General features: G+C 45.5%; 48 protein-coding genes (1 of these 48 running past the window's edge). 24 read left to right on the top strand and 24 right to left on the bottom strand.

The window, feature by feature from the left end; translation table 11 throughout:
* The 7 genes from SFV55_RS05980 to SFV55_RS05950 all read left to right on the top strand — a co-directional run.
* Positions 1–362 carry the 3' portion of a DoxX family protein gene (locus SFV55_RS05980; protein WP_320028563.1) on the top strand. Its footprint begins 40 nt before the window's first position, so only the last 362 of its 402 coding nucleotides appear in the window; the start codon falls outside the window, past its left edge; the stop codon is at positions 360–362.
* Positions 363–1,400 (top strand): FAD:protein FMN transferase, encoded by a 1,038-nt coding sequence (locus SFV55_RS05975; RefSeq protein WP_320028562.1) that lies wholly within the window; start codon positions 363–365, stop codon positions 1,398–1,400.
* Between the two features lie 80 nt (positions 1,401–1,480).
* Entirely contained in the window at positions 1,481–2,326 is an 846-nt protein-coding gene (locus tag SFV55_RS05970) for a 3'-5' exonuclease (protein ID WP_320028561.1), read from the top strand.
* Positions 2,327–2,332: 6 nt separating this feature from the next.
* On the top strand, positions 2,333–3,184 hold the full coding sequence (locus tag SFV55_RS05965) for an MbnP family protein (RefSeq protein ID WP_320028560.1): 852 nt from the start codon (positions 2,333–2,335) through the stop codon (positions 3,182–3,184).
* A 175-nt stretch (positions 3,185–3,359) separates the two neighbouring features.
* On the top strand, positions 3,360–5,903 hold the full coding sequence (locus tag SFV55_RS05960) for a zinc-dependent metalloprotease (protein ID WP_320028559.1): 2,544 nt from the start codon (positions 3,360–3,362) through the stop codon (positions 5,901–5,903).
* 87 nt (positions 5,904–5,990) lie between these two features.
* The gene (pnuC, locus tag SFV55_RS05955; protein ID WP_320028558.1) at positions 5,991–6,680 is read left to right on the top strand and encodes a nicotinamide riboside transporter PnuC; all 690 of its coding nucleotides are present in this window, start codon (positions 5,991–5,993) and stop codon (positions 6,678–6,680) included.
* Positions 6,677–7,693 carry an AAA family ATPase gene (locus SFV55_RS05950; RefSeq protein ID WP_320028557.1) on the top strand — a complete coding sequence of 339 codons (1,017 nt, stop codon included), beginning with the start codon at positions 6,677–6,679 and terminating at the stop codon, positions 7,691–7,693. Before pnuC ends, SFV55_RS05950 begins: the two co-directional genes overlap by 4 nt.
* A gap of 27 nt (positions 7,694–7,720) precedes the next feature.
* On the opposite strand, the gene SFV55_RS05945 is transcribed toward SFV55_RS05950, so the two are convergent.
* The 4 genes from SFV55_RS05945 to SFV55_RS05930 all read right to left on the bottom strand — a co-directional run bounded on the left by SFV55_RS05945 (position 7,721) and on the right by SFV55_RS05930 (position 11,974).
* Positions 7,721–8,449 (bottom strand): peptidase, encoded by a 729-nt coding sequence (locus SFV55_RS05945; protein WP_320028556.1) that lies wholly within the window; start codon positions 8,447–8,449, stop codon positions 7,721–7,723.
* An 89-nt stretch (positions 8,450–8,538) separates the two neighbouring features.
* On the bottom strand, positions 8,539–9,423 hold the full coding sequence (locus tag SFV55_RS05940) for a transglutaminase family protein (RefSeq protein WP_320028555.1): 885 nt from the start codon (positions 9,421–9,423) through the stop codon (positions 8,539–8,541).
* Positions 9,424–9,438: 15 nt separating this feature from the next.
* Positions 9,439–10,374: an alpha-E domain-containing protein gene (locus SFV55_RS05935; RefSeq protein WP_320028554.1), complete on the bottom strand. Its 936-nt coding sequence runs from the start codon at positions 10,372–10,374 to the stop codon at positions 9,439–9,441.
* A 139-nt stretch (positions 10,375–10,513) separates the two neighbouring features.
* Positions 10,514–11,974, bottom strand: a complete 1,461-nt coding sequence (locus tag SFV55_RS05930; protein ID WP_320028553.1) for a circularly permuted type 2 ATP-grasp protein — start codon at positions 11,972–11,974, stop codon at positions 10,514–10,516.
* Between the two features lie 317 nt (positions 11,975–12,291).
* Here SFV55_RS05930 and SFV55_RS05925 point away from each other — a divergent pair, with 317 nt between their 5' ends.
* From SFV55_RS05925 to SFV55_RS05905, 5 genes are all read left to right on the top strand, one after another.
* On the top strand, positions 12,292–15,762 hold the full coding sequence (locus tag SFV55_RS05925; protein WP_320028552.1) for a transglutaminase family protein: 3,471 nt from the start codon (positions 12,292–12,294) through the stop codon (positions 15,760–15,762).
* 140 nt (positions 15,763–15,902) lie between these two features.
* Complete coding sequence (locus SFV55_RS05920; RefSeq protein ID WP_320028551.1) at positions 15,903–17,342, top strand: pyruvate kinase; 1,440 nt, start codon at positions 15,903–15,905, stop codon at positions 17,340–17,342.
* A 124-nt stretch (positions 17,343–17,466) separates the two neighbouring features.
* Positions 17,467–17,832 carry a BlaI/MecI/CopY family transcriptional regulator gene (locus SFV55_RS05915; RefSeq protein WP_320028550.1) on the top strand — a complete coding sequence of 122 codons (366 nt, stop codon included), beginning with the start codon at positions 17,467–17,469 and terminating at the stop codon, positions 17,830–17,832.
* A gap of 7 nt (positions 17,833–17,839) precedes the next feature.
* Entirely contained in the window at positions 17,840–19,585 is a 1,746-nt protein-coding gene (locus SFV55_RS05910) for a M56 family metallopeptidase (protein WP_320028549.1), read from the top strand.
* A 72-nt stretch (positions 19,586–19,657) separates the two neighbouring features.
* Positions 19,658–20,200 carry a hypothetical protein gene (locus SFV55_RS05905; RefSeq protein WP_320028548.1) on the top strand — a complete coding sequence of 181 codons (543 nt, stop codon included), beginning with the start codon at positions 19,658–19,660 and terminating at the stop codon, positions 20,198–20,200.
* Here the strand turns inward: SFV55_RS05905 and SFV55_RS05900 are convergent.
* Genes SFV55_RS05900 through dnaK form a run of 3 tightly spaced genes read right to left on the bottom strand, consistent with a single transcriptional unit; the run spans position 20,188 to position 23,151 of the window.
* Positions 20,188–20,808: a Uma2 family endonuclease gene (locus tag SFV55_RS05900; protein WP_320028547.1), complete on the bottom strand. Its 621-nt coding sequence runs from the start codon at positions 20,806–20,808 to the stop codon at positions 20,188–20,190. The two genes, SFV55_RS05905 and SFV55_RS05900, sit on opposite strands and share 13 nt — an antisense overlap.
* A gap of 52 nt (positions 20,809–20,860) precedes the next feature.
* Positions 20,861–21,289 (bottom strand): hotdog fold thioesterase, encoded by a 429-nt coding sequence (locus tag SFV55_RS05895; protein WP_320028546.1) that lies wholly within the window; start codon positions 21,287–21,289, stop codon positions 20,861–20,863.
* Between the two features lie 5 nt (positions 21,290–21,294).
* Complete coding sequence (gene dnaK / locus SFV55_RS05890) at positions 21,295–23,151, bottom strand: molecular chaperone DnaK (RefSeq protein ID WP_320028545.1); 1,857 nt, start codon at positions 23,149–23,151, stop codon at positions 21,295–21,297.
* Positions 23,152–23,296: 145 nt separating this feature from the next.
* Here dnaK and SFV55_RS05885 point away from each other — a divergent pair, with 145 nt between their 5' ends.
* A complete protein-coding gene (locus SFV55_RS05885) occupies positions 23,297–24,622 on the top strand; it encodes a DEAD/DEAH box helicase (RefSeq protein ID WP_320028544.1) in 1,326 nt (441 codons plus the stop codon).
* A 12-nt stretch (positions 24,623–24,634) separates the two neighbouring features.
* On the opposite strand, the gene SFV55_RS05880 is transcribed toward SFV55_RS05885, so the two are convergent.
* The 4 genes from SFV55_RS05880 to SFV55_RS05865 form a co-directional block, all read right to left on the bottom strand.
* On the bottom strand, positions 24,635–25,213 hold the full coding sequence (locus SFV55_RS05880; protein ID WP_320028543.1) for a DUF1415 domain-containing protein: 579 nt from the start codon (positions 25,211–25,213) through the stop codon (positions 24,635–24,637).
* Between the two features lie 170 nt (positions 25,214–25,383).
* The gene (locus SFV55_RS05875) at positions 25,384–25,938 is read right to left on the bottom strand and encodes a hypothetical protein (RefSeq protein ID WP_320028542.1); all 555 of its coding nucleotides are present in this window, start codon (positions 25,936–25,938) and stop codon (positions 25,384–25,386) included.
* Between the two features lie 117 nt (positions 25,939–26,055).
* Positions 26,056–26,670: a response regulator gene (locus SFV55_RS05870; protein WP_320028541.1), complete on the bottom strand. Its 615-nt coding sequence runs from the start codon at positions 26,668–26,670 to the stop codon at positions 26,056–26,058.
* Positions 26,670–28,595 (bottom strand): histidine kinase dimerization/phosphoacceptor domain -containing protein, encoded by a 1,926-nt coding sequence (locus SFV55_RS05865; protein WP_320028540.1) that lies wholly within the window; start codon positions 28,593–28,595, stop codon positions 26,670–26,672. Before SFV55_RS05865 ends, SFV55_RS05870 begins: the two co-directional genes overlap by 1 nt.
* Before the next feature lie 105 nt (positions 28,596–28,700).
* Here SFV55_RS05865 and SFV55_RS05860 point away from each other — a divergent pair, with 105 nt between their 5' ends.
* Together SFV55_RS05860 and SFV55_RS05855 are read left to right on the top strand one after the other, a co-directional pair.
* The gene (locus tag SFV55_RS05860) at positions 28,701–29,507 is read left to right on the top strand and encodes an MOSC domain-containing protein (protein WP_320028539.1); all 807 of its coding nucleotides are present in this window, start codon (positions 28,701–28,703) and stop codon (positions 29,505–29,507) included.
* A 54-nt stretch (positions 29,508–29,561) separates the two neighbouring features.
* Complete coding sequence (locus SFV55_RS05855) at positions 29,562–29,987, top strand: hypothetical protein (RefSeq protein WP_320028538.1); 426 nt, start codon at positions 29,562–29,564, stop codon at positions 29,985–29,987.
* A 3-nt stretch (positions 29,988–29,990) separates the two neighbouring features.
* Here the strand turns inward: SFV55_RS05855 and SFV55_RS05850 are convergent, their stop codons facing one another.
* Entirely contained in the window at positions 29,991–31,328 is a 1,338-nt protein-coding gene (locus tag SFV55_RS05850) for an outer membrane beta-barrel protein (protein ID WP_320028537.1), read from the bottom strand.
* Positions 31,329–31,375: 47 nt separating this feature from the next.
* Positions 31,376–31,915 carry an RNA polymerase sigma factor gene (locus SFV55_RS05845; protein WP_320028536.1) on the bottom strand — a complete coding sequence of 180 codons (540 nt, stop codon included), beginning with the start codon at positions 31,913–31,915 and terminating at the stop codon, positions 31,376–31,378.
* 134 nt (positions 31,916–32,049) lie between these two features.
* On the opposite strand from SFV55_RS05845, the gene SFV55_RS05840 reads away from it, so the two are divergent.
* Positions 32,050–35,409, top strand: coding sequence for a caspase family protein (locus SFV55_RS05840; protein ID WP_320028535.1), 3,360 nt, complete (start codon positions 32,050–32,052; stop codon positions 35,407–35,409).
* Positions 35,410–35,510: 101 nt separating this feature from the next.
* On the top strand, positions 35,511–36,143 hold the full coding sequence (locus SFV55_RS05835) for a hypothetical protein (RefSeq protein WP_320028534.1): 633 nt from the start codon (positions 35,511–35,513) through the stop codon (positions 36,141–36,143).
* A 157-nt stretch (positions 36,144–36,300) separates the two neighbouring features.
* Here SFV55_RS05835 and nhaD read toward each other — a convergent pair whose 3' ends face one another.
* Together nhaD and SFV55_RS05825 are read right to left on the bottom strand one after the other, a co-directional pair.
* Entirely contained in the window at positions 36,301–37,614 is a 1,314-nt protein-coding gene (gene nhaD, locus SFV55_RS05830) for a sodium:proton antiporter NhaD (RefSeq protein ID WP_320028533.1), read from the bottom strand.
* A 97-nt stretch (positions 37,615–37,711) separates the two neighbouring features.
* On the bottom strand, positions 37,712–38,146 hold the full coding sequence (locus tag SFV55_RS05825) for a CBS domain-containing protein (protein WP_320028532.1): 435 nt from the start codon (positions 38,144–38,146) through the stop codon (positions 37,712–37,714).
* A 230-nt stretch (positions 38,147–38,376) separates the two neighbouring features.
* Here SFV55_RS05825 and SFV55_RS05820 point away from each other — a divergent pair, with 230 nt between their 5' ends.
* On the top strand, positions 38,377–39,120 hold the full coding sequence (locus SFV55_RS05820) for a superoxide dismutase (protein WP_320028531.1): 744 nt from the start codon (positions 38,377–38,379) through the stop codon (positions 39,118–39,120).
* A 52-nt stretch (positions 39,121–39,172) separates the two neighbouring features.
* Entirely contained in the window at positions 39,173–41,278 is a 2,106-nt protein-coding gene (locus tag SFV55_RS05815) for a cation-translocating P-type ATPase (protein WP_320028530.1), read from the top strand.
* Here the strand turns inward: SFV55_RS05815 and SFV55_RS05810 are convergent.
* The 5 genes from SFV55_RS05810 to SFV55_RS05790 all read right to left on the bottom strand — a co-directional run bounded on the left by SFV55_RS05810 (position 41,275) and on the right by SFV55_RS05790 (position 45,232).
* The gene (locus SFV55_RS05810) at positions 41,275–41,733 is read right to left on the bottom strand and encodes a hypothetical protein (RefSeq protein WP_320028529.1); all 459 of its coding nucleotides are present in this window, start codon (positions 41,731–41,733) and stop codon (positions 41,275–41,277) included. The genes SFV55_RS05815 and SFV55_RS05810 overlap by 4 nt on opposite strands.
* 36 nt (positions 41,734–41,769) lie before the next feature.
* Positions 41,770–42,051, bottom strand: a complete 282-nt coding sequence (locus SFV55_RS05805; RefSeq protein WP_320028528.1) for a hypothetical protein — start codon at positions 42,049–42,051, stop codon at positions 41,770–41,772.
* Between the two features lie 242 nt (positions 42,052–42,293).
* Positions 42,294–42,800 (bottom strand): DUF2004 domain-containing protein, encoded by a 507-nt coding sequence (locus SFV55_RS05800; RefSeq protein ID WP_320028527.1) that lies wholly within the window; start codon positions 42,798–42,800, stop codon positions 42,294–42,296.
* Between the two features lie 221 nt (positions 42,801–43,021).
* Positions 43,022–44,380 (bottom strand): pyridoxal-phosphate dependent enzyme, encoded by a 1,359-nt coding sequence (locus SFV55_RS05795; RefSeq protein ID WP_320028526.1) that lies wholly within the window; start codon positions 44,378–44,380, stop codon positions 43,022–43,024.
* Positions 44,381–44,383: 3 nt separating this feature from the next.
* Positions 44,384–45,232, bottom strand: coding sequence for a LysM peptidoglycan-binding domain-containing protein (locus tag SFV55_RS05790; RefSeq protein ID WP_320028525.1), 849 nt, complete (start codon positions 45,230–45,232; stop codon positions 44,384–44,386).
* Between the two features lie 66 nt (positions 45,233–45,298).
* Between SFV55_RS05790 and kdsB the strand changes: the two genes are divergently transcribed.
* The gene (gene kdsB, locus SFV55_RS05785; RefSeq protein WP_320028524.1) at positions 45,299–46,033 is read left to right on the top strand and encodes a 3-deoxy-manno-octulosonate cytidylyltransferase; all 735 of its coding nucleotides are present in this window, start codon (positions 45,299–45,301) and stop codon (positions 46,031–46,033) included.
* A 7-nt stretch (positions 46,034–46,040) separates the two neighbouring features.
* Here kdsB and SFV55_RS05780 read toward each other — a convergent pair whose 3' ends face one another.
* Positions 46,041–46,796, bottom strand: coding sequence for a LytTR family DNA-binding domain-containing protein (locus tag SFV55_RS05780; RefSeq protein ID WP_320028523.1), 756 nt, complete (start codon positions 46,794–46,796; stop codon positions 46,041–46,043).
* The gene (locus SFV55_RS05775; protein WP_320028522.1) at positions 46,793–47,827 is read right to left on the bottom strand and encodes a sensor histidine kinase; all 1,035 of its coding nucleotides are present in this window, start codon (positions 47,825–47,827) and stop codon (positions 46,793–46,795) included. Before SFV55_RS05775 ends, SFV55_RS05780 begins: the two co-directional genes overlap by 4 nt.
* 345 nt (positions 47,828–48,172) lie before the next feature.
* On the opposite strand from SFV55_RS05775, the gene SFV55_RS05770 reads away from it, so the two are divergent.
* The gene (locus SFV55_RS05770; protein ID WP_320028521.1) at positions 48,173–50,149 is read left to right on the top strand and encodes a DUF3857 and transglutaminase domain-containing protein; all 1,977 of its coding nucleotides are present in this window, start codon (positions 48,173–48,175) and stop codon (positions 50,147–50,149) included.
* A 4-nt stretch (positions 50,150–50,153) separates the two neighbouring features.
* On the top strand, positions 50,154–52,061 hold the full coding sequence (locus tag SFV55_RS05765) for a DUF3857 domain-containing protein (protein WP_320028520.1): 1,908 nt from the start codon (positions 50,154–50,156) through the stop codon (positions 52,059–52,061).
* Positions 52,062–52,144: 83 nt separating this feature from the next.
* Here SFV55_RS05765 and SFV55_RS05760 read toward each other — a convergent pair whose 3' ends face one another.
* The gene (locus SFV55_RS05760; protein ID WP_320028519.1) at positions 52,145–53,806 is read right to left on the bottom strand and encodes a S8 family peptidase; all 1,662 of its coding nucleotides are present in this window, start codon (positions 53,804–53,806) and stop codon (positions 52,145–52,147) included.
* Positions 53,807–53,910: 104 nt separating this feature from the next.
* Between SFV55_RS05760 and SFV55_RS05755 the strand changes: the two genes are divergently transcribed.
* Positions 53,911–54,762 carry an O-methyltransferase gene (locus tag SFV55_RS05755; protein WP_320028518.1) on the top strand — a complete coding sequence of 284 codons (852 nt, stop codon included), beginning with the start codon at positions 53,911–53,913 and terminating at the stop codon, positions 54,760–54,762.
* A 12-nt stretch (positions 54,763–54,774) separates the two neighbouring features.
* A complete protein-coding gene (locus tag SFV55_RS05750; RefSeq protein WP_320028517.1) occupies positions 54,775–55,890 on the top strand; it encodes a serine hydrolase domain-containing protein in 1,116 nt (371 codons plus the stop codon).
* Positions 55,891–55,950: 60 nt separating this feature from the next.
* Here SFV55_RS05750 and SFV55_RS05745 read toward each other — a convergent pair whose 3' ends face one another.
* A complete protein-coding gene (locus SFV55_RS05745; protein ID WP_320028516.1) occupies positions 55,951–57,501 on the bottom strand; it encodes a hypothetical protein in 1,551 nt (516 codons plus the stop codon).
* Positions 57,502–57,671: the final 170 nt, after the last annotated feature.

The raw sequence follows: 57,671 nt of genomic DNA, 5'->3' as shown, positions 1-57,671 counted from the left end.
TAAGATTGGCTTTTGGTGGGCTGATGATGGGCCTATGGGGAAAAAGCAAATTTTTGCAACTACTGACTGAAAATCCGGTGCAGTTTCTCGATCCTTTTGGTATTGGGGATCAGGCAACCTTGGCTCTTTGTGTATTCGCGGAAGTGTTTTGCGCAGCTTTAATCGCTTTGGGTTTGTATACCCGCCTGGCCTGTATTCCACTTATTTTCAACATGATCATGGCCATTACCTACGGGCACGATGGCCAACCCTTTGTGGAACGCGAGCACGCCATTACTTACCTGGTGCCCTATGTGGTCATTTTTCTGATGGGCCCCGGCTGGTACTCCTTGGATGCCCAAATCCGTAAATCGTTGGACTAAATGAGACACATCCTCTTTTTTGGAAGTATGCTGCTTTTTTTCGCCTGCAATAATCCAGAGCAAAAAAAAGATCAGGACAAGGGGTATCTGATGATTGAAGGTCAGACGATGGGTACTTATTACCGCATCACTTATCAAGACAGCTTGAACCTCAACATTCAGTCCGAGGTTGAAAAAAGCCTGGCTGAGCTGAATGCGGAGTTATCCACTTACGACAGCACCTCACTGATCTCTGCTTTTAACCAATCCACGGCAATTCAATTCAATATACCCCTGAGGGCACGGCATTTTTTGGCCAACTTGAATAAAAGTGCCGAAGTGTACCGCAGCAGCAAAGGCGCATTTGATCCTACTGTAGCTCCATTGGTGAACTATTGGGGTTTTGGGTACACTGGTTCCAAACCCGTCACAGAGGTGGATAGTACAACCATCAAAGCCTTGCTCGATTTGGTTGGCATGTCCAAACTCAACTGGACCACTCGTGGGGACTCAGTGCTCATTCGCAAACAAATGCCGGGCATCAAATTGGATTTTAACGCCATAGCGCCAGGTTATGCAGTTGATGAATTGGGTCGGGTTTTAGAAGCTAAAAAGATTTATAATTATTTGATCGACATTGGTGGCGAGGTTTTGGCCAAAGGACGAAACCCACAGGGCAAAGATTGGGTACTGGGCATCACCACCCCCAAAGAAGGCGCCGAAAGTACTGACATCCAAACAACGGTGCCCCTTCACAATCAAGCCCTGGCAACCTCGGGCAATTACCGCAAATACTACTCTGTAAAAGGAGTAAAATACAGCCATACCCTCAACCCTAAGACCGGTTTTCCCGAACGCAGCAAACTGTTGAGTGCCACCGTCATCGCTCCCGATGCCATGACTGCCGATGCATATGCCACTGTTTGTATGGTGCTGGGTTTGGAAAAAGGTTTGGCACTGATCGAATCTCTGCCTAACTTGGAGGCGTATTTCATTTATGGCGATCCAAAGGGGGCCATGCTGGTAAAATATACTTCAAAATTTAAAGATGATAGATGAATGATGATAGATGAAAGCGGGTAACACAAAACCACCTTTCATCTTTCATCTCTCATCTATCCTCTTTTATCTCTCAAAAAATGGATCTGAATCTAGAACGTGATCTTTGTTTTTTCGATATCGAAGCAACTGGCCTCAATGTAGTGCGCGACCGCATTGTACAAATTGCCATCATCAAATACCCCAAAGATGGTCGCGAACCCCAGGAGCTTTCTCTGATGATCAATCCGGGTATTCCTATTTCCTTGGAAGCGATGTTGGTGCACGGCATTCAGCCCAAGGACGTAGCCAATAAGCCTACCTTCCAACAATTGGCCCAAAAAATCTGGGATTTTATTGGCAATGCCGATTTGGCTGGCTACAATTCCACCCGTTTTGACATTCCCATGTTGATGGAAGAATTTGCCCGGGTGGGGATGGAGTTCGACATCAGCAAGCGCAGGATGATTGATGTGCAACGAATTTTTTACAAAATGGAGCCCCGCACCCTCAAGGCCGCACTTAAGTTCTATTGCGACAAAGACCACGATGAAGCTCATGACGCCATGGCCGATGTACGTGCTACTATTGATGTGTTCGTCGGCCAATTGGGCAAATACGAAGGAGTAGATTACCGAGATGAGGATGGCAACATCCTGGAGGCTCCCGTGAAAAACGATGTACAATCTTTGCACGAATTTACCAACGACAATCGTTTTGTAGATGCCACCCAAAAACTACGTGCCGATGTCAATGGAGACATTGTGTTCAATTTTGGCAAATACATCAATAAACCAGTCGGTGAAACCCTTTACGAAGACCGCCAGTACTACAATTGGATCCTCAACAAGGAGTTCACCTCCCAGGTCAAACAGATGGTCAAAAAACTGGTACGTGATTACGAAAAGGGGCTGAAGGGTAAAGACGAAAACGGAAACAAGGAGTAAACTAACATGAAAAAAATGTTGAAGTTTGTGCAGTTGGGAATCCTGTTTGGATTATGTATACTTTTTTCCACTTGTGCCACCCGTGAAGAAGGATGCAACGATGCCTTAGCCAATAATTTTGACCTGGGTGCCGATAAACCCTGCGATGGATGTTGCGAATATCCAGGAGTACGCATTCGCCTTACCCACAAGTACGGCACTGCAGCCATAGTCTACAATCAACCTATTTTTACCGATGGTTCAGGCAATACTTTTGGGTTTCGGGACCTCCGTTTTTACCTTTCCAACTTTCAGGTGCTTTCAATTGGCAACAAGGTAATTGATGTCCAGGAGCCCCTGGATGTATACTTGGAAAAAACGGCTGGAGATACTGTAAAAACCAGTATACCCAACAGCTTTGGCCTCGCTCGGGGGATTGGCCAAGCCGACATGTACATCCAATCCTACCGGGATACCGCCACCATCAATCGCATACGCTTTACTGTTGGCGTAAATGGAGAAATGAACCAGGCCAACCCCTTGCGCTTACCCAGCGATCACTCCATGCGCAGCAGCGTATACGATGGCATGTACCTGGGTGCACAAAATGGTTACGTTTTTACTCGAGCCTTGTATTATGCCAAAGATACCGTTGATGTCAAAATCAGTGGAAGCGCCAACCTGCGGACTGTTGAAGTATCCTTCAGCCCAATTAAGCTCCAACGTGGATACAACCTCAATGTTCTGATGGATGTGGACTATGCCTATTGGTTCCAAACCGTAAATGTCAACAGTGATACTCCGGCCCAAATCAGTCAAAAAATCCTACAAAATCTGGCCCAATCCTTCACGGTTACTGCCGTTTCTACTGGTTTATAACACTTTTCTGCCTGGTTTTCCCTTTTTTATGCTGATTTTCCTTGGTTTAGTCAGCATTTTATAGCCTTTTTTCTGTTTTTTTTCACAAGTCTCTTTATCTTTCTTGCCTGCAGCTTGTAAAGAACCTACTTACACCTGGCTTATGACCAGCTTATTTACTTAACCAAATGTCATCATGCAATTCATGACCCGATTGACCCTCCTCAGCTTACTGTTCATGCTCACGGTAAGCTTCTGTTTCGCACAGGACAAAAAACCGGATGCCCCGGCAACACCTGGAACTCCTGGAACTGCCGCCCCCAAAGAAACGCCCAAACCCGGGCCAAAACCTTTTAAAGAAGTCATCACCGACAAAGCCATCAGTAGCAAAGGTTTGCTGAATGTGCACAAAGTAGAAGACAAATGGTTCTTCGAAATCCCGGATAGCATTTTTAAACGGGAAATCATGACTGTCACTCGTTATTCCAAAACCGCAGCAGGCGGTGGAATTTTCGGAGGTGAAGAAGTAAACCGCCAGGTGATTGCCTGGGAACGCGGCCCCGACAACAAAGTATTTTTGCGGTCCATCACCCAAATCATCGTCAGCCCGGATAGTACCAAGCCCATTTTTAAGGCCGTAAAAAATTCCAGCGCTGATCCAATCGTAGCTTCCTTTGACATCAAATCGATCCGCAAAGACACTTCGGTTGTCATTGAGGTCACCGATTTTTTCAAAGGCGACAATCAGGTTTTTTCTTTGAGTCCGATTACCAAGCAATTGCTCAAAATTTCTGACTTCAAAGCTGACCGTTCCTATATTCAAAGCATTCGTACCTACCCGATCAATACTGAAATTCGTACGGTAAAAACCTTTGGTTCACAATCTCCAACGCTCTCCCTTACACCAACTCCCCAAATCGGGACCTTCCTGCCCGCCGGAGTTGATGCAGGGGTAGTGACCATGGAGTTCAATACCTCAATGATCATTTTGCCTAAAAAGCCAATGCGGGTCCGGCATTTTGACCCAAGGGTGGGGTATTTCTCGACCGGGTACGGCACTTTTGAAGAAGAATCCCAAAAGGCTGACGCAGAACAAATCGCCGTACGCTGGCGCCTGGAGCCCAAAAATGCTGCAGATGCCCAAAAACAAAAGCGCGGCGAACTCATTGAACCAGCTAAGCCTATCGTTTATTACATCGACCCTGCTACTCCCCTCAAATGGCGGAAATACCTCAAACAAGGGGTAGACGATTGGCAAAAAGCTTTTGAAAAAGCGGGCTGGAAAAATGCCATCCGGGGCGAATACTGGCCCGAGCAAGATACCACTATGAGTCTGGAGGATGCGCGGTTTTCGGTGATCCGTTACTTCGCTGCTGATATCCAAAATGCTTACGGCCCCAATGTCCACGACCCACGTTCTGGCGAAATTCTGGAAAGCCACATTGGTTGGTACCACAACGTGATGCGCCTTGTACGCAACTGGTACCTGATTCAAACCGCGGCCAGCGATCCGAGAGCACGCAAAAAAGATTTTGACGATGAACTGATGGGCCAGTTGGTGCGTTTTGTGTCTTCTCATGAGGTCGGGCATACCCTGGGCCTGCGCCACAACATGGGTGCCAGCTCAGCCACACCAGTTGAAAAACTCCGGGACAAAGCCTGGGTAGCTCAAAACGGCCATACCTCCTCCATCATGGATTATGCTCGTTTCAACTACGTAGCTCAACCAGAAGATGGGGTCACTGACTTTTTTCCCCGCATTGGCGACTACGATATCTGGGCCATCGAATGGGGCTACAAGTACTTCGTTGATGCAAAAAGTGATGAGGAGGAGAAAAAATTGCTCAATGACCTGACCAAAGAAAAGGTAAAAAATCCACGCCTGGCCTTCGGCACCGAAGTGAGCCCCAACGACCCACGATATCAAACTGAAGACTTGAGCGACAATTCCATGAAGGCCTCGGAATATGGGGTTAAAAACCTCAAGCGCATCCTGCCAAACCTGCCCGAGTGGAGCAAAGAAAATGGTGAGAGTTATTCCGAATTGGAAGAACTGTACAACAATGTGGTCGGCCAGTTCAACCGTTATCTGGGCCATGTCACCAAAAACGTAGGGGGCATTTACGATACGCCTAAAACTTACGATATGGCCGGAGCCGTATTTGAAGCAGTGCCCAAAGACCGTCAAAAAGAAGCCATGGCCTTTTTGAGCAGCCATTTGTTTGAAACGCCAACCTGGCTAATGGAAGGCAATATTTTGAACAAAATCCGGCCTGATGCAGGTGTGGACGCAATAAAAAAATTGCAAGAAAGCACCCTGAACAACTTGTTGTCGGGTAGTCGCATCGCTCGCTTGTTGGAGACTGGTAAAGATGGCAATTACACCCTGGATGAAATGATGACCGATTTGCGCTCCAGCATTTGGTCAGAGTTGAAAAGCCAAAAAGCCATCGACATCTACCGTCGTAACCTGCAAAAGGTCTTTGTGGAAAAAGCCATTACTTACCTGGCCCCCAAAGATCCCGCAACCATCCAATACGTACCAGCAGGAGGTGCTTATGGCTCAAACATCCTTCGCGTTGATCTAAAAACCACCGACTTGCCTTCCATCACCCGTGGGCAATTGGAGTCTTTGTTGTCGGAAATCAAGGCGGCTATTGGTGCAGCACCGGATAAACTGACGAGATATCATTTGGAGGATGTGGCGAATCGTTTGGATTCGGCACTTCATCCGAAGTAATAAAACATACGTTCTTTGCTCCCACCTCCCGAAAGTTTGAATCTTTCGGGAGGTGATTTTTAGATTTTTGGCAGCCAACTATTTCCCATGACACCAAAGACCCATACTCCTCATCGCTGGAACACCTACGAAATCCTCTGGTTCCTCTTTTTCACCGCCATTGCCATCACCCTTTGTATTCTTTGGAAAAACTCACTTTTTGACTTCAGTATCTTTTTATCTGGTGTGTTTTGTGTACTTCTCGCTGCAAAAGGCAATGTATGGACTTACAGCTTTGGCATGTACAACTCTCTGGCTTACGCCTATCTGGCTTACAATAATCATCTATTCGGCGAGGCCTACCTCAATCTTTTCTTTTTTGTCCCTACCAATATCTTGGGCTACCTGCTCTGGAAACCCAAACTGGATGGTGCCTACGTTCAAATGCGCGCCCTGAATCTGAGGTGGATCATCCTGACCTTGCTCATATGTTTGCTGAGTATTGCTGGAATGGGTTATGCATTGGCTTTAAACCCAGAACAAAACACGCCATACATTGATGCTACCACCAATGTTTTGTCCATCATCGCCACCATCCTGATGATGTACCGATATCGAGAGCAATGGCTTTTGTACATTTTGCTCAATGTATTCACTGTTTTGATGTGGGGCATCCGCACGGCCAATGGCAGCGCCGAAGGACCTTTGATGATCCTGATGTGGTCGGCTTATTTGATCAATGCTGGGTATGGGTATTGGAACTGGAGTCGTGGCGTAAAATTAGCCTCAATTGTATGAAAACAACTGGTCTCACCCTCGGCAAATACGCCCCCTTCCATCGGGGGCACCAATATGTCATCGAAACCGCCCTGGCGGAAGTTGACGAAATGGTGGTATTGATTTACGACACCAGTGTAAGTACCATTCCCCTTAGCGTACGGGCCAATTGGATCCGCACCCTTTACCCCCAGGTGACGGTCATTGAAGCCTGGGATGGCCCCGAAGGTTATTCCAACGAACGGGGCTTTGAAATTGAACAAGAGGAGTATATCCTAAAAATGCTCGATGGACGGCGCATCACCCATTTTTACAGCAGTGAATTTTATGGGGATCATGTCAGCAAAGCCTTGGGAGCAGTGGATCGACGCCTGGATGAAGCCCGCCAAACTGTGCCCATTTCCGCTACCATGATCCGGGAAGATCCTTTAAAGTATCGGGCCTTTATCGACGACCATGTTTACAAAGACCTGATTACCAAAGTAGTTTTTGTAGGCGCCATGTCCACCGGAAAATCAACCCTTACGGAAGCATTGGCCCAAAAATACCAAACTACTTTTGCGGCAGAATATGGTCGGGAATATTGGACCAATCACCAGATTGACCGTAGGATTGGTTTTGAAGCTTTTGACGAGATTGCCATCGGGCATCTGGAGCGGGAGGAAATTGCTTTGTTACAAGCCAATCGTTATTTGTTTGTGGATACGAATGCCATTACCACCTATAGGTATGCAAAAGATTACCACGGCAAAGCACCACAACTACTGACCCAACTGGCCTTGGAGAATGCCCAGCGTTACGACCTCTTTTTTCTATGCGATGTGGACATTCCTTACGACGATACCTGGGACCGGAGCGGTGACCAAAAGCGTCAGGTTTTCCAAAAACAAATCATCGCTGATTTACACGAACGGCGAATTCCGTACATTACCCTGCGAGGCACCTTGCCTGAACGAATGGATCAGGTAGCCGCAACTTTGGCCAATTTTGAAAAATACGGCAATTATTTTGGGAAACGCGGTTTAGGGCAATAAAAAATAAATGCTCATTTTGCCCCCCTGCTAGTATTCTGGTTTGTTCAGGAATGCATCCATCCAGCTTTCCGGAATTTCATCGATGCTGTTTTTTAGTTTACTGGCCCACATTTGGCCGATTTGTGCAGTATCTTTTTCCTCCAGCCGATGTTGTTCCAATTTGTAGGAATCACGTGGGTATAAGGCCACATCGATGGGGTAGCCTACATCATTGGCACTAACCCGGGTGGAATCGAAGGATAAAAACCCGGTTTTAAAGGCAAAGCGCAAGCTGGATTCGTAAGTCAAGGCTCGATTGAGAATGGGTTTGCCATAGCCGGAATTTCCGATAATCGTAAAGGGTGACCCCTCACCTACCTCAATCCAGTTGCCTTCGGGATAAAGCAGGTATAATTTGTGTTCCTTATCGTTTTCCAACTGCCCTCCAACAATGGCGTAGAGGTTAAAAAACAGTCCTGATTCTGCCAGGGATTTTTTGTCTTCCTGGGCAACCCTTCGCAATTGATCGCCAAACATATTGACGGCCTTGTACATTTTATCAAATTTGAAGGACTCATCCTCAAATAATTCTTCGAAGTAGGTCACTGCCTTGTCTCGAATGGAGCGCAAGCCAGATGTCATCAAAAAGAGGCTGTTTTGCCCGCTTTCGTGGACTGATATTTTTTTTGCAGTTGCGGTTTCAGTACCTGAAGTGATCCGAGTATCGGCAATGGCCACCAGGCCACTGCGTACTTTAATGCCAAGACAATAGGTCATTTTTCGTTTTGTTGTACCTGTAATCCCGAGGATAAAATCCTGGATTGCAGCATTTTGCTTGTTTATGCACTCACGAATAAATTCGTAGGTTATTGCTGTTGTTGTTGTTGCTGCAAGAACCAATCGTAGTCCTTGCTGTTCCGCACCGAAACTTCATAGGAAGTTTTGTGCTCTCCCTCAGTTACCAATACCCCTTTGATGGGCTGGCAATCGAGGTAGTCTCTTCCGTGCGCAATTTTGATAAAGTGGTCGTTTTCTTGCAGGTTATTGGTGGGGTCAAAACCACGCCAACCCACTTTGGGAATATACGCCTCCACCCAGGCGTGTAATTGAGAATCGCGATTGTCGCTTAAACTGAGATAACCGGACACATACCGGGTCGGGATATTTTGTTGTCGCAAAATCCCGATCATAATGTGTGCATAATCCTGACAGACTCCACTCCCCCCCAACAAAGCTTCTTTTGCACTGGTGCCAGTGTTGGTTGTGCCTTGTTCGTATTGGAGCAGGCCATGTACTGCCGAGTTTAGGCGCAACAAATACATCCCGAGCGTTTCCTCTTTCCTGCGCAGCAAATCTAGGGAAAAATCCCCGGGTTTAAGACTACTCAAAGCAGTGCTTTGCAAAAAAGACTGATGATCCATCTGAAAATCAATGCTTTCCAGAATTGAATTTTCTTCTTCCAAGCTCAAATCGTTGATCACATCAAATGGAGGCAGATTTTTGGCCACTTGCGCCAACAAGCTCAAAGAGAAGTAATCAAAAGTATCGGCATTGGAGTGAAAATGATAGGTGACAAATCCATACTTGTTGCGCGCTGTAAATGGTTCGCGAGGCATGGAATGCAGCAATCGGTAGTGTTTGACCAATTGTGATTCATTTTCACAAGGCATAATCAAAAACTCGTAAGCCCCTTGCTTAACGGATTTTTCATATTCGGTCAGCGTTCGGTATTCAATAACGTAATCGGTCATAAGTCGGGAATAAGCTTACACATGAAAATAATCCCTTTCCAGGGCATCGTGTATTTCATAAACACTGTTCAGGGTTTCGGTAACAAAAGCGCCTACCTCTTCTTCAATTTCTGAAAACAGCAAATATTGGTATTTGGAACAAAGTTTACCTACTTTAAAACCCACACTTTGGGGTGTCTTTTCCTTCAGACCAATTTTGTGCAAAAAGTATTGAATCTGTCGCAAGTTAAAAGCCAAAGAGCGCGGAAAATCAGCGTTTAAAATCAAAAACTCCAGCGCTTTTTGTCGATCGGGTGCTGCTTTGTAATGGTGACGGTTCATGTCAAAACTTTCCAATAACTTCAATAGTACGGTGTATTGGTAGTTCTCCACAGGCATGTTTTCATTGCCATTGGTCAACACAAAAATATCGTACAACTTACAGCTAATGATCCGGGCTATCTGGGCAGTACGCTCCAGGTGTACCCCCAATCTGATCAATGCCCAAACATCATTATGGGTCAGCGTACTATCCACATATCCACGAATAACCGAACAGTTTTCGCCAGCAGCCAGGGTAAAATCGTACAAACCCTGGGTTTTGAAATACTCCACCGGGTAATTGTTGACATAGTGGTAATACTTGTTGATGACCTCCCAAAGTTCGGTGGAAATGACGTTCCGCATGCCCCGCGCATTCTCCCGGGCAAAAGTAATGGTCGAAAGGATGGACATCGGGTTGTTGCTGTCCAAGGCTACATTAAATAGGACCTCTGCTTCATCCATTTCAGTGCCCTCCTCCCAGGGAATCCCGGCCATGTTCGCAATTGAATTGAGTACAAATTGGCGATTTTGGCTCATCGGGGCATCCTGAGTGGTAAAATATTGGACGCGAAGGTAGCGGGCCAGGTGCTCGGTTCTTTCGAGGTAGCGGCCCATCCAGTATAAGGTATTGGCGATTCTTGCTAACATGGTTTTTATTTCCCCCACGGCTGAAGCCATGAGTTAGGTTTTTATGTTGCCACCATGAAAAAAACCATAGGTGGCGGATGCTTCAGTTCTCAGGTTCCCTTTAGCTGTTGAGCCAAGGGGCCTCGGCACTCAGGAATTGTTAAACGGTTACCCAAGTATCCTTCGAGCCTCCCCCTTGAGAGGAGTTAACAATCAGGCTTCCTTCCTTTAAGGCTACCCTTGAAAGTCCTCCAGGCAATACCCAGGGCTGATCTTTGCCCATCAGCGTAAAGGTGCGTAAATCGATGTGCCGAGGTTCGAATTCTCCTTTCTTTTCAATGTAAGTAGAATGTACGGAAAGGGACATCCGTGGCTGAGCGATGTAATTTCTTGGATCGGCCTGAATCTTTTGCTTCACTTCTTCGAGCTCTGCGGTGCTGAGCCGATCACAAATGGTTACCCCATAGCCACCCGACATATCAACGGGTTTGATCACCAAATCCGGAAGGTGTTCCAGCACGTATTTCAGGTCTACCTCCCGCTCACACAGGTAGGTGGGTACATTGGGAATGATTGGATCTTCACCCAGGTAATACCGAATCATGTCTGGCACATAGGAACAAACCGCTTTGTCGTCGGCCACTCCAGTGCCCGGCGCATTCACGATGGTAATGTTTCCAGCCCGATAAGCCCCCATGATGCCTGCAACCCCCAGCATGGATTCCGGGCGAAATACCAGGGGATCAAGAAAGGCGTCATCGATGCGGCGGTAAATGACATCCACCCTTTTCGGCCCATGAATGGTGCGCATGTAAACGTAGTTGTTTTCTACAAAAAGGTCGCGCCCTTCTACCAGTTCAATTCCCATGGTTTGGGCCAAAAAGGAATGCTCGTAATATGCAGAATTATAGGTTCCAGGAGTCAAGAGTGCACAGGTTGGACTTTCTTCTGTATTGGGAGCTACCGATTGTAGAGTGGCCAGTAATTCAGCCGGATACTCATTTACCGAACAAACACTGGACCAACGAAAAGCATTCGACAAGGTGCGTTTCATGGCATCGCGGTTTGAAAGCACATAACTTACTCCCGATGGACTACGTAGGTTGTCTTCCAGAACATAATAGCGGCCATCACTATGTCGGATCAAGTCAGTCCCGCTGATGTGACAATAAACGTCATTTTTGGGTTTGATGCTTTTCATCTCTTCGCAGTAATGGGGCGAAGAAAAAATGAGGGCAGAAGGAACAACTTTGTCCTTTAGGATTTTGCGCTCCCCATAAACATCTTTGATGAAGAGGTTCAGAGCCAGATTGCGTTGAATGAGCCCCTTTTCCAAAAGGCCCCAATCCTGTGCAGGAATAACACGAGGGAACAGATCAAAGGGAAAAATTTGTTCAGCTCCTTTATGGCCATCTGAATACACGGCATAGGTGATGCCCTGATTGAGAAAGGATAGCTTGGCGTACTCGTTCAAATGCTCAAAATCAGCACTGGTCAATCGGCTAAATTGTCGGTGTATGTCCTCATAATGGGGGTACACCTGTCCATCCTGGCGGAACACTTCGTCAAACAGGTTCGCATTGAGTGGATAGTGTTGAAATAAATTACTCATTGTGGTCATGAAACATACGATTTTGACAAGCGCTGTTGTAAATAAAAAATCGTTTCGATCAAAAATAGCTTATTTTTACAAAAAATCAATAAATTGCCAAAATAATTGCGGAGATCGCAAAATGAAGGCGCAAAATTTTGACAATTATCAACTTAGCGCTTTCCCTGGCTTTCCGCATTTTGTACGTTAAAATCTTTTTTTTCCAAATATCCGGGAAAAATTTGAGCAATTGACCCAGCATTATTTTTTAAACCGGCCTTTCCCTTGTGTCCGTAAGTGTTTGAATAAAATTGCTCGATTTTACCACAGCCCGAAAATTTTCTACCATGGCCATTAAAGTAGCGATCCGCCACAGCACCCATTACCAATACGACCGCCTGGTTAAACTTTGGCCCCAAACCATCCGCCTGCGCCCTGCTGTACATTCCCGCACCGAAATTGCTGCATATTCAATGAAAATCAGCCCTGAGCCACATTTCGTCAATTGGCAACAGGATCCTTTCGGCAATTTTATGGCAAGGGTGGTTTTTCCTGACCGGGTTAAGGAATTCAAAATCGACGTAGAGGTGATTGCTGAATTGCGCGCCATCAATCCTTTTGATTTCTTTTTGGAGGATTACGCAGAGAAATTTCCCTTTCAATACGACACCCAGTTGCTCAAAGAGCTGGCCCCCTATCTGGAAGTAAGCGAAAAAGGCCCGCTCTTGATGCAATTCATTGAAGAGTGTAAACAATACCTCAATGACATCACCGTCAATTTTCTGGTGAACGTCAACCAACACCTGAATAAACTGGTCAACTATACCATCCGACTGGAAACCGGAGTGCAAACCTGTGAAGAGACCCTTGGCAAAGCTCTGGGTTCTTGCCGGGATTCCGGTTGGGTCTTGGTGCAGGCATTGCGGCATTTTGGTTTAGCAACCCGCTTTGTATCCGGTTATCTGGTGCAACTCAAAGCCGATCAAAAAGCGCTGGATGGCCCCTCTGGACCTGAAGCAGATTTTACGGACTTACATGCCTGGGCCGAAGTATTCATTCCCGGTGCAGGTTGGATTGGTCTGGATGCCACCTCGGGTTTGTTGGCCGAGGCAGGTCATATCCCACTAGCCTGTACCCCTGACCCGGTTAGCGCAGCCCCCATCACTGGCGGCCTGGAACCTTGTCAAACGACCTTTCACTACAGCAACACCGTAGAACGCATCCATGAGGACCCCAGAGTGACCAAACCTTACAGTGACGCTGAATGGGCACAAGTCATCGCTCTTGGGCATGCTGTAGATCAGGAATTGCAGGCGGGAGATGTACGCCTGAGCATGGGTGGTGAGCCAACTTTTGTTTCGGTTGACGACATGGAATCCGAACAATGGAATGGCGCGGCCGATGGTGCCCTCAAACGCAAACTCGGTAACGATCTGGCGCATAAACTCAAGGATATTTTTGGCAAAGGAGGCTTTATACATTATGGTATGGGCAAATGGTACCCCGGTGAACCCATCCCGCGCTGGGCCTATACCTTGTTTTGGCGCAAAGATGGCCAAACCATGTGGCGCAATCCGCAATGGCTGGCAGATATCAATGGTGAGTACAAATTCGACCATACCCATGCCGAAGCCTTCATTGCCGAAATGGCCAAATACCTGGGCGTAAATCCGCTCAATCGCTGCCCAGCTTATGAAGACCTGGTTTATTTCCTCTGGGAAGAAGGTAACCTGCCCGAAAACGTCGACCCCTTAAAAATCAACATGCGGGACACCATCGAGCGCCGGACCTTGATGGAACTACTCGATCGCGGACCGAACAATCCCAGTGGTTTTGCCCTGCCCTTGGCCTGGAACCGCGACACCGACCATTGGTGGAGTTGTGCCTGGAAATTCAGTCGCAAACACCTGTTTTTATTGCCCGGGAATTCCCCGATGGGTTTGCGGATTCCCCTTGATCGTTTACCGGAACTCACTCCAGAACAACAGGAAGAGCCCATCGAGCGCAGTCCATTTGAAGAAGTGGGTACCCTTTTGCAATACCATGATAAGGTGGCCGCGCGCTACGACCTTCCAGCTGATGAGCGGATCCCCGAGCGCATGAGCAATCCAAAGGTCTACAAAGCGGAAGAAATAGACGAAGAGGAAGCCAAACTCAAGGACCCACTTTACCTCATCAAAAAGAAAAAGGAACTGGCGGAAAAGGACGATTACCGTCCGGAAAAGCTAATGATTACCATCAAAACGGCTTTATGCGTTGAAGCTCGGGAAGGGAAGATTTTTGTTTTTATGCCTCCTTGCGAAATCATCGAACACTACCTGGAGCTTTTGGCCGCAGTGGAAGCAACGGCGATCCGTTTACAAATTCCAATCATCATTGAGGGCTACGAGCCACCCAGGGACAACCGCATCGAAAAACTAGCCGTAACTCCTGATCCTGGTGTGGTAGAAATCAACATCCACCCTGCCAAATCCTGGAGTGAAGTACTGTATAACTACGACAATCTTTTTGAAGCCGCCCGGCAAAGTCGCTTGGGAGCAGAGAAATTCATGCTGGATGGCAAACATACTGGTACGGGTGGAGGTAACCACATAACCATTGGCGGGCTTTCTCCAGCGGATAGCCCCATTTTGCGCCGCCCGGATCTGCTGCGCAGTTTGATCTGTTTTTGGCAAAACCACCCAGGTTTGAGCTACCTTTTTTCTACTGCATTTATTGGTGCCACCAGTCAGGCACCACGGGTAGACGAAGGGCGGGCAGAAATGTTGTATGAACTCGAAATAGCTTTCAGCCAAATTCCGGAGCCAGGGGAAGACAATCTACCCTTCTGGTTGACCGACCGCATTTTCCGCAATCTGCTGGTCGACATCACGGGCAATACGCACCGGGCTGAATTTTGTATCGATAAATTGTATCGCCCCGATTCTTCCTCTGGGCGCCTGGGATTGTTGGAGCTCCGTGCTTTTGATATGCCACCCAGTAAGGAAATGTGTTTGGTACAGCTCCTGCTGATCCGGACTTTGATCGCCTGGTTCTGGAAACAGCCCTACAACCAAAGATTGGTGCGTTGGGGCACCGAACTCCACGACAAATACCTCTTGCACCACTACGTTCGCGAAGACTTGCGGGATGTGTGCAATCAAATGCAGGCCGCTGGCTTCCCATTCAAAATGGAATGGTTGGAGCCTTTCTTCGAATTCCGCTTCCCCTTCCTGGGGCGTGTCCAGGTGGGTGATGTACAAATGGTGTTGCGCAGCGGCATCGAGCCCTGGAATGTACTGGGTGAAGAAATGAGCAACTCGGGTACTGCCCGCTTTGTGGATTCCTCCGTCGAACGCCTGGAAGTAAAGGTTACCGGCATCAATGCGGAACGCTATTGGTTGTTGTGCAATGGCGTGCGACTGCCTTTGCGCAGTACGGGCATCAATGGAGAATTCGTCTCTGGCGTTCGTTACAAGGCCTGGGCACCGCCTAGCGCTTTGCACCCCACCGTACCTGTGGATGTACCCCTGGTGATCGATGTATATGACACCTGGAACAAACGCTCCATCGGTGGCTGTACCTACCACGTTGCACACCCGGGTGGCCGTGCCTACGAGACCTACCCCGTAAACAGTTTCGAAGCGGAAGGTCGCCGGATCAGCCGTTTCTGGGATTATGGACACACCCAAACTACATTGACCGTTGCCCCGCCGAGTGAGGAAACAGAGGTGGTTCGGGAGACCCGGGTGTTTGGCGAGCGGGAAGTGGCCATGCCATTAGAAGTGCCAGTGGCGGCAGAAGGTGGATGGTGTTTGGATTTGAGGAGAAAACGGTAGGGGCAGCCCTTGCGGTTGCCCAATTACTAATTTCATTAAATTCATGCCTGTTCCACATTTGTTAATCATTCCCAAGTGGGCTAAAAATCATTGTAATTCCTGCCATAACATCTCAACTTCGCAGCACGAAATCAAAACATATGCGTGCCGCCCTGAACAAACTCGCTACTGAACTAGAAACCATCGACGCAGTCATGCTGCGCACCGAAATAGAATTTGGCCACCTGCTTGATCAGGTACACCCTACCCAACGGGCCAATGCCGCCAACTTGTTGCATTACCTTGCCCTACGCAGCCTCGATATTCGCGAGCTGCAAGACGCTTTGCATGAGGTAGGTTTGTCCTCCATTACCAGTTCGGAAAGCCACGTAAGAGGTCAATTATTGGCCATCATGCAGCACCTGGGTGCAAAAAAAGGCAAGGACGAAATTTTTTTTAATTACAGTTCGGGTAAAAAATCCCTGGCTCAAAAATCCGCTGCCCTATTTGGTCCCAAACAAATTGACTCAGTGCCCTACATCATGCTCACTTTCGACAGCAAGATGGCTGACGATTATGAAAAGGTAAAAAACATGTTGCAATCCGGCATGAACGTAGCCCGCATCAATTGTGCCCACGACGATGAAGCCACCTGGTTTCGAATGATTGAAAATGTAAAAAGAGCGGAAAAAATTACGGGCTTGAGTTGTAAAATCTACATGGATTTGGCCGGGCCCAAAATTAGAACCGTACTCCGAAAGAAAAAGCAATTCAAAATAGAAGTTGGTCAAAGCATATCCCTGGTTGATGAAGCTTTACTGGGGCATGAAAAAAACGCCATCGGGTGTAGCCTACTTGGTGTTAGTGAACAATTGAATCCAGGTGAAATAGTACTTTTTGACGATGGGTTAATTGAGGCCCGGGTGGAAAAAACCGAAGCAGGCAAGGCCAGATTACAAATCCTGCGCATCTCCAGCAAAAAGCCTTTTATCAAAGCCGAAAAGGGCATCAATTTCCCCGATTCCACCCTGTCTACCCCTGCCTTAACGGAGTACGACCTGGCTTGTTTGCCTTTTATTCAAAAACATGCTGATATCGTCGGATATTCTTTTGTGCGCAACATTGAGGATATGGCCCAATTGCAAGAAGCTTTGGGTACCGGGCACCATTTGGGATTGGTCATCAAAATTGAAACACCGGAAGCGGTCCGCAACTTGCCCAATTTATTGTTTTGCGGCTTAAAAGAAAAAAACATTGGTGTGATGATCGCCCGAGGTGACCTGGCTGTAGAGATTGGGTTTGAACGAATGAGCGAAATCCAGGAAGAAATTCTCTGGATTTGTGAAGCTGCCCATGTGCCTGTCATTTGGGCAACCCAGGTGCTGGATACCCTCAACAAATCGGGCGTAGCCACTCGCTCTGAAGTCACCGATGCCGCCCATGCTGCTCTGGCTGAATGTGTGATGATCAACAAAGGTAACCACATCATCCGCACTATGGAAGCCCTGCGCAACATTTTGATCCGTAGCGGCGGCCACCACGTCAAAAAACGCTATACATTTCGCCCCCTCTCCATTGCAACCCGGTTCATGACCCCTTAGGATTTTACAAAAACCACTCCTCCCCTTCCACTAGTTCAGCTCAAATGTCTACTCAGTGACGAAATTTTAGTTAAAAAATGACAATTTAGTTGACACAACGAAAAATTAGTTATACATTTGATTCATGAAGAAGTTAAACGAAAAAGAAGAACAGATCATGCAGATCATTTGGCGGATGGGGAAAGCCTTTGTCCGCGAGATTATGGAGGAACTGGATGACCCTCAGGTTCCGGTAACCACCATTTCTTCATTGGTTCGTAAACTGGAGACAGAAGGTTGGCTCGACCATGAAGCATTTGGAAAAACCCACCGTTATTTCCCCCTGATCAGCATGGAAGAATACCGCAAGGCCAGTGTTTCTCAAATCAAGGAGCACTATTTTGCTGGTTCCACCTCTCAACTCCTCTCCTACTTTCTACGGGAAGAAAAGACAGATCTCTCGGAGATTGAACGCTTGTTGGAAGAGATTAAAAAATCGGAATCAAAATGATTTAGGCATGACCATCATCGCACCCACTTTTTTCACTTTGCTGTGTGCTGCGCTCTGCCTGCTTGCTTTTGGGCTGCTTTACGAGCGTTGGATGCACCGGGAGTCATTTTATCAGGCCAATCGTGCATATTTGCTCATCACCCCCTTGATTGCCTTGTTGATTCCTCATTTACAAATTGAAGTCAATCTGGCAGCCAATCCTCATCCGGCTGTGCTGATGCTGGAACAAACCCAGCAAATACCCGCCGAATGGTTGCGTTTGTTGATGCCGCCCCCAAAGGTATGGGTCTTGTCCTGGGGCGCTACCCTTTTACTGGTGTATGCTTCCGGGGTATTGATCAGTCTGGGACGTAGTCTGCTCAGTTACCTCAAAATTTGGCGCTGGATTCGCAGTGGCGAGGTGCACGATATGGGCAATTGGAGTTTGGTCGAACAAGAAAATGCGCCCGAAGCCGCTTCCTTTTTCAACTACATCTTCTGGCAAAAAAAAGACCCCATGCCTTCCATGGTTTTGCAACATGAATTGATCCATGTACAGCAAGGGCACAGTTGGGATGTATTGCTGATGGAATGCTGGATTGCGCTGTATTGGTTCAATCCCCTGATATACCGCCTGCGCCAACGTTTGCAGGAAACCCACGAATTTATAGCCGATGCGGGCGTCATTGAGGCCCAAGGCTCAAAATATGCATATGCGTGCCTTTTAGCTTCACAAAAACAAAAATTGGAACAAATGCCTTACAACACTTTTGCAGCACAATTGAATACGCGGCTACGGCGCATGACCCAAGCGGGATCGCCACAATGGAAAGCCGTTAAATATGCGCTTTGTTTGCCACTGGCACTGAGCCTGGTCCTGTTTTTTTCGGTGAATTATTTGCAGGCTATACCATTGCCCTTGCCTACGGGTGAAACGACCCTCGGTGAAAGCATCAAGGAATTGGAAAAAGCACCAGCACTTCAGTTGACCGCTCCAGCAGGACAGACCAAAGTTGCACCTACAAAATTCGAACTCAACAAAATTCCAACCCTGAAACTGGATACAGTCCCCGTCCAAAGTTCGATCAAAATTTCGAGCAGCTCAGGAACTGGCGTGAACATCATCACCAACACGGAGACTTATACCATTGGTAAAAATGGCATGGTTTCTACTGGTTCTGGTAAACCCCTGATCATCATTGATGGAAAAAACATGGGTAAAATGAAAGAGGGTTCCGATGGCGACCCAATGTCCAAGCTGGATCCAGGGGATATTCGTTCAATCAGTGTTCTCAAAGGTGAATCCGCTACCACTATTTACGGAGATGAAGGAAAAGATGGGGTGATTATAGTAAGTACCAAGGGCTATAAAGGCGATGTTCAGGAAATCGAACTGAACAAAGTCAATGTCACCAACAGCATTAATGTGACCAATCAAGTAGAGACCGAAAACGTAAATACCAACCAAAACGTTGAAATCCGGGTCAATAGCGTCAATCCCGTTTCCGGGAATGTTGAAAACATCAACATTGATGCAAGTCAAAACGCAAAAGGAATTGTCCGTTTCAAATCCAATGTGGATGGCCGCCCCTTAATTGTCAAGGATGGTAAAGTGATTGGCCGCTTGCACAAAAATGAATCCGATCAACCCCTGAAAGGTATTGAACCATCTACGATCAAATCTATCAACATCATCAAAGGAAAAGCAGCCATTGACAAATATGGCAAAGACGCCGAAGATGGCGTGATTGAGGTCGAAACCAAACAGCAATAGCAAAATTTGGTTCTCGATGAAATTGTGTGCCAAAACAAAAAAGCGCTTAATTTTGGCACACAATTCCACCCTATGCGCTTACTTATTTTGATAGGATTTTTGATGGTCAGTAGTTTTTGTAAAGCTCAAACCCCTGCTGATGCTGCAAAGTGTTTTTATGAATGGTATCTCAAGGCTATCAAAGGTAGGAAAGTAGAGGAGCATACAGCCTTCGTTAGAAAAGGACCAAAGGGTGAGAGCATCTTGGATTACGAGCGCTATTTGCACAACCTCGACTCACTGGGTTGTGTGGCCGATACTTTTAAACAATCAGAAATAGCACGTTTTCAAAGCTGTCAGGATTATTTCAAAGAGATTCCTTTTGCAGTGTATCATGATCAGATAGATAATGATGCGTATACTTATGACGTCCCTTGTCCCTTTTTCACGCAATACCATTGGGTTTCAGACATGGAACCTTGGGAATCCATCAAGGTTTTGGAAAGCAAGACCAAAGAAGATAGCGCCGAAATTCAATTAGAACTGGCCTCTGGAGCTTACCGTCAAAAACGCCTGGTCTTTGTAAGGCTGATTGAGGGGAAATGGAAAATCATCAGAATAAGTCAAGGTTTGTAAAAAATAGCATCAACCGTCAATTGAAAATCCGGCAACGCAGGAGCAGCAGAACAAACATCACTTCCCTTACAAACGGTCATGTGGTGTAACAATGGCCCAGTATAAACATCCACCTGCCGATGCACAGGAAAGATTTGCCAAACTACCTCAACACCCGCGTCGCCATAGTTGATCATTTTGGCTTTTACTTTATTGATGTTGTCATTGGTGGAAACAACTTCAATCACAAAGCGAGGTACTTCGTAGGCAGTAGGATCGGCTAATGCATAAATCTGCGGTTCGGTAAGCCACGCAATATCAGGGCGACGGTGATTGGTTAAAAAAAACAAATCGGGTTCTGCAATTAGTTCGCCACTCGTATTTTTTTGGTTTTTAAGCTCGTGAAAAAACTCTTGTAAATTAAATTGAATATATAATTGTGACTTATCCATTCCTCGAATCGTTTTTACAACTGCACCATCGACCCATTCGTATTTGTACTGATCCTCACGGGTAAGGTATTTCCGCTGAAAAGCGACCCATGAGATGGGCTTGCTTTCCTGAACAGTTTTGTCCGGCTGAGCCAAAACTGCTGAAGGTGCCATTCTTGCTGCGCTTTCAGTCATCATTGATTTTTTTCAAAAATAAGTATAAATCACAAATAGAGCAAGTCTGCACAGATTATTCAGGCTCCGCCACTATCGCCATCGTCAATCGACTCACACACACCAATCGCCCCTGATCGTCGTGGATCTCAATGTTCCAAACGTGGATTTTACGGCCCAAGCGGGCAGGTTTGGCAGTTGCCACTACATAGCCACTGCTCACCCCACGCAAATGGCTGGCATTGAGCTCAATTCCTACGGCGTATTGTTTGCCTGGTTCTTCAAAAGTAAACAAGGAAGCCATACTCCCAACACTTTCCGCCAGGGCTGCCGAGGCACCGCCATGCAAAAGGCCAAAAGGTTGTACCGTGCGATGGTCCACCGGCATTTTGGCTTGCAGGTAATCGTCGCCGTAACCACACAATTCAATGCCAAGGTGTTCAATCAAGGTGTTTTTCCGCGAGGCGTTTAAAACGGCCAGGTCGATGGGTGTTTTCCAAATCATGGTGCTTAAATCTGTTTGCCCTTCATGGCTTCCAACAATGCAAAATCCATCGCACGATGCGCCAGCGGAGCAGTATAGGTATTGAGTGTTTCCATCGCCTGGTTGATGCCGTCTTTATCCGTGCCAGCCACCGCATCGCGCAGGGCCTGCGTCAGGGAGCGAGTGGTTGCGATTTCTTCTTCGTTGAGGATCTCCTGATTTTGCCCCAGGAAACGTTCGGCACTGAGCACAATGTTGTTGGCTTCGTTGCGCGCTTCCAACAAGGCTCGGATGGCCAGATCATCTGCCGCATTTTGAATGGAATCGATGAGCATCATCGCCATTTCTTCTTCGCTGATGCCGTAGGTAGGTTTGACTTCGATTTCCTGCTCTACGTTGGAGCGCAGCTCTTCCGCTTTGACTTTCAGGATGCCATCAGCATTGAGGATGAACTGGATTTCTACCTTGGGCAAACCAGCGGGCATCGGGGGAATCCCCTTGAGGATAAACTCTCCCAATTTGCGATTGTGCTGTATCAAGTCGCGTTCGCCCTGATACACCGCAATTTTGAGGTTGCGCTGCCCGTCCACCGAAGTGGTGTAACGGCGCCCAACCCGGGTAGGGATTTTGGAATTGCGGGGCAAAATGACGTCCATTAACCCACCCACGGTTTCAATCCCCAAGGACAATGGTGTCACATCCAATAAAAGAATGTCCTTCTGGTTGCCCGCCAATACATCCGCCTGGATGGCGGCCCCCAGTGCCACTACTTCATCTGGATTGACTTTGTCGTATACTTCCTGGCCAAAGAGCGCTCCCACCGATTCCCGCACCAGTGGCACCCGGGTAGAACCACCTACCATGATCACCCGATCAATCTCAGTCAGTTGGATTTTAGCGTCATTCAAGGCATTTTGGCAACAAGCAATTGTACGATCGACCAGTGGTTGAATCAGTTTTTCAAATTGTTCCCGAGTGATCTGGCATTTGATGGTGTTGATTACTCCGGCATATTCGGCTTCACTGCTCAAGGCCTTTTTCGCCTTTTCTGCCTGCAAACGCAGGGCTTGGCTCAATTCTTTGTCCGCATTGATCTGCTCGGCATCCAGATTATGCTCAGCAATCCAGTAATCAACAATGGCCCGGTCAAAATCATCGCCGCCCAAAAAAGTGTCGCCATTGGTGGCCATCACTTCAAAAACGCCGTCCTGGATGCGCAAGATGGAAATGTCGAAAGTGCCCCCACCCAGGTCGTAAACAGCAATGGTATGGCTTTCACTTTGATCCAGCCCAATGCCATAGGCCAAACTGGCCGCAGTGGGTTCATTGACGATGCGTAACACGTCCAAGCCGGCGAGTTTGCCCGCGTCACGGGTAGCCTGGCGTTGGGAATCATTGAAGTAGGCAGGCACGGTAATGACGGCCTTGCTCACCACCTGATCCAATTCTTCTTCGATGCGGTTTTTGAGCGCTTTGAGGATTTCGGCAGACAATTCGATGGGCGTATAAAACTTGTCTTTCACCCGAATTTTAACCAAACTCTCGGTATCGTTGTCGATGATTTGGTAGCCAAAATATTGCTGTACCCCATGCAGGTCACCGTAGGATTTGCCCATCAGGCGTTTTACAGAGTAAATGGTATTTTCCGGGTCGCTGATCAGTTTTTCCTTGGCGGCATCTCCTATCACAATTTTGCCTTCAGGGCTAAAATGTACGACCGAAGGTACCAGGGCACTTTTCCCGTTTTTGCCTTTTACGGCTACAGCCTCGCCATTTTTTATGTATGCAACCAAACTATTGGTTGTTCCCAGGTCAATTCCGACGATCAGTTCGGCCTCGTTTTTGATGTCACCCGACTTGAGGTCGATTGCAAATTTTGCCATAAAGTTCTAATCCTGTTTTTAAGCGTCGCAAAAGTATGGAATTGAAACAGCATTGCGAAGGGGAATGTTTGGGTTTCCAAAACAATAAATGCATGGAAACGGGCAGTAACCTAAGGTTTCTTCTCGAAAACAGTATCTTTGCCCCATGCAAAACAATGAATCACTGGATGCCATGCTCCTCAAACTTGGCATCTACGCGCTCAACGAAATGCAGGAAAAATCCCTGCAACACATTCCCCAGGAACCCAACCTGATGTTATTGGCACCCACGGGGTCTGGTAAAACCCTTGCTTTTTTGTTGCCTATTTTGAGCTTGTTGCAAAAGGAACAAGTCGGAGTGCAATGCCTTATCATCTCTCCAACCCGCGAATTGGCCATCCAAATCGAGCGGGTTTGGCAAAAAATGTCTACTGGGTACAAGGTCAACACCTGTTATGGTGGGCATCCGATGCAAACCGAAATCCGCAACCTGAGTCAGCCCCCTGCCCTGCTCATTGGCACTCCAGGGCGCCTCATTGAACACCTGGCCCGCAAATCTTTCGATCCAAAAAATTTGAAGGTGCTGGTGCTGGACGAGTTCGACAAGTCTTTGTCCCTCGGCTTTCAAGAGCAAATTGAGCAAATTGTGGTGGGACTACCCAACATCGAAAAACGCATCCTGGTATCTGCCAGTCAAAAGCAACACATTCCCAAGTTCACGGGGATTGTGGCACCTAAAATTTTGGATTTCACCAACGTTGAAGATAAATCTACCGATGGGCTACAAGTAAAGGCTGTAATGACTTCGGCTGAAGGCAAACTGGATGCCCTCTTTGCTTTGCTTTGCGTTATTGGGGCGGAACAAACCTTGGTCTTTTGCAACCAACGCGATGCCACTGAACGCTGCGTAGAATTGCTGCGGTATAAGGGTTTACAAAGTTCGTTTTTCCACGGCGGGCTGGATCAATTGGATCGGGAAAAAACACTGGTCAAATTCCGCAATGGCAGCATTGCCATCCTCGTCGCTTCTGACTTGGCGGCACGAGGACTTGACATTCCAGAAGTAAGAAACGTCATTCATTTTGAATTGCCAGATAAAGGGGCCGATTTTGTCCACCGCAATGGCCGTACTGCCCGAATGCATGCCGGGGGAACTGCTTTTGTCCTTCTACCTCCCGAAGAAACACTTCCTGATTATTTACCTGGTGTACCAGAAATTTTTGACATCCCTGCTGGAATCACCTTACCCGAACCTCCCGCCTGGACTACTTTGTACGTCAGTGGAGGGAAAAAGGACAAACTCAGCAAAACCGACATCGTTGGTTTTTTGTCAAAAAAAGGTGACCTGCGAAAAGAGGACCTGGGCAAAATTGAATTGCTGGATCACATGTCTTTTGTTGCGGTGAAAAAAGACAAAGTGCAAGGGGTCTTGAAAAAAATTGCGGGCGAAAAAATGAAAGGTGCTAAGTATAAAATTGAAGTAGTTCGTTAACCACGGCTTGTTTTAGCCATTCCAACAAGCGTCCCGGAGCAGCTTCATCCGCTGGAGGCCCATTTTATGGGCGTATTCAATGTTCTGTTGGGGAATATTTTCAGGGTTGGGAAAATTGTCTAGTGCACGGTCAATGCTGGTTTCGCGCAACAAATGCAGCATGGGATACAAAGAACGGTTGGTGTAATTGGCAGCATCATCAACAAGGGTTCCTGCAAACTGGTAATCTTGATGAAAACTTGCCACCTGGTAAACGCCCTCATAATCATTGACCACAAGCATGTCTTCACAATTTTCGATCAGGAGAAGGTAGTCTTTGAAGGAGGTAAATACACCTGGAAAAATCACCAGGGTGGTTTCGATGTTTTCATCTTCATCCAAGCGCCCACATTCAGCAAACATGGCTTCCATACAAACGTCTATGTCTTCCGAATGAACAACCAGGTAACGGATACTGCCTCTTTGGACTTCGCGCTGCGCAAATGGGCAAAAATTACAAGCAATGATTACTTTTTTGATCCAAGCCTGGGTTTGACTGACAATGATTTCATCACTAGGGAGCTCATTTTTCAATGGGGATGTTTTTGACATGTAGTTGGATTGAACACAAGTTATTGGATGAATACCCGGTGAAGGTGGGCTTTTTTTATCAGGGCTAATAACTATGTCCGGAATATTATTTGATCTCCACTGAAAAAGGTCTTTATGGCGCTCAGCAATAGGCACTTAAGTCCAATTGCCCTGCGCCATAAAGCATTCGTTTATTTGGATTTATTGATTTTCAGATGCAAGGTAAAGTCTCCTTCTTGCAGCCCATTGGCCCCAACCACTCCAATGACGACCTGATAAGGATTGTTGATGGCTAAAATATCGTGGATTCGGCGAGTATGGTCCTGTGTTTGGCCCCGCTTTTTGTAATCCCACTTGTGTTCTGCTTCACAACGAATACACGAACTCAAATTGGGTACCGTGTTGTTGTTTGCAACCTTTCCTACTTCGTAAGCGTAGATGCTAAAGTTGGCTTGCTCATCTGCTGGTACCAGCCAAACCTCCATTTCAGAAAAACTGGGCAGGTCCAAGGCATAGAGTACATGTTTTCCCGTAAATTTTTGCGCCTGCGTTTGTGGAAAACAAGCTACGGCACTATTCCAGGCCCAGGATAAGTCGGGCATGATTTTACCGTCCTTCAGGTTTCCTTTCACACTGAAAGCTTCGTTGGGTTTAAGGGTCAACCAAATAGGCTCCTGCTCTTTTTGGGCCATAAGTTGTAAACTTACCAGGATGCAGGCAAAAACAAAACAAATGTTTTTTTTCATCGGAATGTGGGTTATGTGGTTGATGGGTTTACCATTTTAGGTCATGAAATACAGGAATCAAAATTATTGGGAATAATTTTCAGTTCCTTCACCCAAATGGGTGATTTTACAATCACTTCAGGTAATCAGGTTGCGGAGTTTTGCCATCGCTTCAGAACGAGATCCTACCTCAAGTTTGTCATAAAGGTTTTTCAGGTGGGTCTTGATGGTATTCACAGTAACAAATTGTTTTTCAGCCATTTGCTTATTGGTAAGCCCCTGATAAATATCTTGAAGGGCCTGGAATTCTTTCTCGGTGAGCGGTGAAAGCAACACCTGATTAATCCGTTCCAGGTTTAAATTGTGTGGTCGAGCATTTTGTGAAAAATTATACAGGGCTATTTCAATGCTTGAAAAAAGGTCTTTTTCAGAAAATGGCTTTACAATATAGCCCATTGGCCAGGTAACTTTGGCTTGATCGAGAATACTTTTGTGGGCGTACGAAGTTAAAAAGATGAAAGGTACCTGGTATTTTTGATTGATCAGGTGGGCAATTTCAATGCCATCGAGATTCCCCCCCAAGTTAATGTCCAAAAGAATCATATCTGGAATTTGTTGCTCCAGCACCTTTAACGCCTGGCTTTTGTTGTAGGCAATGGCTAATACGCTATAATCTACATTGCTCAGGTGTTCACAAATATCCTCAGCGATCAATGGTTCGTCTTCTACAATGAGGACTTGGATGTTGGCCATCAGCTCAATTTTGAGTGTGGAATAAATATTTCTACATGGGCGCCCTGCTCATTCCAGGTTTTTAGTACACCATTGAGTTTTTTGGTGAAGGAATAAATGAGGCGGAACCCCAAACTTTTTAAGCTTTTCAAGTCAATATGGGGTGGAAACCCCTTGCCATTGTCAGCTATTTTTAGCAACAGGCCGTTTTCCTGTTGTTTCAAACTCAAGTAGGCCTGGCCCGGTTTATTTGGTTCAAAAGCGTATTTCAGGGTATTGCTGATCAGTTCATTTAAAATTAAACCCAATGGAATGAGGGTATCCACATCGAGGGTCAACTCATCAATGTTTTTGGAAAAAGTAACCCCGTCCGGGTTCACGTTGTAACTACGGACCAGATTTTCAATCAATTGATCGATGTAAAGCTGGGCGTCCACTTTAACAAGGTTTTCATCCTGGTAAAGGTTTTGATGAATCAAAGCCATCGATTGTACCCGATTCTGGCCATCTTGGATGGCTTCCAAAACTTTGGGATCCTCGACCCTCCGCGATTGCAAACTCAACAAGGAGGAAATGATTTGCAGGTTGTTTTTTACCCGGTGGTGGATTTCTTTAAGCAAGGTTTCTTTGTCCTCCAGAGCTTGTTGAATTACCTTGTTTTTTTCGCCCAATAGCTGATTGGCCCTTTTGCGTTGCATGGATAAACGATAAGCAAAGCCCAAAATAAGCAAGAGCACCAGCATGGCAAAAACAAAAACCAGTCGTTCCCTTTTGTTTTTCAGGATCTGCAATTTTTGAATTTGGATTTGAGCTTCCTTCTCCTGGTTGAGGTATTTGGCCTCCATGTCTTTTTCCAAACTCATTTTGGCTTCCGCATTCAGGGTATCCAGGTAAAATTTATGCTGAATCAAAGCTTGATATGCTGCATCTTTTTCTTGTAAAGCTTTCAGCACATAAGCCTTCCATTCATAAAAAGTAACCTTACTTTTAAGAAAATTGGTTTTAAGGATTTCCGGTTCAATTTCTTGCAAAACGCCCAGTGCTTTCTGGTATTCCTTGTCGCCGTAAAGGATTTTCGCATACAACAATTTGGCCTGTGTCAGGTCGTGAACGGGGAGCTTTAAGTTGGGTAAAAGGATAGATTGTTTCAATAACGCTTTGGCTTTAACCAATTGTCCTAACTCGTTGTAAGCGACGGCAAGAGAAACATTCACACTCAACATATCAGAAGTTTGCCCTATAGCACGGTAGGCATTTTGAGCCTGGGTAAGGAACTTGATACTTTCCCGGGGTAAATTCTGGTAGGCATAACAAAGGCCAATGTTGTTCAGGGTATTCGCAATACCAATGCTGTCCAGGGTTTGTTTTTTGATGAACAATGATTTTTTGTACATCCGAATGGCGTCAGGATACCTTTTCAAATTCCGGTAAACACTGGCTAAATTATTGATTACCTTGGCATAGGTAGGATTGCTTTGATCTTTGGATAATGCTTTTTCTGCTATGCTGTAAAACTGGATTGCCTTCCCCATATCCCCGGCAAAATAATAAGCTACCCCTTTATTGGCAATAAAATCAATCCGTTCTTTTTCCCATTTTGTGGATTGAGCACACATTTTGATTCCGGCATCATAATGGTTGATCGCTTTGCTTAACTCACCGCGATAGTCAGCAATTAAACCTTTGTTTTTGGCGGCATAAATTAGACCTTTGGTGTAATTGATTTTTTGGGCCTGAGCGTAGGCCTGATTTGCCCAATTTTCAGCTAAAGCCAGAGAATCGGGAATATACAATCGAGCCAATTCATTGCAAGCATTGATGCGCAAGGTATCGTTCGAGGCATTGTTACTTGCTTGGATTAAACCATCAAAAGTTATTTGGCCAAAGCTCGCCACCATGGTACGTAGGCAACACCACAAAATTATCATCAGTTTTTGGGTACGCATTCTCACAGCGGTTTTGGAAGTCTAATGCAAGATACAATTTTGCTGCTTATTCGAATTGATGAATGGGTAAATCCATATCTTTGGTACCCTAAAACCAAACGATTTATGTTCAGCATCACCCAACTCCATATTTACCCCGTCAAATCACTGGCAGGGATTGCCGTTCAGGAAGCACTGGTTACAGAAAGGGGCTTTCAACATGATCGCCGCTGGCTCTTGATCAATGAGGAAAATCGATTCCTAACCCAGCGGGAATTTGGTGCCATGGCTTTGCTGGAAACGGAAATTTCTCCTGAACATTTAATCATTCGGCATCGAACCAAACCGGAACTGGGCTTGCTCCAGATACCTCTCCAGACCGACTCTACTGAGCGATTTACGGTACAAATCTGGGATGACTTTTGTGAAGCACTGGCTGTGGACAATGCCGCCGATGCCTGGTTGAGTGAGGCACTGGAATCAAAAATACGTTTGGTTTATCTTCCTGATGACTCACCAAGGCAAGTAGAGCCTGAGCGAGTACAAATGCCAATGAATGTAAGTTTTGCCGACGCTTACCCCTATTTGTTGCTGGGTGAAAACTCTCTTGCCGATTTGAATCAACGCCTGGCAGAACCGGTTCCGATGAATCGTTTTAGACCCAATATTGTATTTGCTGGTGCTGCGGCTTATCAGGAGGACACCTGGAGCGACCTGTTGATTGGCGGAGTGTCTTTCCGAGGCATCAAGCCTTGTGGTCGCTGCATTTTGACCACCACAGATCAAAATACTGGGATTCGCCATCAGGGTGGCGATCCGCTCAAAACGCTGGCGACTTATCGTACCCAAGGAAATAAAGTGTTGTTCGGGATGAATTTGATAGCTTTGGAAAGTGGAATCGTGCGGATTGGAGATGAATTGCTTGTACTTTAAGCCTACATCTTGTGTAATCAACATATAGATCGTAACTTTGAAAAAAGTACCATCATGATTTTTCCAGAACAATTAATGGAAATGGGCATAAACGCTCCGAAAGAGCACCAAAGAATCATCAGCAAATTAACTACTGGTTTAGGTATACTTTTTTACCATGAAGGTAGCATTGAGCTAGAACCCTTGCCCGAAACCATGATTGATGAAGGCCAAACCAGTCCAGTACCTGATGTATCTTTGTACAACAATAAAACCTATCAAACTCCTGTAATCATTGAAGTTTGCCACCCCAACGGTGTCAAAAATGATTTCAAAAAAGTACAACGTTTGATCGACGAGTTTGACTATGGTACCATAGAAGGTTTTGTGTACGATTATGTCAGCAATTCCTGGCAGAAATACACGAAAGGGCAAGGAATTCAAACTCAAAATACTTCTTTTTCGAATGTTTTGAATGTAGATTTGGCAAGTTTGATTTGAGTTTCACTTCTTCAACTTTCCCATCTGTTTGTGCACCATAAAGCCCAAACCGCTGGAATAAATCTCCACTTTTCCATTGCCCACACCTTTCAGGGGCATTTGTGCAAACCAATTGACTTGCAAACTTAAGCCTGGCCGAATGGTCTTCTCAATTCCAATCCCCATCTGGGTCATGGAAAACCAGTAATTTTTATCCTGGCTGCTCGACCAATGATAAAGCAATCCCGGATAATCTTTGGCGTAATAAAATTCATATTCCTCTTTCAGGATGGTCCAGGAAGAAGATCCGAGGGATACAAAACTTTGAAACTTGGGCTTGGCCAACCAGTTGTACCTCAAGTCTACACTCCATTGCAACATATCACAGGTGCCTTCCGTGGAGTTTGGATACGAACGGGTGGGCCAAAAACCCTTTGGAGCAACGTATTCTTTCTGATCAGCGATGTAGTTTTTTAGTAAATATTGCCCGGATGCCTGAAACACCCAACGTTTGCCAAGGCGGTAATCAAAGGCCAAACCAGCATTTAAGCCGTAAGCAGTACTGCCATTGGCATTCACCGAGGCTAAATCAGGGCCAGCGCTCAGGCCGATGCCCCAGGATCTAGCGGCAGGAATAGGCTTTGTTGCAGGATTGATTTGAATAGTCTGATCTACCTCCGGTAAATTGGTATATTGAATCGGGTTCAATCCCCTTGCTCCGGGTAAAATGTCCAGTTGAAGAGCGGCCAAATCAACTTGATGATCCCTTAGAAGAGAATCAAGGACTTTATTGCTTCCATTTTCCCTGGCTGAAACAACAGCAAGGTCCTCGGCCAATTTGGTGCTTTTCTGATTGGCTAAAACTTCTGAGCCAGTTCGATTTCCAGACGAAGATTTAGCCTGCTTTCGAGGACCCTGCTTGGGTGCAAATAAGCGTGGTGCAGTTTTGGGAATAGGCGTTTGGTTGCCCGCCTGGTTCACATTTTCTTGTTCTTTTGGGTCTTTAGCTGCGACAACATCCGCGCTGAATTCCTCCGTTTGAATATTTTCAGTTTCCTGCAGGGAGGTATTTTGCTCTGTCTTGACCCTGTTCTTTTGATTGGTTTGTTCATTTCCCGCAACCGGGCCAGTGTATTTTTCTTTTTTAACTTTTTGCTCAAAAGCACCCATTCCCTGGATGCCCCAGAGTAAACCAGCACTCAATGAAACAAACAATAAAAAGAATAGCCAAAACAGTCCCCTCCTGCGCTTCCGCGCTGCGTAGTCCAATTTTTGATCCATCCGGTTCCATGCCTCCTCATTGAAGGGGATGTCTGGATCTTCTGAAGCCCGTCTGTACAAATCATCTACAAAATCCTTCATGGCAATTAAAGTCTGTGTAGTGGGGCAAAAATTTGATTGCCCTTTGCCTATTGTTGCATTTGTTGCAAGATCAATTGCCTCAAACGCTCCCTTGCTTTGGATAAATTCGATTTAGATGTCCCAACTGAAATTCCCAGCTGCTGTGAAATTTCCTCATGGGTAAAGCCATCCAGTACATACAAATTGAATACGGTGCGGTATGCGGTGGAAAGCGATCGCACCAGTTTCATCAATTCCTGGAAGCCCAACCTGGCCAGGATTTCTTCAGTGTCGGGGATGTTGTATTCAGTGTCCATCAGTGTGCCGATTTTGAGTTTCTGTTTCTGCTTGATGTGATTGATCGCCGTATTGATCAAAATTCGTCGAAACCACGGTTTAAAAGGCAGTTGAGGATCGTAACGTTTGATGTTTAGAAAAACTTTCAAAAAAGCATCGTTGGCTACTTCAATCGCCTCATCTTCATTGTCACAATAGCGCAAACAAATCGACATGGCGTAACCGTAAAACTGCCGGTACAGTTCCTTCTGAGCTGCACGATCCTTGCGGCGGCAACCCTCCAGTACATCAGCCATTTCACGGTTTTCCATATAGGTGCTCGAATGTTTTTTACCCTAGTACAATCCCGGGCTAAAAAACGTTGCTTTTCTGCTTTAATTTTTAGAAAAAATTTTCACTAAAAATTAAAATTAGTACTTTTCGTTATCTAAAAAACCAACATACTATGAAAAAACTGTATTCCCTTTTTATTGGCATCGACACCTATCATCCCGATTCAAAAATCACCCCACTAGATGGTTGCCGGAACGATGTAAGCGCCATGAAAGATTTTTTGAGCAACACCTATGCCAAAGCTTTTGACCTAGCGCCAAGTTTAACCTTACTGAACCAGGATGCTACTTACCAAAACATATGCAAACTATTTGGCCAAGATCACCTGGCCAAAGCCGGAAAAGACGATGTAGTGCTCTTGTACTACAGTGGTCACGGCACCCAAGAGAAAGCAGCACCCGAATTTGAATGGCTCGACCCAACGGGTGTACAAGAAGCCATGGTTTGTTACGATAGTGGCCTGAAGGATAAGTTTTGCCTTTCGGATAAAGAAATCCGGGTGTTGTTGCAGCAGGTCCAGCAACAAGGTGCGCATGTAGTGACCATTTTTGATTGTTGCCATTCGGGAACAATGACCCGGGCCATCGACGATGTCAACCACGGAAAATCCCGGCAATTCTTTTTCCCGGACCGGACCGAAGCCCGCCCCTACGCCTCTTACCTGAACGGTCATTTTGTCAAAAATTTCCCTCAGGGCCCCCGGCCCAATCAGCTGCCTTTGGCAACACATTTGATGATGTCGGCTTGCGATCGGCAGGAAAAAGCATTTGAATTGAAGAATCAACGTGGTATGTTTTCTTTCAATTTGCTGAATGTGCTCGCAAATGATCCTAACGTCAGTTACGCTGATTTGTACACCCGGTGTCAGGCTTCGATGTTTAGGTCTGTTGAAAAACAACACCCCCAGTTCGAACCCATTGCCGGTTTCAATCCTTATCAGAAATTTTTGAATTTGGGATCAGCCAGTGACCTTACTCAACGTAGGGTTTATTTGTTGAGCGCCAATGAAAAAAATGCCTGGAACATCAATTGTGGTGCCATCCATGGGCTTTCGACCGAGTTGAATAAAATCGCCGAATTTGAAATTGTAGACCGGAAAACAGGCAAGGCCATAGGGCGAGCCAGTACCAGCAGCGTTGGTTTTCAAGACAGTACGGTGGTTTTAGCCAACAATTTGGCCTTGGACATGAACGGCAGTTATGACGCGCGATTGCTCAGTTTGCCCAGCACGCCCTATACCATCGCACTCAAAACCACCGAAAAAGGGAAAAAGCGATATCAAGCCTACTTGAGTGCTCAACAAAAAATGGGGAAAACCCGGCTATCCCCCTATTTTGAATTGGTGGAAGGAAAAGTGGGTGGCAAATATCGGCTGGATTTGGATCAGGATGTATTGGAAATTTTCAACCAGGAAAGCAACACCTTACTAAAGAGGATTGGTGGTGATGATGACGATAAAGTATTTGAATTGGCCATCGAAATCCTGGATGGCATGGCCAAATGGGAGCAAAACCTCATGTTGGACAATCGCAGTACCCTATTCAACCGCAATGCCTTCCAAATCACCGCCAAAAACTCCGATACGGGCCAGGTTTTGACCAAAGGGATCATCGACCCAGCTAACCCTAACACCGAGGTCATCAATGTACAATTGGGCAAGAATTTGAACGGACAATACATTCTGCCCCTGGATTTGGAACTAAAAAATGCAACTGCGGCTACCCTGTTTTGCAAAGCCCTTTATTTTTCAGGCAAATATGGCGTGGTTTCCCTAAATGGCGATTACCTCACTGCCGATGAAATCCCCGGCCAAGATCAATTTGTACAACCTCAGTTTTTGGAGTTTGAAGTGCCCAATGGCAAAAAGGAAAGTGTTGAAATTGTGAAGTTCATCATCAGTACGACCAAGATCAACGAAGACTTTTTGCTCGAAAAGGACGACCTTGAAGGGTTAGGAGAAACGACCGAATTTTGGAAAGCCAGTAACAAGGGGGTTGCTGATCTCTCCAGTACCAGGGATTTGGTCAAAAAAGGCCAGGACAAAAAAGCCCCTGAAAATGACTGGTTCAGCAAAACCATCATCTTTAAGATCAGCGTCCAGGCCGGGGAAATCAATAAAACCGAAACCAAACTGGCTGGTGGCAAAATCACCATCAAAGGCCACGATACCTTCCGCGCCAATGTTTCTTTGTCTTCAGCAGGTAGCTCCACTCGGGATCTGAACAGTGTGGCTTCTTTACCCCAGATTTTGGGTTGGAATAACCTGATGTCGCTGGAATATTCCAGCCGCGATTTAAGCAGTAGCAGTGCAGATACCCTGGAATTGAATGATTTACAAAATGATGCTGACCTGGAAAAAAATCCATTGCTCATTGAGTTGGATGAACAATTGAAGGAGGGTGAATTCATTCTTCCCCTAACCTTTGATGGCGAGGATTTTATTCCGGTTGGAGAAGCCAAAGCCAATAATTCTGGCAAAGTTGAGGTGGCAATTCGCAGCATTCCCGATGTTAAAGCAGAAAGTAAAAGTGTGTTTCGCGCGCTCAAACTTTGTTTTTTCAAAGTTGTGTTGGGTAACGATAACCTCAACAAACTCTGCTGGATTGAATACAAAGATGGAGAACCCATTTACCACGACACTGGTGTAAAAGAAAAGGTAAGCGCCGCAAAAAACATCCTACTGGTCGTTCATGGAATCATCGGCAATACCCAGGAAATGGCCATGGGAATGGAGCAAGCCCTTCGGGATAAAACCGTAGACCTGGTGCTCGCCTACGATTACGAAAACCTCAACTCTACCATTGATGCCAATGCCGGGAAATTGAAAGAAGCACTGGCAGCAGTAGGAATTAAAGCTGAGCGAAGAGGTATGCTTCGGAAAAAGTTCACGATCCTGGCGCATTCTATGGGCGGCCTGGTTTCTCGTTACTATATTGAGCAATTAGGCGGTAATACAGTAGTGACTAAGCTCATCCTCGCTGGCACACCCAATGGAGGTTCGAACCTGGCCAACTTGACCAAATACCGGGATAATGCCTTACTGCTTTTGCCCCTGGCCATCAACATTGGATTAGCCATTCCAGGTATTGCCAGCATTATGGGAATCCTGAATGGCTCTAAAAAACTGACAATCAGCCTTGAGCAAATGAACTTTAATGACAAAAGTAATTTTCTCAAAAACCTGGAGCAAAGCAAAGACCCCGGAATCCCCTACTATGTCGTCGCCGGGCACCTTGACCAATTTTTGGAAACAGACAATCAAGCCAAACGTTTGGTCAACAAGCTGTTCAAAAATGTAGCTGCCCTTTTTTACACCGAAGCAAATGATATCGCTGTAGACGTCACTAGTATACAGCGGGTGCCTAACAAACGCAAGCCTGCACCTTTGTTTTTTGACGTCAAATGCCATCATTTGAACTATTTCACAGTTGGGGATAGTTTGAACAAAATTTTGGATCTGTTGAAAAAATAATACAGTAGAGACGCACTGCCCTGCGTCTCTACCCTTCAGCATCCAGAATAATTTTCTGCCCTACACGATTCTGTCATTTACTTATGCAATTCAACCTTAAAATGATTCGTAAAACCATGATTGGCACCTTGCTTTTGCTGGTGCTCACCCTGGGCGCATGCCGCTGGGAAACGACTAAAAAAGCCTTGAAACACGGAGAGGTTTTAAAAAGCTCTATCGAGTCTTTTGAAAAAAACCGGGTCAAACTTTCTTCGCAGGTAGTAGAAACCCTGCAAGAAGCCGAAGAAAGCCTTACTCAAGCCAATCCCGACTTGCCCGAAGTGTCCAAGGATTTTGAAAAAGAATGGACGGGCATTCAGGCTCGCTACAACAAACTGAAAAGTGATTTTGAACGCGTTGGAAAAAGTTCGGACGAATACTTTGGTACCCTGGATCAATTGAGCAACAACATCCACAACGAGAAGCTCCGTAAGGATGAATTGTCAAAAAATGCTGAACTGCGCAAAAAATGGGATGTAACCTACAAAGAAGCTGGTCAAAGCATTGATAAAGTAACCAGCGTGCTGGAGTCCGGAAACGACTTTCATATGGTATTGGTGGCTTCCAGCATTCGCCAAAAGTTGAACCAAAACGTCGAAGAACTCCACAACATCGCCGAACAAGCTAAGGTGCTTTTGGCCGACCTGGAAGCCTTTACCCAGGCTGGCCGGGAATTGGTTGAAGGAGGAGAATAAAATATAACTTTTCTTAGGTGAACCCCTTAGGTGAACTTAGGTGTCTTAGGTGGTGGAAAGAAAAAAAAGCCCTGCTCCGCAGGGGTATATTATTCACCACCTAAGACACCTAAGTTCACCTAAGGGCTTCACCTAAGAATTTAGGCGCCTTCGGCGCTTATCCGTGGCTCATCAAATAATACGTACCGATACCACACAAGTATCCGATCAATGCGTAAAGGGAAATGTGGCGCATGTACCACAAAAAGTCGATTTTTAAAATCCCCATGGAAGCTACACCGGCCGCCGATCCAATGATCAAAATACTCCCGCCCGTACCCGCACAGTAGGCCAATGATTCCCAGAATGGGTGATCAGTAGCAAAAGTGTTCAGGTCATACATCCCCATTGCTGCGGCCACCAAGGGTACATTGTCCACAATCGAAGAAAGCAATCCAATAATGGTATTGATCAAGTAAATGTTCCCAATCGAATTATTGAGGTAATCTGCAGCCAAGGTCAAGTGGCCTGAAGTATCCAATGCACCTACTGCCAGCAAGATGCCCAGGAAAAATAGGATACTCGGTGTATCAATCCGCCGCAACATAGCCCCTACCGAATAGTCATGCTGTACCTCTTTTGGGTCACCTCGGTGCAAAAATTCGGTGATGTACCAAAGGATACCCAAAGACAATAAAATACCCATGTAGGGCGGAAAATGGGTAAAATATTTAAAAACCGGTACCGAAAGTAAAGCTACGCCCCCCAATACCAGCATCAGGTTTTTTTCCCAGGCTGGTAAAACGAAGGTCTTATTGATGTCTTCCTCCTGCAAATTCTTGGTTTCCATTTTGCCCTTGAGGAAAAAACTGGCCACCAACAAGGGAACCAAAAGACTCACTGCTGAAGGAATAATCAAAGCTTGCATGATTTTCACCGTTGATACCTGTCCTCCAATCCACAACATAATGGTGGTAACGTCCCCAATCGGCGACCAGGCCCCACCCGCATTGGCTGCGATGATCACGAAACCACCGAATAACCAGATGTTTTCCTGTTTTTTGACCAAACGCCGGATCAATGCACACATGATGATGGCGGTAGTCATATTGTCCAAGCCCGCCGAAAGGAAAAAAGTGACCCAGGAAATGATCCACATCAGTTTAATTCGGTCAGTAGTGGTGATTCGATCCGTAATGACCCGAAAACCATCGTGAACGTCTACCAGTTCAACAATGGTCATCGCGCACAACAGGAAAAAGAGGATACCAGCAATTTCGCCCAGGTGCTCGAACAGGGAATGTTCCAAAATTTCCGTAACCGTCCCGCTTGTCCCGGCAGCAGCTGGCATGGAAGAATAACCATAAGCCAATACCATCCAGCATAAAACACCAGTCAGCATGGCGGAGGCGGCTTTATCCAGCTTCAGGGGGTGCTCCAGCGCGATAAAAGCATAACCAATCACAAAAACAACGATCAGAAGTGTGGCCATAGTTGTAGGTATTGAGGATTAATAGGTGAATGAAACAAGCCCCAAATGCGCAACTAAGGCACTTGAGGCAAGGGTTAAGGAAGCTTAGCACTTGTAATCATTGACCAGTGATGTAGGCTTCCAGGTATTTGATTTGTTGATCTTGCGCTTGGATGATGGCGGTCACGATGTCGCCAATGCTTAGCATACCAATTACACGCTGATTGTCAACCACCGGGAGGTGGCGAATGCGCTTTTCAGAAAACAAGGTCATACAATCCTCAATATCCATACTCGGCGATACGGTAAAAACATTTGGGGTCATCACTTCAGTCACCGGAGTGCTCTTAGCCTTTCGCCCGGCAATGATGCCCTTGCGCGCATAGTCCCTCTCTGAAAATATACCAATCAGGCGGTCTCCATCCATTACCAATACAGCACCAATTCCTTTTTCAGACATTACATTGAGGGCGTCAATCACCATATGGTCGGGACTGACGCTCCAAACCGAGTTGTTTTCCTTGTTGTTGAGCAGACGACTAACAGATAGCATGGCAGAGCGAGTTTGATGAGAAAAAAATGGATTAAATTTGGTTTAATCCTCTTTTGATTCATAATAATAATGATTTTTTTTATTTGGTAAAATTTATCACTAAAAAAGAAGCAAATGGAAAATTTTAATGCTCATTCTTACAAAAATTTAATAAAACCCGGAAGCGCTTTATATTTAGGCCTAAATCGAACTCCTCGGAGTTGGAGACTGTTTTATCAAAAAATCAATCAATGAACAAGCGAAATTTCCTGCGTACCGGTTTATTTGTAGCTGCTGCTTCCCTACTTAAGCCCCGCAACCTTTGGGCTGATCCTACATTAGAAAATGAGCTGGATTTGCCAGGTGAAGAACAAACCGGCCCCTTTAGCCTCCCGCCACTCGCTTTTGCAAATGACGCGCTGGAGCCTCATTTTGACAAAATGACCATGGAGATCCACCACGATCGCCACCACAATGCCTATGTGACCAACCTCAACAAAGCTGTCGCAGGGACGGCCTTTGCGACCATGAGCATTGATCTGGTGTTGATTAATGTGACAAGCAAAGAACCCGCCATCCGCAACAATGGCGGCGGGCATTTCAACCATACCCTGTTTTGGTCCTTGTTGTCTCCTCAGGGCGGTGGTGCCCCTTCCGGCAATGTGGGCAAAGCCATTGAGGCCAAATTTGGTAGCTTCGATAAATTCAAGGAAACCTTCACCGCAGAGGCAACTGGCCGTTTTGGTTCTGGTTGGGCCTGGCTATGTGTAAACAGCAAAGGTGAGCTTTTCATTAGCTCCACGCCCAATCAGGACAACCCCCTGATGACTAAAATTGTTAAAAAACAAAGCGGAATTCCTATTTTGGGCTTGGACGTTTGGGAGCATGCCTATTACCTCAAGTACCAAAACAAACGGGCCGATTACATCAAAGCCTTTTGGAATGTATTGAATTGGGCCGAGGTTGAAAAACGTTACAACACTGCAAAATTATAATGCTGTGTAGAGACGCAAGATTTTGCGTCTCTGCCCTTCAAATGAAGCAAATATGAAAAAACTAGTCGAGCTGACCGTAGATGGAATGGACTGCGCCAACTGTGCGGCGGGTATCACTCGCTACCTGGAGCGCAAGGGGTTGGAAGACGTCTATGTCAATTTCCAAACCAAAGAGGTTCGGTTTCGGCTGGTCGACGAAGATTTCAGTATAGAAGAAGCCAAAGGGGGCATCCGCAAACTCGGTTATACCGTAGTAGAGCCCGAGCAAAAGCCCGAATTTTGGACCTTGGAACGCAAACTACTCATTGGCGCAATTTTTACCTTGCCCCTACTCAGCGGGCACTTGTTGATGTCAGTGGGCATCCATTGGTCTTTGATGCACAATGCCTGGTTGCAGTTTTTCATTTGTTTACCTGTGTTCATTTTGGGAACCTGGCACTTTGGCAAAAGCGCCTGGAGCTCGCTGCGCAATGGCATGCCGAATATGGATGTGCTCATTTTTATTGGAGGTACAGCTGCTTTTGTTTACAGCCTGGTCGGAACCATCAGCGGCGAAGCACAATACATTTTTTACGAAACATGCGCCACCATTTTTACCCTGGTTTTACTGGGCAATTGGATTGAAAAACGAGCAGTGAGCCAAACCACTACCGCCATTTCGGAATTGAGCAAATTGCAAGTCGAACACGCTCGTCGAATCATGCCTTCCGGTACCATCATCAGCATCCATTATCCGGAAATTCAGCCGGGCTACATCCTCCAGGTCAACGAAGGTGATAAAGTGCCTGCCGATGGCGAGATTTTTATGGGCCAAGCCACTATTGATGAATCCATGTTGACCGGTGAAAGTTTACCCATTAACAAACAGCTTGGCGATCAGGTTATTGGGGGCTCTTTGGTGTTGAGTGGGAATTTTCAGTTGACGGTAGGGGCGGTAGGTAAAAAATCGGTGCTGGGCCAAATGATCGAACTCGTCAAAACCGCCCAACAGGACAAACCAGACATCCAACGCCTGGCCGATAAAATCAGTGCCATTTTTGTGCCCGTCGTATTGGGCATTTCAGCCTTGACTTTTTTGCTCAGCTATTTTTTATTCGACATTGCCTTCAAAAACGCACTGATGAATGCCATTGCGGTGCTGGTCATTTCATGTCCATGCGCAATGGGATTGGCCACACCAACCGCAGTAATGGTTGGGGTAGGTCGTTTGGCCCGCAACGGTATTCTAGTTAAAGGAGGGAAAACCCTGGAGATTTTTGCCAAAATCCGCAACATCGTTTTTGACAAAACCGGGACCTTGACCACCGGACAATTCACCATCGAAAACATAGATTATGCTCCAGGGGTAGAGCCCGCCGAAGTGCAAAACCTCATTTACGATCTGGAGTCGCATTCTTCACACCCCATTGCCCAATCCCTGGTCAATGAATTGGAACGCAAAATCATTTTTAATGGGCAAAGATTTGGTCCTACTTATTTGAACAAGGTTGAAGAAGAAAAAGGCAAAGGGATGCTGGGCTACGATGATGAAGGCAACAGCTATCGCCTGGGCGCCTCCGAAAATGGGCAAGGGCACTTGGTTTTACAAAAAAACGGGGAACAGTTGGCGGCGATTAGCCTCAGTGACCAAATCAAACCCGAAGCCAAAGCTTGTATCGACTACCTCAAAAGCAACAACATTCGCCCCTACATTTTAAGTGGAGACAAAGTACATAAAACGGAAGCTGTAGCTCAAGAGCTAGGCATTGCACATTTTTTTGCAGAACAATTACCCGGGCAAAAATTGGAAAAAATTGCCCAATTGAGCCAGGAAGCACCTACAGCAATGGTCGGAGATGGCATCAACGATGCCCCAGCCCTGGCCAAGGCCACCATCGGGGTTTCTTTGAGCAATGGCTCTCAGGCGGCTATCCAATCCGCTCAAATTGTATTGCTCAATGGCAATTTGGAACGTTTGCCTCAGGCCCTCGCCATCAGTGCCCATACGGTACTGACCATCAAACAAAGTTTGTATTGGGCCTTTGCTTACAACATTGTGGCGATCCCCATGGCAGCCATGGGCTACCTCAATCCGATGTGGGGTGCATTGTTTATGGCCTTTTCGGATGTGGTAGTGATAGGAAATGCGATAAGATTGAAGTACAAGAAGGTGGATTAACGCGCTGAAAGCTCTTTTAATTTATCCAATGCTAGCGGATAGATGGTGTTGAAGTAATCCAAATATTCGTCTAGCGTGTCGATATCTACGGTAACAGAAGTTATACCATTGTTCTCCTGGTAGGAATAATTTTCGTGCCCGCCTGCCCATTTTTCAACTTGTTCACCGGTTGTTACTTCAATATCCCCGTCCAAAAAACCGTAATGCCGTATGGATACAAATTTGGCAGGCTGGTGCTCTACGATTTCAGAAACCATGCCGCCCTTTTTTCCGTTTTCGTCCACCCCTACAAAATGAATTTTGCTTCCTTTCTCCCAAGTTCCTTCGTAGGTAGAAGTAGGATTGAATGCCGATGTCCAATGTTCATAGGCCCTTTTGTCTTTTAAGCCCAACATCGTTTCATAAACTTTTTGGGCTGCTGTGTTGATCTCTTTTGTGAATTGTAAACGTTGCATGTTGTTGCTACTTTTTGAAATATAAATCCTCTATTTTTATTGCCCGTTATGAGCAATTTTCAGAGAATGATTGTTCCGGTTTTCAAGGCTTGATTTGCTTTTTAGCTCTTCAATTTGCCGCTGCAATTCAAGGTTTTTTTGAAATTCTTCAACCAGCTTCTTATCCTTCTCGGCAATGATCTCTTCCTGTTCGGCAATGATTTCATTCTTTTTGCCCATCTCTCGATCAAAAGTTCGTTCCAATTCATCCTCCACATCCATTTTGTCACGAATTTCTTCGCTGGCAATAACGTCATAGATGGGGTTGGCTATGATCATATCTTATTTTTTGTTTGATTTCTATTGCAAGATAAACTATTTCAGGAATATTTTAGTTCCTTTCGCTCTTTTTATTTTTGATCTGTGGGGTTACCGAAAGCGGTTTACGGCTTGGCAATGTGGCGGATATTTAGCACAAAAGTTCATAAAAGTTCCAAATGTCTGTTTTAGCACAAATGTTCATTAGAATTCCGTCAGCCGCCATATTGCCAAACCGATGTTGTGCGTTCGTTTTTATCTCGTTAGCTTTCCCAACTTAGATGGTCTAAATTTCCTTTCTCGTCCGTATTTACAACAATTAATTGGTCTGTCAAGTCTTTGCTAACTGTATAATCGAAAACAGCGAAATTAGATGCGTCATATTTTCCGTCTGGGTAAAGTCCAATTCTTGTCAAATGTAGCTTTTTCAAAAATTGTTGTTCTTTGTCAGTTTGGTCGCTGGTTATGTCGATTTGTTCTAAAAATTCATCTCCTAATTCTTCTATGTGGAATGTCACATATTCTTTTACTGTATCTCCATTTTCATCGTTAAAGTCACTATTAATGTTGACTTTATTTTGTCTGTCAAAAGTGTCAATATTCTCAATGAAAAACTTGATTGTGTCCATTGCACTTTTTTCAATGTTAGTCTTTGCAAAATTGATGTCAAGTGTAATTGTCTTTCCGTTAAATTCTATTTCGGAACGATACTCTTCATTTAAGGCATCTAAATTAATTTGTCCGAAAGGTGGCAATAAATAGTATGTCATATTTTCTTCTTTTTAATTGTCTTGTACGGTATGTCTAAAATGACTCCCAACACGTCTTATACGCAACTCCGCTTCCTCTCCCCGCTCATTGCCGCAGTTGCTATTGACGGCAATGAGCTTTCAAGAAACTGTATACAATGCCACTATTTTAAACAAATCATTTTTATCGTTGTGAATCCAACAACTTTCAAAGTATTTCTCTATTGCATCCCTACCCCCACTCACACCGTCTGAATCATATCATACTGTGTAATGATGTGGTAAATGCCCGCCTTATCCCGCGCTAAAACCGCCGGAATCTGTTTGCTGATGTAATTCCGCAATTGACTAAAGGGCAGGTATTCATCCACAACTGGTAGCGGTTCCGCCATGATATCAGCTACCGGGCGGTCACCATTGCGCAAGGGGTTCTCCAGCAAAAAGTTGAGCACAGCACTTTCTGACAAAGAGCCAACTATAGCTTCCTGATCGACAACAGGCAACTGCGAGATGTCGTGACTTTTCATCAAATCAAAAGCAAAACGTACCGTATCATTCTGACGAACAGTATAAAATGACTTTTCCTGTTTGCGAGTGATGATGTCTTTCACCCGCAGTTCGGTATCCAAAAAGCCCCGTTCGCGCATCCAGTCATCGTTGTAAATTTTACCCACATAGCGGCTGCCGTGGTCGTGGATGACTACTACCACTATATCATCGGCGGTAAGTTGGTCTTTGAGTTGCAAGAGTCCAGCCAGCGCCGAGCCAGCCGAGTACCCCAACATGATGCCTTCTTCGCGGGCCAGGCGGCGAGCCATGAGTGCACCATCTTTATCGGTCACTTTCTCCAGGTGATCGATGATGTCAAAATCAATATTTTTTGGGATGATGTCCTCTCCGATGCCTTCGGTGATGTAGGGATAAATTTCCTTTTCATCGAACACCCGGGTCTCATGGTATTTTTTCAAGACTGACCCGTAAGTATCTATACCCCATATTTTCACATTGGGGTTTTGCTCTTTCAAATAGCGGCCAGTGCCGGAAATGGTTCCACCTGTACCCACACCGGTGATCATATGGGTGATCCGACCATCGGTTTGTTTCCAGATTTCCGGGCCAGTGCTTTCGTAATGCGCCTGGCGGTTGGAAAGGTTATCATACTGATTGCACCAATAACTATTGGGAATTTCTTTGCTTAAACGCGATGCAACGGAGTAATAAGAGCGGGGATCATCCGATTCTACGTTGGTGGGGCATACAATGACCTCGGCTCCCAGGGCCCGCAGCAAATCCATTTTCTCCTTGGATTGTTTATCGGTCGTGGTGAAAATACATTTGTACCCCTTGACCGCAGCGGCGATGGCAAGGCCCATCCCGGTGTTTCCAGAAGTACATTCGATGATGGTGCCACCAGGTTTCAAATCCCCACGTTCTTCGGCATCAAGGACCATTTTCAAGGCCATGCGATCCTTAATGGAATGTCCGGGGTTAAAAGTTTCTACTTTCATCAACACGGTAGCAGGCAACTCTGCTACAACTTTATGCAATTGAACCATCGGCGTATTGCCAATGGTGGAAAGGATGTTTTGGTGGAAGTCCATACCTTATTTATAGTATTTGATTTTTACAAAAAAGTTGGCATCCTTCGCCCCCAAAAGTTTTGCAGTATTCGGAGAAAGGATCGCCACAACATTGGTTGAATAGGCCGTAGCGGGAATTTTACCCAGCACTTCAGCATAAACGGTTCTTTTGGTCACGGGGTTGTGCAACTCAATGACCGAGCCTTTTGCAGCTTTGTCATGTAGAGCATAATAATTCCGGGCAGCGGGTGCTTCTTTTTGCCATACCGCTATACCTTGCTGGGCCGTAGCTACTTTCTTTTTGTTCTCGGAGTAGGCATCAAATATCTTTTTGAGGTCCACTGCTTTTTTTAAGGAGGGCGACAGCGCTGGCCTGGTATGCCATTCCGCTGGAATTGCCTGGGGGCTCATCCAACCTATGTGGATCAATTGGCCGGGCTGCAAACTGCCTTGTTTTAGTTTTGCTCTGGCTTTGATGGTGTCTTCTGGCATGCGGAAATAAACTTTGCTGAGCCTGAAAAGATTGTCCCCCTTTTTTACCCGATAATAAACCGGGGTATAAATTCGGGGATTAAACTTTGGTTCCCGGTATCGGATAATGGCACGGTTGGGAATCACTACTTTGATGCTTTGATTGGGGCTTACAACGTCAAAATTCAGGCTGGGATTGAGGTGACGTAATTCATCCATCTTTAGCCCGTAAAACTTGGCCAGCGAAAAGATTGTTTGCCCTTTTACAATCTTGTGCTCAAATATTTTTTCTTCACTGGCGCTGATACTCAATATGATGGTATCTTTGGGAGTCAAGTAATGCGAACTGTCTCCAGTTGCAAAAACGTAGCCAGGCAACAAGAGCAATAAGATTTTCCACATAGTTTTCAGTATGTTTGGAGTTTAATAATTCACCATTTTTACAGGCTTTTAAACCCTTGCAAAGGTATGAAAACTCTTGGTATTATCCCGGCTCGATATGCGTCAACCCGCTTCCCGGGAAAACCCCTGGCAGATCTCAACGGCAAGTCACTCATCCAGCGCGTGTATGAAAGGGTAATGGCTGCGCCCGCCCTGGATGAAGTGGTGGTGGCCACTGATGACCAGCGGATTTTTGATCATGTCCTGGATTTTGGAGGAAAAGTACACATGACCAGTGAAACCCACCAAAGTGGCACCGACCGTTGTGCTGAAGTGGCCCTTTCTTTTCCCGATTATGAGGTAGTACTCAACGTTCAGGGGGATGAGCCCTTTTTAGATTATGAACAAATTGAAAAAGTAGCCAATCCACTGCGGCGAGGGCTGGCCGAAATTGCAACCCTCGCAATGCCCATTAAGGATGAGACCGAATTGTTCAATCCGAATGTGGTCAAGGTGGTATACAATGCACAAAAGCTGGCACTTTATTTTAGTCGCAGTACCATTCCCTACCTACGCAATTTACCTAAGGAAGAATGGCTGGCCCAAGGAATCCACTATCGGCACATCGGGCTGTATGGTTATTTGCGCTCCACTTTATTGGAAATTGCCCCACTTCCTATGGCTGAACTGGAGCAATTAGAAGCATTAGAGCAACTGCGTTGGTTGTACCATGGAAAGTCCATTTATGTTGAATTGACCAATCAGGCTATCGTGGGAGTAGATACACCTGAAGATTTGGAGAAAGCAAAAAATTTACTTTAAAAAGTCATTAATCCATCTTGATGTGGTTCTTTTCGATAAAGTCCTTGAACGATTTGCGGTAGGAATCACTAATCGGCAACAGCGCATTGCCAACTTTGACTTTTTCTTTATGGATGGAATCCAGCCACTCCAGGGCTACGATGTAAGAATTGTGGATGCGGATAAACTGGTTTTCAGGCAATTGTTCCTCCATGGCTTTCAATCTTTGCAGGGTGACAATGCGCTGCTGAGGGGTGTGGATGGCCACGTAGTCTTTCATCCCTTCCACATACATGATTTCACTTATCTTGACCTTTACCAGTTTGGTACCGTCTTTGACGAAAATATAGGCAGGTCCTGGTTCAACCACAGCGGCTGGTGCAGGTACTTGTTCAGAGGGCAATTGTTGATTGGCAATGCCTTGCATTCTCTGATTAATTTTTTCCATGGCCTTCAAAAAGCGTTCCAGGGTGATGGGTTTTAACAAATAATCTACTACATCCAGGTCGTAACTTTCGAGTGCGTATTCAGAATAAGCTGTGGTGAGGATCACCCAAGGCTTTTTTTGCAGGATTTTTAATAAGGTTAGCCCAGTGATTTCAGGCATTTGAATGTCCAAAAACAACAAATCAACTGGGTTGTCCCGCAAAAATTCCAAAGCTTCCATCGGGCCTGAACAAGTGCGCAAAAGCTTGAGGTAGGGTACTTTTTGAACATAGTCACTGAGGAGTTTGCGTGCCAGTGGTTCATCATCTACGATCAAGCAATTCAGCATATTGTTCATGACAAATCCAGTTTAAGTTGTACAAAATAACTGTCTTTACGATCTTCCTCGATCAGTTCATATTGGGCGGGGTAACTCAACTCCAGTCGGCGGCGAACGTTTTGCAGGCCAATGCCAGATTTTTCGCCAGCGGTTTGAGCGGGTAATTTGCTGTTTTCGACAATATAGGTACAAGAATTTTGGTCAATTCTGAGGTTGATGTTCACCCAGGCATTGGGATTATTGTTCCCCACTCCGTGTTTAAAAGCATTTTCCAGAAAAGTAATCAAAATCAGTGGAGTAATCAAAACCTGCTCGGGGTTCCCTTCTACCTCGAATTTGATGGGAATTTGGTCATTGAGCCGCAGATTCTCCAGACTGATGTAGTTTTGCATGTATTCCAGCTCCTTGTTCATTGGCACCCGCTGGTGATTGGAATCGTAAATCATGTAGCGCATCATTTGGGACAGCTTCGCAATAACCTCAGTGGTGTTGGGTGATTGGGTATAAGCCAGGTAGTACAGATTATTGAGGGTATTGAACAAAAAGTGCGGGTTGATCTGGGCTTTGAGGAAGCGTAATTCTGCGCTGAGTTTTTCATTTTCCATCTCTTTTTTACTTGCCTCCAGTTGAAACCAGTCCTCTAAAAACTTGAGCATGGCAATGAAAGATGCAATAAAAAGGGCAGACATTGATGAAGTGGTGGCAAATCGATTGGAATAAGGAAAATCAATTTTATGTGTATAACCATCTATAAGATAACGTTTAAGAATCAAAAAAATCCAGGTGGCTACCACAACGGTCAGCAATAATTCAAGGGCAAATTTCCACCATTTTTTGTGCTTGAAAAAACGGGGTAAAAATAAAAAATAGTTGGCGTAGGCCACTGACATCAAAAAGGCTATTTGTAAAAGCGCGTTGTTGATGATGTCGAACCAGGTCTCATGGACATGTTTATAATCCCTCAATTGGTAACAAAAGGTGAAAAAATAAAAGCACCAGAAGCAGAAATGGATCAAAAAAACCCGCTGCTTTTGTATGAAGTTTTGCATCAGTTTTGCGTTTCCATATTCATCAAAATACTTCCCAAATTTACAACTAATCGTGGTGTAAAAATGCCTCAGCCCTTGTAAAACACTTGTCTACTCTGCAAAAAGGGAAGATCACTTGACCATTTTGGCAAACTAATAGATGCTTCGGGTTACTTTTTTAAGCAATCAAGTTGTTTCCAGTTTGTTTATTGGCGGAAAATCAAGCATTTTTAAATAACGGTAAAATCTTGTTTCAATTAAAATAATTCACTCTACAACACGTTACTTTCGTGTAGAATTACAGTCTGAAAAAGAGCTTTGCATTTAGAGTAGTTTTTAATAAACATATATAAATTATTTATCGCCATGAACTTAAAAATCTCATTGCTGGCTTTAACAGCCACTGTAATGTACTTGAACCTACCAGCACAAGAAACCTCCATCAAATGGGGAAAAATTCCGGATGAAGAGTTAAAAATGACCACTTACGCCCTGGATACATCTGCTGCGGCATTGGTACTGGCCGATATTGGTTATTTCAGCTACGACTTACGAGCTCCCGATCAGTTGACCGAATTGAATGTGCACCGCCGCATCAAAATTTTGAAACGCAATGGGTTTAGTGAAGGCGACATCGAAATCCCTTATTACAACAAAGATCGTTATCAGGATATCATTCAGCTCAAAGCCCAAATTTTTAATCCAGATGGCAGCAAGCGCAGCATTGAAAAAAAAGATTTCTTTGAAGAAAAAACCGCCGAAGGTTATACCACCAAAAAATTTACTTTCCCGGAAATTCAGGTAGGCAGTGTCATCGAGTACTCCTACGTCCTGCAAACCAAGGACTGGTCGCGGATACCTACCTGGTATTTTCAAACTGATATCCCGGTAAAATTGAGCGAATATGTGCTGAACATCCCTGAATTTTTGGAATTCGTGATCATTTCCCGGGGGCGTGAACTCGATCGCAACGAGCAATCGCTAGAAAGTGGAATTGGTATTCGGAACCGCAAATACATCCTTGCCGTCAATGATGCACCAGCATTAAAAGAGGAAGCCTATATCACCACCATGACCGATTATACCGCTCATGTCATTTTCCAAATCAGTGGTACGGTGCAGAATGGAATCAGGCAACCCTACCTGAGTGATTGGCCAACCGTAGCCAAACAGCTCCTGGAAGATGAAAGTTTTGGCAAAAGGATCGATCGCAAAGCCAATTTCGACGACGCCTACGACAAAGTTGCTCCTTTGGTAGCAAACGCCAAAACGCCCGAAGAAAAACTCAAAACCATTTACCACTTTGTGATGGACAACATCAAATGGGATGGAACCAACGGCATTTACCAAACTGAACCTTTGAATAAAGTTTTTGAACTCAAAAAAGGGGATGCTGCCGGGGTGAACCTGATGCTCATTGCACTGCTTAAAGCATTTGGTTTTGATGCAAAACCCCTCTTGGTCAGCACCCGCGAGCATGGTCAGCCGATTGAATTGTACCCCATTCGTAGCCAATTCAATTATGTGTTGGCTTACCTCAAACACAATGATAAAATCCAGTTGTTGGATGCTACCAACCGTCAACGTCCAATGGGCCTGCCCGCAGTAAGAGCACTCAACAAAAAAGGCTGGATTGTCGACGCTGAAAAACCAGAATGGTTGGACATTGTTCCTGGGCGTTCCAGTTCAACCCGGATGTTCAACATCACCTTAAACGAAGAAGGTAAAGCGGTAGGAAAAATTGTTTCTGCCTACGACGGTTACGCAGCGCTAGAAGTGCGGGAGGAATTGACCAAAAAAGACGATCCACAAAGCAGCAATGAAGCCCCCGAGGAGAATGAAGACGAGGATGTGTCGGCCACACTGACCAATATAGAATATGATTCGGTGACCATCAAAAACCTGGATGACATTTACAAAACCCTGTCCTACAATGCCAAAGTCCAAATCCCGGAAGGCGGTACAGTCAACGGCGATTTTATTTACATCAATCCGGTTTTACATCCAGCGTTTGATGAAAATCCTTTTAAACAAACAATCCGGGAATACCCGGTCGACATCCCCTACCCTTTGTCCCACCGCTATGTACTCAACCTGACTATCCCAGAAGGCTATGTGGTGGAACAAATGCCAGAACAAGTCAGCTTAACCTTGCCCCAAAATGGTGGAAAATTCACCTTTTTGGTCAGCAAATTGGCCGGAACCTCCCGCACATTCCAAATCAACAGTACCATTCAAATCAACCAGGTGCATTTCGAGGCTGAAGAATATTCTGTCATCAAAAAATTCTTTGATCTGATCATTGAAAAGCAGCAAGAACAACTGGTGCTCAAAAAAAATTAATCCCATGAAATTCCAAACCATAAGCCTTTTGCTGCTGCTCCTTTGGCCGCCCTTGTTGCATGCCCAAATCGATTTGGCCCCCAAACCCATCGACTCCCTACTTCCCAACGCCAAGGAGATTGTACGGGTGGAAAGGATCAAAATCCGGCTCAATTCAACCACCGAAGGGAGCTATTCCTACCGCAAAGTGGTAACCGTTCTGAACAACAACAGTACCGCCAACACCATCTACATTGGCTATGACCCTGAAACACCCATTTCAGAACTCAGGGCCAATTTGTACGATAAAAATGGGCTTCTGTTGCGCAAAATAAAAAAAGAAGAATTTGAAGATTACGCAGCGGTTGATGGGTTTTCCATTTATCAGGACAGCCGGGTCAAGGTATTGAGCCTCAATCATACGGATTTTCCTTTTACGGTAGAGTGGGAATACGAACAAAAATTAAAAGGAATTGCCCTCGCGCTGTTACCAGACTGGGACATTCAACGCTATGGCACTGCCATGGAATTAGGCGAATTGAGTGTGGAAGTGCCGTTAAACACTCAGTTGCATCACCGCAGCGTAAACATCCAGCTCAAACCCGAGGTAAGTACCCTCAAAGATGGTTACCAGCAGTATGTATGGAAAGTCCGACATTTGAAAGCAGTTAAGGAAGAACCGTATTCTCCACATTACGAGCAGGTGTTGCCTCAGGTACAATTGGCCATCAACAGCTTCCAGATTGCAGGTTATGCGGGCAGCATGAGCAATTGGAAAGAATTTGGGCGCTTTATGGCTTCCCTGTATCGAGGTCGGGATGAACTACCTGGAGAATTAAAAAGTGAATTGAATACGGTTTTACAAGGGGCAAAAAACAACGTTGAAAAAATCGAACGTTTGTACCGCTACATGCAAGGCAAAACGCGCTACGTGAGTGTACAATTGGGAATTGGTGGCTGGCAGCCCTTTACGGCAGAATACGTCCACCGCAACAAATATGGCGATTGCAAGGCCTTGACCAACTTCATGAAAGCACTGTTGAATTATGCAAACATTCGAGCTTACCCGGTTGCCATCCAAAATACGGATGATGCTCCCCGGGTGTTCGACGACAACTTTGTCAACGATCCCGGATTCAACCATGTAGTGTTGTACGTTCCTGCCGAAAAAATCTGGCTGGAATGCACCTCGACAAATTATCCCATCAACTATTTGGGCGAGAGCAACGCTGACCGTCAGGTATTGTTGCTCAATGAAGAAGGTGGTCAATTGCTGCGTACCCCCGTTTTGGGCAGTAAGGACAACCGGGAGTATTGGCAGGCGGAATTTCGGATTGACTCAGAGGGAAAAGTTGAAAATAGTGCCAAGGCTGATTTTTATGGTGCCAACCACGAGCTATATCGTTCCATAAAGGAAAGTTTGGCGGCCAAAGAGCGCAAGGAATGGTTGGAAGAAAACCTCCATTTGGCCGTCGAATCACTGGACAGCCTACAGGTCAATTTTCAAAAAGACCGCGCGGAGGCTTCCCTTTCTTTCAAAGCTGCGCTCAGCCGAATGGGTAGCCGTTCGGGTAAAAGGTGGTTCATCCCCTTCAACCCGCTTAACCCATTGACCAAAGCACCCGCTAAATCCGAAAATCGGCTGCAAAGAGTGGTCAATCGCAAAGCATATGTGCAGGAATCAGAGCTGAGTTTTGCGCTACCAGCAGGTTACAAAGTAGAAAGTTTGCCTTTTTCAGACAAAAAACTGGAAAGTCCTTTCGGTCAATATGAAGTGAAGGTGCAGCAGGTCGGTGAAAAAATTCTGGTCAAACGCCGCTTACAAATCGAAGCAGTTGACCTCCCTGCTACTGAATATTCTGCCTTTAGCAATTTTTACCGGGAGGTAGCGAAGTGGGATGGGACGAAGATGGTGCTCATTAGCGATAAGTGATGAATGATGAGTGATGAATTGCTTCCGCAACATTGATTAATGTCGCTGCGGAAGCAATTCATCACTCATCATTCATCACTCCACTATGGAATCGCCTTCGCTGCTGGAGCCAAATCTCCTGCTCCCAAAACGCGCTGAACACCTTTCTTTTTGCCCACTGTTTTGGTGGCCAATTCTACGGCTTTTTCAACGTTGACGATGCCGCCACTTTTGCTGAGGGTGCTGAAATCTACCTTTTCATCCTCGGTGCCTGGCTTGATCACCTTGCGGTTTTGTTTGACCGAAGATGCGATCAACACCTCTTTCACCTGATCCGCGGTGAGGTCTGGGAAATAAGAGCGAAGGATCGCCGCAACCCCTGCTACCATCGGAGCTGCCATACTGGTGCCCTGTAGGTTTTCGTAGGTATTTTCGGGAGTAGTAGCATAAATTTCTGCACCAGGTGCAAATACATCTACATATTCGGGGTTGTAGTTGGAAAACTCTGCCGCCATGTTTTCCCCCATGTCCGCATTCAAGGCACCTACCTCAACCCAGTTGGTTGCGGATTTTTTGCCAGGTTTGCCTTTTTTCTCAAAATGGTCATTCGGGTAATTGTTGGTCAAATCCAGGTTCTTACCATCATTACCCGCTGCGTGGATGAGCAGTACGTCTTTTTCCATCGCGTATTTAACTGCTGCGTCAACTGCTGGCTTGTTGGGAGAATAGCCCTTGCCAAAGCTCATGTTGATCACAGTGGCACCATTGTCTACAGCATACCTGATGGCATTGGCTACGTCTTTGTCGCGCTCGTCACCATCAGGTACTGTACGAACCGACATGATGCGGACGTTGTCAGCTACACCGTCCATGCCGATGTTATTTCCACGTTTGGCGCCAATGATCCCTGCTACGTGAGTCCCGTGCTTGGAATCGGGGCCCTTGACATCGTTGTTTCCATAAAAACGCTCGTTGAGGTCGGCATAATTGTCGCCTACAATCTTGCGAGGATCGTAATCCGGGTTGTAGTTGTAATTCAACTGGCTGTAGTAGTGATCGTAGGTCTCCAGGATTTGGCCAGCCATACTTTTGAAAGTTTCACCAGCTTCAATACCTTGGATAAAAATACCTTTGATGCCATTCAGGCGTTGGTCGGTAGTTTTGAACTTCTTCAGGTCGTTTAAGGATGGATTATCGGTTCCCAAACCTTTTACCAACTGGTCATACATATCTTTGACCATGGTAAGCTGCTTGAGGTTGCCTTCCGCACCTTGCCGACCTTTTTCTACCACCGCTTTGTATTCTTCGTATTTGGCGTATTCTGCTTTATCCGTTTTGCTCAAAGTGGCCGGGTCTTTCCCTTCGAATTTCTTTTTCAGGGTGGCGTAAAGACGGGTTACTTCGAGGTTGTCGTGTACCACGTTTTCTCCTTTGGCATTGCCCAGGAAACTCCAGCCATGGATGTCGTCGATATAGCCATTTTTATCGTCATCGATGCCATTGTTGGGGATTTCGTCTTCATTTACCCACATCACGTCCTTCAAATCCTCGTGCTTGTAGTCTACACCTGAGTCAAGTACGGCTACAATCACTGGCTTGCCTTTTTTGTTTTTGGGCAAACGTTTGTAGATTGATTCGGTGGCCAAACCGGGCACACCGTCTTTTGAGGGATCCAAGTGGAACCAGTTTTGTGGCGCTTGAGCCATCAAGTTGCTAGCCATCATTCCAATCAGGAATGCTACAATTGTGCAAAATTTGCGCTTCATTTCAAGGTTTATTTGATCAAAATAGAATAAAAACAAAAATAGACCATCCGCAAGGTATTCAAAGACCAAAGCAAATTATATCTTTCGCATTGAACTGAATTTGCATGATGTTATTCCTCTTTTACCTGCGGTTCTGCTTTCGTTGCTTGCGCTTTTACTTCCAAGCCGCTACTAAATACGATGTTCATTCGCCTTTTGTTGCCGACTTTGTGGAATATATTGTGGAAGATGAGCGCGTTTTTTACGCTTTTCCTTTCATTGAGCGCATGCGTGCCCGCCTCAATCGCAACAACTACCCGATAGAAATTGTCGATCTGGGCGCTGGTTCCAAAGCCAACCGCTCCAAAGTACGCAGTGTGCGCAACATTTTGCGCTACAGTGCCGTATCAGAAACAACTGGGCAACAACTGTTCCGTCTGGTGGCTCATTACAAGCCCAAACGGATCGTTGAACTAGGTAGCTCTTTGGGCATATCCACCATGTACCTTGCCGCTGCGGCACCTAATGGACAGGTCACAACGTTGGAAGGTTGCCCGGATATTGCAGAAGTAGCCCAAATGAACTTCCAAAGACTCGAATTTTCGAATATTTCCCTCCTTTTGGGGGATTTTCAAAATACCTTCCCCGAAGTCCTCAATGAAATAGCCCAATTGGATTTTTTGTTCATCGATGGGGATCACCGTGCAGGGAGGGCTGAGCAATACTTCGAGTGGGCTTTACCCAAAATCCATGCCAAATCGATAATTGTAATGGCAGACATCCATTGGTCGAAGGAGATGGAGCAGTGCTGGGAGAAGGTGAGGCGGCATCCCCAAGTGAAGTTGTCCATTGATTTGTTGCAACTCGGGGTCTTGTTTTTTGATGATGCCATTCGGGAGGAGCAGCATTTGAGTTTGGTGAGGTGGAAGTGGAAGTTTTGGAGGTTGGGGCTGTTTGGGAGGAAGAGAAATAATTAAAAGTGGCAAAAAATGAAAATATTTCTATTCATTCTACTCATAATCATTGTATTTATCACCATTTTTTATATCTGTTTTTTCGGCTTTTACTTAAAAGTACCAAAACTAAAATTAGATTCTCAGCTTGAAAGAGAAGACCGAATTCGATTAATTGATAGTTGGTTTGAAGCGTTGCAACGAGAAAAAAAATTCAACGGCGCGGTCTTAATGACTAAGGATGGTAATGCCTTACTTTGCAAAGCTTACGGCTATGCGGATCACAAGCTGGAAGTTCCCCTAAACGAGCATTCCTCTTTCCAATTGGCATCAGTATCCAAACAATTCACCGCTGCTGGAATAATGTTGCTTAAAGAGAGGGGAATGCTGGCATATGATGAACTTGTATCGAAATACATTCCAAATTTCCCTTATCATGGTGTTAGTATTCGCCATTTGCTCAATCAAACCTCTGGCATCTCGGATGTATACATAAAACTTGCTTACAAAAATAAAAAAACGATCCCTGTATTAAGTAACCAAATTGCCATAGACCTAGTAATTAAAGAAAATAAACCTGCAATTAGTGAGCCGAATAGCAGATTCGAGTACTCCAACACTAACTACATTATTCTAGCTCGAATAATTGAACTTGTTACAGGTTTAACATTTGAAGATTACATGCAAAAGGAAATTTTCGAGCCCATGGGAATGCTCAACACCCGGGTTTGGAATTTGCAATCCCGGGATTCAGGCTTTAAGAATAAGACAGAGGATTTTGAAATAGGGCGAAATAAAGCTATTGAATTGAAACCTAGTTTCATAGATGGCGTAGCTGGCGATGGTGCAGTATATAGCAGTGTAGCAGACATGGAAATTTGGGATGGTTTCTGGTACGCTAACCCACTAATCAGTCCCGAAAACCTTAAAGAGGCATTTTTAGCACCTGCCCTAAAAAATGGAAAAACTGCTAACTATGGCTTTGGGTGGATGATTACCCCCTTCGGGATGTGGCACAATGGTAGCTGGCTAGGTGCAAGAACATTTATCGTAAGAAATACCAAACTCAAAACCTGTATGGTCATTTTAGATAATTCCACTAATCTGTTTTTCGATAAAATAATTTCTGTGTTAAGTAAATCCGAAAGGTAGGAGATACATTAATTCAGACTTGTTATGTTTTTTAGCAATTGAAGCTACTAATTCCACCATCTATCTTTGCCTCCGCCCCACAAACTTCTCCCGAATCACATCCTGCACATCCTTGTCCTCGATCTTACTCTCCAACCAAGAGATGATATCGAGGTACATAAAAGGTCTACGTTCAAAAGGATCGTTTTCCAGTTTGATCAATTTATCGCGCAAGGAAATGAACTCGTTGCGCAATTCCTGCTCACGCATGCGCGGAATGCGCCGCAAAAAGCGGAATACTTCCCGATGCACCGCCCCGATGTCTTCCATTTTGGACAAAAAGCGGTAAACCGATTTCACCTGGTACTCCACCAGTTGGGCATTGCCCATTTCAAAATGGGCAATCAGATTGAGGATGCGTGAAAAAACCTGGATGTCGGCGCGGTAATCCGGGTTCTTTTGATTGATGATCAGGTTGAGGTAGGTAATGGCGTTGTCGTTGTCGCCACTGCCAAAATACAGGCAGGCAATGCGGTAATAAAACACCAGAATGCGGTGGTGATCCCAGTTGTAGCGATCACTTTCAATGATCTCCATCAACTCGGGAATCAAGGCGATACCTTCCGTAAAGGTCCCTTCGATAAAGTGTTTCTGAATGGCGTGGATGTATTTGAACAAATAGTAAAGGCCTTCGATGTTGTTGTCATCGGCCATATCGAAGCGCTCGGGAAAATGGATCAAATCCTCAAAAACTTCGGCATAACGATTGTAATGCAACATGTTGTACAAAGTACTCAACAGGTTGTGCAGGCCCTTGAGGTAAAGGGGGGTATGCAACTCCAGCATCTCAGGCTCCTCCTTGTACAAGTCAACCCAACGTTGAGCATATCGGTAACAAGAAGTAAATTCCTGGTTCATGTGATGGTACCACATGTGGGCCTGGTTGTAGTACACCTTGCCCATAAAATCCAGGCTTTTATAATCCGCATTTGGCAATTTGGAATAAAAAAACTGCTTAACGTCTTGAGCGTCCTTCTCGTTTCGGACGTAACCGACCTTTAAGTACAAACCGTACAACTGTAGGGCCAGGTTAGAAAAAGCATGGGTTTGTTCAATGATGCGGGTTAAGTCCAAAGTTTCGGCAGCTAAGGAATCAGCCCGGCCTTCGATGCTCCGGGTGATGTATTGACCTTCGATGTGTTTTTCAAATTCCAGAATTTCCAGCGCAAGTGCATGGTAATTGCCTGTTTTGGCCCTGAGTTTGGCCTTTTCCAACATGTCCAGAGACTGCCGATACAAGCCCTTATTGTAAAGCACCCGGGCATAATCGACCATTTCCCGGATTTGAATGTCATTGGCGTTTTTGGTGCTTAACAGCCGTAAACTGGTCAGCAATTGTTTGTATAAATGCGCTTTGAGATTGGAGAGTTGGCTCTTTTTTACTTCGGGAATTTTTTTCAAAATGACGTCCTCTTCATACTCGCCACGTTTTTCCAAAAAATCAAAAAGTTGCAGAAACAGAATGTCTTCTGAAGACTGATTGCGTTTCACAAACAAGCGAAAATGCCTTTTTTCGGCCCGCGTAAGGGAGCGGATCAACGCCACAAGGTCATCTGTTTTTTGTTTAGGCATTGTAGATTCGATTTTATTAATCGACTAATTGTCAACAACTTTTGGAACATAATGTTGTTTACCGACTTGTACTAATTTTTGATTTTGATTTTAAGCCGCTTAACCAACAAAATATCTTTGAAGACAGCAAACATACAAAATCCGCACCAATGAGTAGCAACAGGATTTAC

Origin of the sequence: Haliscomenobacter sp., from assembly GCF_033763495.1 — a bacterium.
Lineage (GTDB): Bacteria > Bacteroidota > Bacteroidia > Chitinophagales > Saprospiraceae > Haliscomenobacter.
This window is presented reverse-complemented; position numbering and strand designations above follow the sequence as displayed.

Bases quoted from the DNA above. Each gene is read 5' to 3' on its own strand.
- SFV55_RS05755 (WP_320028518.1), top strand. From the start codon at position 53,911: ATGATGTTATTCCTCTTTTACCTGCGGTTCTGCTTTCGTTGCTTGCGC.
- SFV55_RS05840 (WP_320028535.1), top strand. From the start codon at position 32,050: ATGAAAAAACTGTATTCCCTTTTTATTGGCATCGACACCTATCATCCC.
- SFV55_RS05855 (WP_320028538.1), top strand. From the start codon at position 29,562: ATGATTTTTCCAGAACAATTAATGGAAATGGGCATAAACGCTCCGAAA.
- SFV55_RS05870 (WP_320028541.1), bottom strand. From the start codon at position 26,670: ATGGCCAACATCCAAGTCCTCATTGTAGAAGACGAACCATTGATCGCT.
- SFV55_RS05750 (WP_320028517.1), top strand. From the start codon at position 54,775: ATGAAAATATTTCTATTCATTCTACTCATAATCATTGTATTTATCACC.
- SFV55_RS05935 (WP_320028554.1), bottom strand. From the start codon at position 10,374: ATGTTAGCAAGAATCGCCAATACCTTATACTGGATGGGCCGCTACCTC.
- SFV55_RS05775 (WP_320028522.1), bottom strand. From the start codon at position 47,827: ATGCAAAACTTCATACAAAAGCAGCGGGTTTTTTTGATCCATTTCTGC.
- SFV55_RS05810 (WP_320028529.1), bottom strand. From the start codon at position 41,733: ATGCAACGTTTACAATTCACAAAAGAGATCAACACAGCAGCCCAAAAA.
- SFV55_RS05820 (WP_320028531.1), top strand. From the start codon at position 38,377: ATGAACAAGCGAAATTTCCTGCGTACCGGTTTATTTGTAGCTGCTGCT.
- SFV55_RS05900 (WP_320028547.1), bottom strand. From the start codon at position 20,808: ATGATGACTGAAAGCGCAGCAAGAATGGCACCTTCAGCAGTTTTGGCT.
- SFV55_RS05780 (WP_320028523.1), bottom strand. From the start codon at position 46,796: ATGAACAATATGCTGAATTGCTTGATCGTAGATGATGAACCACTGGCA.
- dnaK (WP_320028545.1), bottom strand. From the start codon at position 23,151: ATGGCAAAATTTGCAATCGACCTCAAGTCGGGTGACATCAAAAACGAG.
- SFV55_RS05945 (WP_320028556.1), bottom strand. From the start codon at position 8,449: ATGACCTATTGTCTTGGCATTAAAGTACGCAGTGGCCTGGTGGCCATT.
- SFV55_RS05865 (WP_320028540.1), bottom strand. From the start codon at position 28,595: ATGCGTACCCAAAAACTGATGATAATTTTGTGGTGTTGCCTACGTACC.
- SFV55_RS05960 (WP_320028559.1), top strand. From the start codon at position 3,360: ATGCAATTCATGACCCGATTGACCCTCCTCAGCTTACTGTTCATGCTC.
- kdsB (WP_320028524.1), top strand. From the start codon at position 45,299: ATGAAAACTCTTGGTATTATCCCGGCTCGATATGCGTCAACCCGCTTC.
- SFV55_RS05850 (WP_320028537.1), bottom strand. From the start codon at position 31,328: ATGAAGGATTTTGTAGATGATTTGTACAGACGGGCTTCAGAAGATCCA.
- SFV55_RS05925 (WP_320028552.1), top strand. From the start codon at position 12,292: ATGGCCATTAAAGTAGCGATCCGCCACAGCACCCATTACCAATACGAC.
- SFV55_RS05795 (WP_320028526.1), bottom strand. From the start codon at position 44,380: ATGGACTTCCACCAAAACATCCTTTCCACCATTGGCAATACGCCGATG.
- SFV55_RS05965 (WP_320028560.1), top strand. From the start codon at position 2,333: ATGAAAAAAATGTTGAAGTTTGTGCAGTTGGGAATCCTGTTTGGATTA.
- SFV55_RS05800 (WP_320028527.1), bottom strand. From the start codon at position 42,800: ATGACATACTATTTATTGCCACCTTTCGGACAAATTAATTTAGATGCC.
- SFV55_RS05875 (WP_320028542.1), bottom strand. From the start codon at position 25,938: ATGAAAAAAAACATTTGTTTTGTTTTTGCCTGCATCCTGGTAAGTTTA.
- SFV55_RS05915 (WP_320028550.1), top strand. From the start codon at position 17,467: ATGAAGAAGTTAAACGAAAAAGAAGAACAGATCATGCAGATCATTTGG.
- SFV55_RS05920 (WP_320028551.1), top strand. From the start codon at position 15,903: ATGCGTGCCGCCCTGAACAAACTCGCTACTGAACTAGAAACCATCGAC.
- SFV55_RS05815 (WP_320028530.1), top strand. From the start codon at position 39,173: ATGAAAAAACTAGTCGAGCTGACCGTAGATGGAATGGACTGCGCCAAC.
- SFV55_RS05790 (WP_320028525.1), bottom strand. From the start codon at position 45,232: ATGTGGAAAATCTTATTGCTCTTGTTGCCTGGCTACGTTTTTGCAACT.
- SFV55_RS05940 (WP_320028555.1), bottom strand. From the start codon at position 9,423: ATGACCGATTACGTTATTGAATACCGAACGCTGACCGAATATGAAAAA.
- SFV55_RS05805 (WP_320028528.1), bottom strand. From the start codon at position 42,051: ATGATCATAGCCAACCCCATCTATGACGTTATTGCCAGCGAAGAAATT.
- SFV55_RS05745 (WP_320028516.1), bottom strand. From the start codon at position 57,501: ATGCCTAAACAAAAAACAGATGACCTTGTGGCGTTGATCCGCTCCCTT.
- SFV55_RS05845 (WP_320028536.1), bottom strand. From the start codon at position 31,915: ATGGAAAACCGTGAAATGGCTGATGTACTGGAGGGTTGCCGCCGCAAG.
- SFV55_RS05930 (WP_320028553.1), bottom strand. From the start codon at position 11,974: ATGACCACAATGAGTAATTTATTTCAACACTATCCACTCAATGCGAAC.
- SFV55_RS05950 (WP_320028557.1), top strand. From the start codon at position 6,677: ATGAAAACAACTGGTCTCACCCTCGGCAAATACGCCCCCTTCCATCGG.
- SFV55_RS05825 (WP_320028532.1), bottom strand. From the start codon at position 38,146: ATGCTATCTGTTAGTCGTCTGCTCAACAACAAGGAAAACAACTCGGTT.
- SFV55_RS05895 (WP_320028546.1), bottom strand. From the start codon at position 21,289: ATGATTTGGAAAACACCCATCGACCTGGCCGTTTTAAACGCCTCGCGG.
- SFV55_RS05910 (WP_320028549.1), top strand. From the start codon at position 17,840: ATGACCATCATCGCACCCACTTTTTTCACTTTGCTGTGTGCTGCGCTC.
- SFV55_RS05975 (WP_320028562.1), top strand. From the start codon at position 363: ATGAGACACATCCTCTTTTTTGGAAGTATGCTGCTTTTTTTCGCCTGC.
- SFV55_RS05835 (WP_320028534.1), top strand. From the start codon at position 35,511: ATGATTCGTAAAACCATGATTGGCACCTTGCTTTTGCTGGTGCTCACC.
- SFV55_RS05770 (WP_320028521.1), top strand. From the start codon at position 48,173: ATGAACTTAAAAATCTCATTGCTGGCTTTAACAGCCACTGTAATGTAC.
- SFV55_RS05760 (WP_320028519.1), bottom strand. From the start codon at position 53,806: ATGAAGCGCAAATTTTGCACAATTGTAGCATTCCTGATTGGAATGATG.
- nhaD (WP_320028533.1), bottom strand. From the start codon at position 37,614: ATGGCCACACTTCTGATCGTTGTTTTTGTGATTGGTTATGCTTTTATC.
- SFV55_RS05905 (WP_320028548.1), top strand. From the start codon at position 19,658: ATGCGCTTACTTATTTTGATAGGATTTTTGATGGTCAGTAGTTTTTGT.
- SFV55_RS05885 (WP_320028544.1), top strand. From the start codon at position 23,297: ATGCAAAACAATGAATCACTGGATGCCATGCTCCTCAAACTTGGCATC.
- SFV55_RS05765 (WP_320028520.1), top strand. From the start codon at position 50,154: ATGAAATTCCAAACCATAAGCCTTTTGCTGCTGCTCCTTTGGCCGCCC.
- SFV55_RS05860 (WP_320028539.1), top strand. From the start codon at position 28,701: ATGTTCAGCATCACCCAACTCCATATTTACCCCGTCAAATCACTGGCA.
- SFV55_RS05880 (WP_320028543.1), bottom strand. From the start codon at position 25,213: ATGTCAAAAACATCCCCATTGAAAAATGAGCTCCCTAGTGATGAAATC.
- pnuC (WP_320028558.1), top strand. From the start codon at position 5,991: ATGACACCAAAGACCCATACTCCTCATCGCTGGAACACCTACGAAATC.
- SFV55_RS05970 (WP_320028561.1), top strand. From the start codon at position 1,481: ATGGATCTGAATCTAGAACGTGATCTTTGTTTTTTCGATATCGAAGCA.